The sequence below is a fragment of the Halomonas jincaotanensis genome (assembly GCF_018448785.1).
Classification (GTDB): domain Bacteria; phylum Pseudomonadota; class Gammaproteobacteria; order Pseudomonadales; family Halomonadaceae; genus Halomonas; species Halomonas jincaotanensis.
Map to the genome: position 1 here is coordinate 1 of NZ_JAHCLU010000012.1, position 57010 is coordinate 57010.

The following is a 57010-nucleotide window of genomic DNA, read 5'->3' on the forward strand; positions in this document are numbered from 1 at the left end:
GCTGCGCCGGCGGTCAATATCAATTCCTGAACGTTATGAAAGGAGCCTGAGAAAGCCAGTAAGGGCATAGATCAACCGGTTACCAAGCAGCCCGAGGCCGGTAATGCTGTCCAGTACCGACAACCAAGGGGTTCATAACGCTCGTCCGGCACCCTTATGAATGAGGCGGGGTTATCTACGTAGCCATACCCGTTACCTTCCCCGACACTTGCGTAGTCATCCAGCAGGTCGGTAAGTTTCCAGAGTCGCGAACCCGCGGTGGCGTCATCGTCGATTTGTGATATATAAGAAAGATCTTCTTTCGTCACATAATCTTCGTCGAACAGACCATAATCATCGGCATTGTCTTCATGAACCGGGATCGAGACGCCATCCTCGTTGACTTCAACCTCTTCCCATGGGACGAGGACGTGCGTATCGCCAATGTCCCATAAGCCGCCAACTTGAGCGATGATGGCAACGATTTCGTTCTTATCGTTGAGAAGTATGTTCTCAACGCTACCGATCTCTTCATCATCCGAGCCTAAAACCTCTGTGTCCATCAAGCTTTCCGCTGTCATGCCACCTTCTTCATAGATGGTGTCATAATTCCATTCGCTGATAGCGGTTACATTACCATTATTTTCCTCTGCTTGAGCTTGAGCCGCGACCGTGGCCGAGGCAATTGCGACGGCTAAAATAGAAGCGGATTGTAACAGTCTCATGAAGCTTTCCTCCTTGGCGCATTTTCCTGTGTCAGGATGCTGCGAAATCTCATCCTGAGATGATGGCGTCGCGGTCCGTGCGACGCATGGTGCAATTCCCTGTACAGGCTGTTCCCTTGCCGCACCCACATTTAAAATAGGCGAACTGTGCCATCTTATCTGTGCGCTGGCGTACAGGGCGTCGCTGTCGCGCGTCAATCTGGATGAGAAGTTGGTGTCAAGGCCCCTCTCTTTTACCCTGCCTTGCCTGATGCACAAGGGGTGTCGTTCGAGTCCCTGTCGCTGGGCGACACGGGATGGCTGGTCTTGAGTGTCGCGCGGATATGACGACAGCTATGGTAGAGAAGGACGCACTTTCGGCGAGATGCAACCGTTTTCCGCCGGAGCCTCTCAGCATTTGATCGTCGTCATGGTCGCAGATGGCGCCGCTGTGACGGAGTGGTGTCACGCGAATCGGAAGCCTCGCCAAACATCGACTAGGCTGGACGTGCAGCGGACACGGCGCCGGGTCCGCCTGCTTATCGGGCTCGGCTGGGCCGGACGCCGATCGCGGGCTACCTCAGGATGTAGGGATCACCGTCAAGTAACCGTACGTCGCTAACGATTTTCCGACCTGACGCCATAGCGCGACTGGCGAAACAGGAACAAAGCGCACCATCCCGTTCAAGGAGATACGGACGACATGTCGGAACCTCACTCGTCCAGAGCGGGCGCCATCGTGCTCTTCGTGGCGGCGAACCACCGCCATGGATATTGAGACGGGCGAAGTCGTCTGGTCGCGGCAATGGGTTCATCACGATATCTGGGATTACGATCCCCCCGCCCCCCTTCGTTGATGGATATCACGGTGGAGGGTGAGGAGATACCGGCGCTGATCCAGGCGACCAAGATGGGCTTTCTGTTTGTGGTTAATCGCGAAACCGGCGAAGACGTTTGGCCGATCGAGGAGCGTCCGGTGCCTGGCGGTGATGGAAGTGTCGACGGAGAGGATTACGCCCCGACCCAACCCTTCCCGACCAAACCGGCGCCGCTGCTCGATCAGTCCGAGAAGCCCGAGGTCTGGGCGCTGGCCGATGCCGTTAGCTTCGGTGAATGCTCGGCACTCTGGGAGGATCTCCGGTACGAAGGCCTGTACACCCCGCCTACCACCCAAGGCGAAGGCACGCTGGGCTACCCCATCACGGCGGGCGGTGCACAGTGGGGTGGAGTGGCCTTCGATCCGGAGAGCCAGACGGCGATTGTCAACACTTCTCACATTGTGCAGTACGTCAAGCTCTATGGGCGCGAGGCGTACGAGGAAGCCAACACCGGCTCGGGCAATAAAGTGGGTTTCGCGCCACAGGAAGGGGCGCCCTATGGCATGCGCCTCAAAGTGGCGATGAATTGGCTGGGCATGCCCTGCTGGGAACCGCCCTTCGGTGAACTCGTGGCCCTCGATATGACCACCGGTGAGGTGAAATGGCGTCGCCCGGTGGGTGCTTCGCAGCAACACGGTTTCTTCATGCCTGAAAGCTGGGGCTCGCCGACGATCGGCGGCCCAGCGGTCACAGCCGGCGGGCTGGTATTCATTGGCGCCTCAATGGACGCCAAGGTGCTCGCCTATTCGCTCGAGACGGGCGAGGAGCTGTGGGAAGACCAGGTCGAGGCGCCCTCCGTATCGAACCCTGCGGTCTACGAATACAACGGTCGCGAGTACGTTGCCTTCATTGCCGGCGGCAACACCATTCTGAAAGCTGATGTCGGCGATCAGATCGCGGTCTACGCGCTGCCGGAAGACTAGCCGCCGGCAGCCAATCGCAGAAGAAGACGGGGCGGGTCTTCGGACTCGCCCCGCCTTGTGTGAAGGAGCAACTCTTTCGATTATTTCAACGACCCCACCTTGCCTGCGACGCCTGGCGCTGATAACGCTTGGCGAAGGGCGCCGCGGTCACGCCATGCACGATGATCGAGACGGCCACGATCAGGCTGCCGACCACCCAGGCCGTGTCGTTTTTGATTCGCCTGGCAATCAGCACGGCATAGAAGAGCGCCAAAACACCGATCGGACCGAACCAGCCCATTACCAGCGCAAACGGCTTCTCCCTTACCGGTGGCAGCCAGGGCCGTAGTGCCGAGATGACCGGCAAGCGGCGCAGCAGTAAGACGAGCGCGGCAAGCGCAGGGCGATGCCCATCAGGCTGATACCAAGCGTCAGGCGGGCGGTCTCTTCAAGCAACGTATAGACATTGCCCCACGCTGAGGGATTAAGCCACCCGAGCCCATGGGGGCTGAGCAGGATGCCCAGCAGAAAGGCCACCAGCGGAGGAGTCAGCCAGGAGCGATCGAGCGGTCGTGACAGCAATCAAAGCTGCGATATGACGGGGAACAGAACCTTTTCCGAAATTTTTTCACGCAACCCGCGGCTTTTCCACTGGGCATAGGAATACGGCTCAGCCGCCAGCAGATCGTTCTCGAACGCCGCCGTCATCTGTGTTGCGAAGTCGCTGCTATAGACATTAAGACTCGCTTCGTCATTGAGCCGAATCGAGCGAATGTCGAAGTTGGTTGAACCCACCGAAACAAACTCGGTATCGATAACCAGCAGCTTCGTGTGAAGCATCGTCGGCTGATAGACGTGGATCTCGGCACCTGCGTGCAGCAGCACGCCCCAATCGGCCTTGGAGGCGATCTTGACCGTTAGCGAATCGATGTGCGGCCCAGGCAATAGAATGCGAACGCGAACGTCCCGACGGCGGGCAGCGATCAAGGCCTCGATCAACAGCCTGTCGGGCACAAAGTAGGACGCCGCCAAGTCGATAGTCGCGTCGGCTGCCGCGATGGCAAGTAGATACATCAGGTGCATGCTCTCGCTCCCGCCGGATGGCGAGGCAAGGAATACGTGCGATTCCATCTCGCCCTCCTTCTGCAGGTCCGGAAAGTAGTTCGGGCCGTTCAGCACTTGGCCGGTGATCTTGATCCAATTGTCGTTGAAGGCCGCTTGCAACTGCTGCACGACGGGCCCGTCAATCCGGAAGTGAGTGTCTCGCCAGTGCTCGGGATCGCCTCCGTCGCCAGTCCACTGATCCGCTATGCCTACCCCTCCGGTGAACCCGATGCATCCATCGACCACGAGCAATTTGCGATGGGTGCGGTTGTTCATGCGCTGGAGGCTGTACCACTGCAGCGGCCGATATCGATGCAAACGCACCCCGGCGGCCTGCAGGGAATCCAGCAGCGACGGCTCCATCTTATTGCTACCGACCCAGTCGATGATGACGCTAACCGGCACGCCCGCTCGGGCCCGTTCAGAAAGCGCTTGCGTGAACTCTTCGCCGGTCTGCCCCGACCAGTAAATGAAGGTTTCTAAAGTGATCGACGTCTGAGCCGAGCGGATGGCCTGCAGCATCGCTGGAAAGATCTCGTTGCCGTTTTGCAGCGGGGTCACCTTACTGCCGCGCACTATCCTCGGACCCAGCAAGACGGACATCTCGCGCCGAAACTGCGGATCGGAGACAACATAGCGATGCTCGACTTTGCGCTCCAGCGCTTTCTCGGGTGGCTTGACGTTCTGCCACAATAACAGCGTCAGGCCGGTGGCCAGCACGGTGGTCCCGATTACCCAGAGCATAGATTTCTGGCTCCCAGTCGATGACATCCAAGCTGGACAAAGGAGAACAGCTCAGTCAATGGATACGGGCGGCTTTCTATTTGCGGCACGCAGCAATCCGGCACCGAGGATGCGGTAGCGGATGTCGTTGCCACTGTAGACCAGCGCTGAGTATAGGCAACCGCCTGGTTTCATGATCGGCAAGAGGGTGCCAGGCCTAAACGGATGTCTGAAAATCCGCACGCCAGGACGCTCACACTACCTATCTGAGCATCTGATCGTAGATCTCGCAATCGGCGGCGTAGCAGCAACAGGAGGCCTCCTCGAGGCCAAGGCGATCGTGTACGGTGATCCTGCCACGGTAATAGTCGATAAGGCCGCGCCTTTGCAGCGCCTTGGCCGCCACGGAGACTCCCTCACGACGCACGCCCAGCATCGAGGAAAGAAACGTGTGGGTGAGACGCAACTGGTCACCCCGGGTCCTGTCATGAGCCGTCAACAACGCGCGTGCCAGACGCGCTTCCAATTGGTGGAAATGGGCACAGGCTGCGGATTGGGATAACTGGCTCACCAAGACGTAGAGATGGCGCCTCAACAGTTCCTCTAGCGCGAGACTCCCCTCGAGGTGGTCCAGGAAGCAGGCCGACGACACACGCAGGGCTGGTCCCGCCCCCTGGACGACCGCTTGAAGCGAACTTCTCTCTGACCCGAGCATCAGGGAGATCCCCACCATCTCTTCATTGCCGGCCATGGAGACTTCCAGCTGACCTCCGCTCTTCAGGGAGGCAACCAGGGAAACGAGGCAGTCAATGGGAAAGAAGGCGTGAGAGATCCTTTCACCCGGCTTGGCCAACATCTGGCCGTGTTCCAAATCCACGGTCTCACAGTCGGCGAGAAATCGTTCCCTTTCCTCTTCAGGCAGGCTGTCGAGAAGTCGATTGGTATGAGAAAGGGAGGTCGTGAAACTCATGTGACCTGTCCTAGAGTGAATAATTAGCCATCGGCACATGGAAAGAACATCATGAAACCTCGATGGCAGAAACCGATCGGGAAAGAAAATATCTCTCACATCGACGACACCTAGGACGTTAGTATGGGCGTTTTTTTCTATCCAGTCGGTGCGGTGGAAAACATTGGTTTCGCTCATGTGTATGGGGGGTGAGGGCCTCTACGAGGTAAAGACATCGAAACGTGATCAAGTGGTGACCGGGAGAGGATCTCGGTCTTCAACAGGTCTATCGAGCCTTACGGTTTTCCTCCAGGATGCGCAGGGCGGAATTTCCTTAAGTCTCCCCCATTCCGCAACGCTGCGTTCGTTAGCGCACAGTGAGTGCGCGCCGTAATGTTTACCCTGAGGGTGAGTGTGGCAAAAGAAATGCCTAAACAAGGATATTTCACTATATCTGGTTATTCGAGAACTTCCTGCTCAAGCCGTTCCGAGAGTTGTGTGCCCCTGAACGAGACCTGTGGCCACCTTTAAATTCCTCTGATGGATTGGGATGGTCGGGACTCATGGTTGTTGTCCCTGGTTGTTGTCCCTGAACGCTTGGTCATTGAGACCGCCGTGCATTCATTTAAAGATAAAGGGATTCTTTATTACTATGAAACAATCCAATGATGCCTTTCCTTCACGTCTAAAAGAGTCCGAAGATCGGGTCGAGCCGTTTATCCGGACCGACCCCGTGGTTCATTCCGGCAATGAATACCGGTGGCATGGGCCGCTGGATGAGGTCGCGTTATCAAAATATGAGCGCGATGGCTTTCTGTGGTTTAAAGGGTTCTTCAACCAGGAGCGGATGGCTCCGTTCTTCGACGAACTTCGTGAGATGAGTCAGGACAAGGAAATGCTGGCATCAGACCAGGTTATCCAGGACCCCAACACCGGCGACATCCGCTCAGTGTTCGCCATGCATGAGCTTTCCGATCACTTCAGCCGCCTGACCCGAGACCCCCGCATCCTGGGTATGGTCAGGCAGCTGCTCGGCAGTGAGGTCTACATTCACCAATCGCGGATTAACGACAAGTTGGGGTTTGAAGGCAGTGGCTTTTACTGGCACTCGGACTTCGAGACCTGGCACAGTGAAGATGGAATGCCCCGCATGCGGTCGGTTAGTGCCTCGCTGATGCTCACGGACAATAACGAGTTCAATGGCCCGCTGATGTTGATTCCCGGCTCCCACCACTACTTCATCCCCTGCGTGGGTGAAACGCCGGACCTCAACTGGCAAGAATCCCTCAAGGCCCAGCGGCTAGGGGTTCCGGACCAGAAGGCACTCGCCATGATGGCCAATCGCGGCGGTATTCAGGCGCCTAAAGGGCCGGCAGGTTCGCTGATGCTGTTTGAGGGCAATACGCTGCACGCATCGAACCTAAACATGTCCCCTTGGCCCAGGTCCAATCTGTTCTTTGTCTACAACAGTGTCGACAACCTGCTGAAAGAGCCCTATGCCGCCAAGTCGGAACGGCCCGACTTTTTGGGGGCCCGGAAGAACACCGCACCCCTGACGATGCATGACGATTTCCCAGAACTGGCCTGACCAACGCAGGGTCCTGGGCAAATAAAAAGCAGGGAGTCGCCCTGGCCCCGCCTAATTCATCGGGATGACTCAGAAAAGAAGATGGTCGGGTAGACCGGGACGAGCAATCGCCCGGTCTACCCGACTCAAGTGTCTGATGTGGTCACCGAGAAAGGGCGATCGGGTAGCCAGACCCAGGCCGCGGCGCCCGGTCAGCCGTTCGAGTCCTTCCACGACCGGGGCCAGCCCCCAGTGGATCTGAAGCGCCAGGCTGGCCAGCAGCAAGCCCCCAGCCCGACCAGGGAGAGCGCCAGCAGGCGATTGAGGCGAGTGACCCCGCGGTCGAATTCCTCTCGCGAACCGGCCACCTCGCTGACATGCAAGGGCGTTTCCAGCGGTGCCAGATTTATGACGCGCTCGATGACTCTGAGCGGGGTCTCCCGGGGGCCGAGGACATCGCACAGGGTCAGGGTGCTCGCATCGCCGACTTGCCCGTACCAGCCGGAAAATACCTAGTCGAAGCGTGGGTCACCCAGCGAGCGTTCATGCAGTAGACGGCTGATCTGGACATCGATGACGTTGGAGTCCGGCTCATGGTCGCGATCGTAGACATGCTCGGCGAACTCGGTATGGCTGACTACCCGTGGCGCGGCATGCAGCAGGTAGGCGACCAGGCGCGATTCCTGAGCCATCAGGCTCACCGGCCGGCCGCTGCGTACCTCATCGTGCAGGCCCTGCCAGTGCTCGTCGCTCCAGGAGGAACGCCAGCATTTGATTACCGGCGCCTGGGGCATTACCGCCGACGACGTCCGCCAGGCCTTCGATGCGGCGAGTGCCGAGGGTATGGTCGACTTTGAGGAGATCAAGATCGACAAGGACGGCACCATCGAGATCGAGGGGCGTAATGATCAGGGCCGCGAACTCGAGATTACTACCCGCCTCGGCGAGAGTGGCGTGACCCACGTCGAGCGCGACTGACCGTTTGGCGTCTAGTCGCATCTTTTCTGTGACGGTCGACCTACTGCCGCCCTCTTGTTGATGGGAAGGGACTGACAGGAAACTGAGGTTAGGCAGGAAACAGAGGACTGGAACGGCGTTGAAACGCTGCGGCAGGGGCTTCGCTTATAGGGTGCTAGGCTTATCCAAGTGCATTGAATCGTCATTCAATGGTCATGAAGGCGTCACCGGGTTGCGCGTCAAATGGTCCGCCTCACTCACTTGGAGAGCTCGTCATGTCGTTTACACGTCGCCGATTCCTGCAGGGTAGCCTGGCCGCCGGTGCCGCCGCCACCGTGCCGTCCTTCTACATCAACAAGGCTCTGGCGCAGGACGAGACGCTACGCATCTACGCCTGGGCGGGTTACTTTTCCGACGAGATGCTGGCGGACTTCACCGACAAGACCGGCATTCAGGCTACGTTTACCCCTTACGGCACCAATGATGAGCTGATGAACTCGCTGCGCGCCAGCGATGGCAGTGGCTTCGACGTGATCATGCCTACCGTGGACCGTGTCCCGGGCTACCTCGACTACAACCTGATCCAGCCGCTGGACGAGTCGCGTATCAACTGGAGCGGGGCACTGGACAGCGCCATCGAAGGCTCCGAAACCGGGGGTGTGGTCGATGGCAAGCGCTATTTCGCACCTAGCGACTGGGGCACCGAGGCCATCACCTGGCACCGCCGCTTCGCTGACGTCGACCGCGCCACCCTGAGCTACGCCGACCTGTGGAACCCCGAACACGGTCAGGGTGTCACGGTGCGCGGCCACTCGGCGCTGGTCGGCATCGGCCTGTGGTTGGAGCGCGAGGGAAAGCTGCCGCATCCCATGCTCGACTCCTACAAGAGCGAAGAGGCAATGCGCGCCAACTTTGACGTCATCCTCGGCGAGGCGGTCAAGCACAAACAGATGTTGGTGCAATTCTGGGACACCGAGAACGAGGCCCAGGCGGCGTTTCGCACCAACGGCGCGATCATCGGCCAGACTTGGGACTCCACCGCCTTCCGCCTGCAGCAGGAGGGCGAAGATATCGCCTACGGCACACCACGCGAGGGCGCACTCGCCTGGATGGAGGGTTTCGTGATTCCCAGGAACGCCCAGAACCCCGACGCTGTCTACGAGCTGATCAATTGGTACTACACGCCGGAGTCCGGCGCCATGTTCGTCGAGGCCACCGGCTACAACTCCACCGCGAAGGGCGCGACCGAACTGCTGCCCGAGGCGACGCGCAACTTCTTCACCGAGTCCTACACGGAGGAAGACTTGGCCAACCTCTGGTGGTGGCCCATTCAGGAGCCCTGGTACGTGGCCCTGCGGAACGAGTATCAGGATCGCTATCTGTCCGCCTGACGGATGCCTGGCCACGAGGTGACGATGGACGGTAGCGTCCGACTGGATGAAGTGGTGATGCGCTTCGGCGACTTCACCGCCATTGAACGCACATCGCTCGAGATCGGCTCGGGAGAGTTCTTCAGCTTTCTCGGCCCTTCGGGCTGCGGTAAGACCACACTGCTCAATATCATCAGCGGCTTTCTCGCCCCCAGCGAGGGCCAGGTGTTCATCGGCAACGAGCCGATGGCCAGAAGGGCGGTAAATCGGCGCCCGACGGCGATGATCTTCCAGAACCTGGCGCTGTTCCCGCTGATGACGGTCTTCGAGAACATCGAGTTCGGGCTGGAAGTGCGCGGGGTCGAAAAGCGCAAGCGACGCGACACTTCCGAACGCCTGCTGGCGCTGGTGGCGCTGGAAGGCAGCGGGCCCAAGAAGGTCACCGAACTGTCCGGAGGGCAGAAACAGCGCGTCGCCATCGCCCGGGCGCTGGCCGTCGAGCCGCGGGTGCTGTTGCTCGACGAACCGCTCTCGGCGCTCGACCTCAAGTTGCGCCAGCGCATGCGCGCCGAGCTTAAGGCGATTCAGCGCAAGACCGGTATCACGTTCATCTATATCACCCATGATCAGGGCGAGGCGCTGACCATGTCCGACCGGGTGGCGGTGATGTCGGCGGGGCGCATCCAGCAGGTGGCCGATCCGATGACGCTCTATCGTGCCCCGGCCACTGGCTTCGTGGCGGCCTTCGTGGGCGAGAACAATCGCTTCGAGACGACGGTGGTCGACCGCGAAGGCGAGAGGGTCAGGCTCGACGCCGGCACGCTCGGTGAACTGGCCGGTCGGGCAGGCGAAGGTGTTTCGTTGAGCAATGGCAAGTCTGTGGCGCTGTTCGTGCGCCCGGAGCATCTACGGCCGGTTACTCCCGACAGCCCCGGGCCGCAGCTTGACACCGAGATCGAGGCGGTACATTTCGAGGGCGCCTGGGTGATGCTGGAAACCCGGCTTCTCGCCTCGGGCGAGACGCTGCGCGTCCAGCTCGGTCATGAGATCTCGCGGCATTATGCCGACGCCCTGTCGGTCGGCCAGCGCATGGGTTTCGGCTATGACCCCCAGGATGCCGTGGTACTTCCCGACGACGGCAGCCCGGTGGTCGATGAGGCTACCGGTGAGGTCAGGGAGGCGGATCGGCAGGCGAGGTCGCATGTTTAGGCAGCTCAAGGCGCGCTTCGGCGGTCCGCTTGCCATGGCGATCCTGACGCTGCTGGGCATCTGGCTGATCCTGATGGTGACCCTGCCGCAGTTGCAGATGATCGACTACTCCTTTCGGCCCAACCTACTGCCCGCCCAGCGAGGTGGCCCGGAGGATGGCTGGACGCTCGCCAACTATGTGACGCTCTTCAACAACGAGATTCATCGGGCGATCTTCTTCAAGACGCTGTGGTCGAGCGTGCTGGTGACCCTGCTGACGCTGGCGGTGAGCTATCCACTGGCCTGGTACCTGGCCAAGGTGGCCACTCCCCGTCAGGCGGCGCTGTGTCTGCTGCTGCTGATCATTCCCTTCTGGATCAATGAGATCCTGCGCACCTACTCCTGGTTCATCATCCTGGCGTTTCGTGGCCCATTGAACGAGGTGCTGATGATGCTGGGGCTGATTGAGCGGCCGATCCGCTTTCTCAGCGGCGATGGCGGCGTGATGATCGGCATGGTCTACGCCTATATCCTGTTCATGGTGTTTCCCGTGTACAACGCCATCGAAAGCCTCGACGACAACCAGGTGCGCGCTGCGCGAGACCTGGGGGCGGGGACTATCCGTACTCATCGGCGCATCGTCATCCCTCACGCCAAGCCCGGCATCGCTACCGGCTGCATCATGACCTTCATGCTCGCCGCCGGCAGTTATGCGGTGCCGGCGCTGCTGGGTTCGCCGGGCAGTCGCTGGTTCACCCAGATCATCTACAACTGGTTCTTCGAGGGCGGCAACTGGAACCAGGGCGCGGCCTATGCGTTTCTGCTGCTGGTGCTGTGCATTGGCTTCATGTCGTTGGTCATGAAGTTCTTCAAGGTCGGGCTGGGGGACATCGCCAGATGAGGGAGGCAAGCGCGTGAGCTCGCAGAGACTATTGGCGCTGGGCCTGCGCTTCTACGTGGTGGTGTTCTTCGGCTATCTTTTCCTGCCGTTGCTGGTGATGGCGGCGGCCACCTTCAACGACAGCCGCTTTCCCACGGTGACGCCCTGGGACGGCACGACCCTGCGCTGGTTCGGCGAGCTCGCCGCCGACGGCGGCATGTGGCAGGCGCTGGCCAACAGCGCGGTCGTCGCCGCGGGCGTGCTCTGCCTGGCGGTACCCATTGGCATTGCCACGGCGCTATTTCTCAATACCGTCTCCAGCCGTGCCAAGCCGTTTCTCTATGCGCTGATTCTCTCGCCCCTGCTGACGCCGGGCGTCATCATCGGCATCTCGACGCTGATCTTCTGGCGGGAACTGGGCGTCACCGGCGGGCGGTTCCTGACCGTGTTGGGGCAATCCACCTTCATTGCCGCCTACGTGATGCTGATGGTAACGGCGCGCCTGCAGCGCTTCGATCGCACCATGGAGCGTGCGGCGCTGGATCTCGGCGCCAGCCAGTGGCAGATGTTTCGCCGCATCCTGCTGCCCTATCTCAAGCCGGCGATCTACTCGGCGGCCGTGATCGCCTTTCTGCAATCCTTCGAGAACTACAACACCTCGCTGTTCGTGGTCGGTCATGACACTACCCTGACGGTCTATATCGCCTCCAAGGTTCGTACCGGCCTGACGCCGGCGGTCAATGCGCTAGGCCTGATCCTGATTCTGGTCACGGTGGCGCTGGCCATCGTCTATGAAGTCAAGCGGCGCCGCGAAGCGGCACGCACCAGGTCGAGCATATGATCCTGATGGCTATCGGTCTAATCTAGTCATCAATGGCATCTCTTCCTGCCGCAGGATTGGTGCCCTCCAACAATAAAATCGCCAACCAAGAGACAAAGCCACCATGAGCACTACCCGTATTCAGCATTATATCGATGGGCAAACGTCAGCCGGCGTGTCCGGTCAGGCCCAGGATGTCTTCAACCCCGCCACCGGCCAGGTAACCGGTAAAATCTCCCTGGCGAACCATGCCGATGTCGATAGCGCCGTGTCGTCAGCCAGTGCGGCCTTTCCGGCCTGGGCCGACACCCCGCCGATTCGCCGTGCCCGGGTGATGTTCCGATTCCTGGAGTTGCTCAATGCCCACAAGGATGAGCTGGCGCGAGCCATCACCCTCGAGCACGGCAAGGTGTTCACCGATGCCCAGGGCGAAGTGGCCCGTGAATTCGGCTGCCGTATCCAGGTCGGCATGGTGGGGATCAATGTGCCGATCCCGGTGCCCATGGCCTGGCACTGCTTCGGTGGCTGGAAACGCTCGCTGTTCGGCGACACTCACGCCTACGGTGAAGAGGGTGTGCGGTTCTATACCCAGCAGAAGTCGATCATGCAGCGCTGGTCGGATTCCATCGATGCCGGTTCCGAATTCGCCATGCCGACTCACAAGTGAGTGGAACGAGAGGGGATCTCATGGCCAAGCAAACCTTCGACTACATCGTCGTGGGCGCCGGCACCGCCGGCTGCCTGCTGGCCAACCGTCTGAGTGCCGACCCGACCAATCGGGTGCTGCTGATCGAGGCGGGCGGTCGCGACAACTACCACTGGATACACATCCCGGTGGGTTACCTCTACTGCATCAACAACCCGCGAACCGATTGGTGCTTTCGCACCGAGTCCGACCCCGGACTCAATGGTCGTTCGCTGATCTATCCCCGCGGCAAGACTCTGGGCGGCAGCTCGAGCATCAACGGTATGCTCTATATCCGCGGTCAGGCCCGCGACTACGACAGTTGGGCCGAGGCCGCCGGCGATGACGCCTGGCGCTGGGAGAACTGCCTGCCCGACTTCATGAAGCATGAAGATCATCATCGACTGGATGCCGGCGGCGACGCCGATGGCGTTCATCGCGATTACCATGGCCATGGCGGCGAGTGGCGGGTGGAGAAGCAGCGTCTCAGCTGGCAGGTGCTCGACGACTTCGCTACCGCGGCCGTGGAAGCCGGCATTCCGCGAACCCGCGATTTCAACCGCGGCGATAACGAGGGGGTCGATTACTTCGAGGTCAACCAGCGCTCAGGTTGGCGCTGGAACACCGCCAAGGCGTTCCTGCGTACGGCCGAAAAGCGCAATAACCTGACGCTCTGGCACTCCACGCAGGTGCTGGGGCTGATGCTGGAACGAGGCGGCGAGACGGCGCAGGGTGGCGAGGTGTGTTGCCGGGGGGTGCGCGTCGAGCGTGAGGGCGAGGAAATACTCGCCCAGGCGGACCGCGAGGTAATTCTCTCCGCCGGCGCCATCGGCTCGCCGCAACTACTGCAGCTCTCCGGTATCGGTCCGGCCGACCTGCTGCGCGAGCACGAGATTCCGGTGATCCACGACCTGCCGGGTGTCGGCGAGAACCTGCAGGATCATTTGCAGATCCGCTCGGTGTATCGTGTCAGGGGCGCCAAGACGCTCAATACCATGGCCAACTCGCTGGTCGGCAAGGCGGGCATCGGGCTTGAGTACCTGCTCAAACGCTCCGGGCCCATGAGCATGGCGCCCTCGCAGCTGTGTGCCTTCACGCGTAGCTCAGACGAGTACACCCATCCCAACATCGAATACCACGTCCAGCCGCTGAGCCTCGAAGCCTTCGGTCAGCCGCTCCACGACTACCCGGCGATCACGGCGAGTGTGTGCAACCTCAATCCGACCAGTCGCGGTACGGTGCGCATCAAGAGCGCCGACCCGCGCCAGGCACCGGCTATCGATCCCCACTACCTGAGCACCCCTGAGGATCGCCAGGTGGCGGCGGACTCGCTGCGGGTCACGCGGCGCATTGCCGAGCAACCAGCCTTCGCGAAATATTCGCCCGAGGAGGTCAAGCCCGGTGTGGAATACCAGAGCGACGAGGAGCTGGCGCGCCTGGCGGGTGATATCGGCACCACCATCTTCCACCCGGTTGGCACCACCAAGATGGGGCGCGACGACGATCCCCTGGCGGTCGTGGACGCTCACCTGCGGGTGCGCGGGGTGGCGGGGCTGCGCGTGGTGGATGCGGGTGTCATGCCCACCATCACCAGCGGCAACACCAACTCGCCGACGCTGATGATCGCCGAGAAGGCGGCTAACTGGATTCTCACCGGCGAGTAGTGATGCCATCGCCAAGCGAGATACGACAACGGCAGGGTAACAACCCTGTCATCCAGAACAAATAGTGTTTGACCTGTGCCCGGCAAGGGGGCATGATGCGTGCAGTTGGTTAGCAAGTCGAACATCGCAAGTGGTCATCGAAACGCTCTGTAGCATCGATTTCCCGGTGAAAGTTTCTTGTTTTACCCACTGCATTTCGGGTATCTCCCGGCACAATCACACGCTATTTGAGGAATTCAAAAATGGCTACCGGTACAGTTAAGTGGTTCAACGATACTAAAGGTTTTGGCTTCATTTCTCCGGACGACAACGGTGACGATCTGTTCGCTCACTTCTCCGAGATTCAAGCTGACGGCTTCAAGTCTCTGCAAGACGGCCAGAAGGTTTCCTTCGACGTCACCCAGGGCAAGAAAGGCCTCCAGGCTTCCAACATCCAGGTCGTCAACTGAGCCTTATCGGCTGAGTCTGTCATGACCTAGATGTCACTACCTTAGGTAGTGGAAAAGACCCGCTTATGCGGGTCTTTTTGCGTGTGTATTATTCGCGCATTTATAATTAATTGATATTAAAAAATTATTAAAAATAACTTTTTAGAATAATCTGGCGCCGCCAGAATGGTTTCTCTGCCTGTTGTGACGGATCTGCCTCATGTCGCTGGACGCCTGGCTCGCCCTCATCGTCGTTACTGCTGTCTTTCCACTGATGGCATTCTCCCGCTATGGGCTCGATATCGTGCTGCTCGGCGCGGTGATCCTCCTGCTGACGCTGGGCGTGATCGAACCCGACCAGGCGCTGGCGGGCTTCTCCAGCAGCGCGCTGTTCACCGTGGCGTTCATGTACGTGCTGGTCGCGAGTATCCGCGAGACGGGGGGCATCGACCTGATCATACGTTACGCGCTCGGACGCCCTCGCGGTGAGCTCAAGGCGCTGATACGCCTGCTGCTGCCGGTGGCATCACTTAGTGCGTTTCTCAACAATACGCCGGTAGTTGCAACCTATATCCCCGCGGTTCTGAGCTGGAGTCAACGGCTGCCCGCGCACCGCTTGCTGATACCGCTGAGCTTCGCTTCCATCATCGGTTGCACCATCACGCTGTTCGGCACCAGAACGAATCTGGTGGTGCACGGCCTAGTATATCTGATCGTGCTAGGACCCAGAATGCTACCGAAACGGCGCGGTGCTGGCGGTCTGTCGAGGTGGCGAGCGAGTCGTCGGCAACCTTGGTCAGGTGCGCCTGCAGGCCGCCGACGTGTTGCAGCTGGAGGCGCGCCCGCCCTTTGTCGAGCGCCATCGGCAATCGCGCGATTTCCTGTTGATCAGTCAGGTCAATGGGGCGGCGAGGCCGGCGCATGAGAAGGCCTGGCTGGCCTGGAGCATCCTGGCCGGTGTTGTGGTGCTGGCCTCGCTGGGCGTGATGAGCATGATGAATGCCGCGATGCTGGGCGCGGCCTTGACGCTTCTTACCGGCTGCTGCAGCGTGGGGGCGGCCAAGCGTGGCCTGGACACGCAAGTGCTACTCACCATTGCTGCCTCTTTCGGCCTCGGCGCCGCCCTGGAGACATCCGGCGCCGCGGGCGTGTTGGCGGGCAATGTGCTTGCCTTGGCCGGGGGCAATCCCTGGGCCTTGTTGGTGGCCACCTATATCGTGGTGGCGCTACTCACGGCATTGGTCACCAACAATGCCGCGGCGGTGGTCACCTTCCCCATCGTCATGACCAGCGCCAAGAGCCTGGGGGTCAACCCGATGCCCTTCGTGGTGGTGGTCATGTTCGCGGCTTAGGCCAGCTTTCTGACGCCCATTGGCTATCAGACCAATCTCATGGTTCAGGGGCCGGGGGGCTATCGTCTCAGTGATTTCCTGCGCCTGGGAGGGCCGCTCAACCTGCTGACGGGGGCCGTGGCACTGGCACTGATTCCGCTGGTCTGGCCATTCTGAGTGATGCCTGGCCGTCTCGCCGTCGCGGCCGCTTTGCGGTAGGGTAGCGGGGGTTTCATTCTCTTTTGTCCGATCGTCTCGAAAGCCCAAGGAATTTCGCACCCATGAGCAACCCCGGTGAACTGATCATCGAGCCGCGCAACGGTAAGCCCGCCGATGCCTGTTTTTTCATCCTGCATGGCCTGGGAGCCGACGGCCGCGATTTCGAGCCGATGGTGCCGGCGCTGCCGCTTCCCGCCGATGCCAGCGTACGCGTGATTCTTCCCCACGCGCCACAGATGCCGGTCACCGTCAATGGTGGCATGGTCATGCCGGCCTGGTTCGACATCCTCGAGATGAGCCTGGATCGCCGGGTCGACGAACCGCAATTAAAGATATCCGCCAAGCGTATCCAGGCGCTGGTTCAAGCGCAGATCGAACAGGGCATCGACAGCCGGCGAATCATACTGGCTGGTTTCTCACAGGGCGGCGCAGTGGCCTATGAGGCCGCGTTGTCGTTCGAGCGTCCGCTGGGCGGGCTGCTGGCGATGTCGACCTATTTCGCGACCGCCGACAGTATCACGCTTGCCGAAGCCAACCGTGGGTTACCCATCGAGGTGCATCACGGCAACTTTGACCCGGTCGTGCCCGAGGCACTGGGCAAGGCCGCCTATGAGAAAGTGGTGTCGCTAGGCTATCCGGCGAAATATCGCAGCTATCCCATGGCCCATGCGGTCTGCCCCCAGCAGGTACAGGATATCGGCAAATGGCTGGGCGGGCGGTTGGAGGATTCATGACGGCGGTGCCATGCTGATGGTAGCAAGGCTTGTGGAGATAGAAAGGTCGGCGATGATGCCCCCATTATCGCTTGAAGTCGTCGATATCATCCCAATCTCTTGCAGGTATCTTCAGGTTAAAAGGAGTTAGCGACCATGTCTGATCTGTCTACCGATTTTCGCCTGCCGTCCGGCTGTCCGGCATGCGGCAGCCATCGCATGCAGGTGTCGGAGGTCAAGAATCCCGATGACAAGGTGTTCTGCGCCTCTTGCCGGCGTTACATATGCCTCTGGCATGAAGCGGAATCCGCCCTCGAGCATGGCCCTTCCAGTGAAACCGAAGCGTTGATCGAGAAGGCGGCCAATCGCAAGGACGACTGAGTCTGCTTGCCTGACGATGTGACTGAGTGGCCCGGAGGGATGGCGTGTGGTCTAGCCTCAGGTCGCATTGAGTTTTGTGCACCGCAGGAATACCATTTTCGCGGTTCGAATGCCGGCCTGGGCGAGCGAAAACTGCCAGGCCGACCCTCACGGCGACAATCCACGCGTTGAAAACCCAAGGAGTCACCATGAAAGACCCCGTTCGCGTTACCATTACCGGCGCTGCCGGCCAGATCAGCTATTCCCTCGCGTTCCGTATTGCCTCCGGCGACATGCTGGGCAAGGACCAGCCGGTCATCCTGCAGCTTCTGGAGATCCCGCCGGCCATGGACGCCCTGAACGGCGTGGTGATGGAGCTCAACGACTGTGCCTTCCCGCTGGTGCAGGGCATCGTTGCCACCGACGATGCCAACGTCGCCTTCAAGGATAGCGATTACGCGCTGCTGGTTGGTGCCCGCCCTCGCGGCCCGGGGATGGAGCGCAAGGATCTGCTGGAAGCCAACGCGGCGATCTTCTCCGTGCAGGGCAAGGCGCTCAATGACAACGCCAGCCGTAACATCAAGGTGCTGGTGGTGGGCAACCCGGCCAATACCAACGCGCTGATCGCCTCCTGCAACGCGCCGGACCTCGACCAGGGGCAGTTCACGGCGATGATGCGCCTGGATCACAACCGTTCGCTGACGCAACTGGCCCAGAAGGTCGGGAAGCACGTTACCGATGTGGAATCCATTATCGTCTGGGGCAACCACAGTGCCACCCAGTACCCCGATCTGGCCCACTGCAAGGTGGGCGGCAAGCCCGCACTGGAGATGATCGAGCGCGACTGGTACGAGAACGATTTCATCCCCACCGTGCAGCAGCGCGGTGCTGCCATCATCAAGGCGCGCGGTGCATCTTCGGCGGCTTCGGCGGCCTCGGCGGCGATCGATCACATGCGTGACTGGGCGCTGGGCAGCGACGGTATCGTCAGCATGGGCATTCCGTCCGATGGCAGCTACGGCATCGAGCCAGGCATCATCTATTCCTACCCGGTGGTGTGCAAGAGCGGCCACTACGAGATTGTTCAGGGCCTCGAAGTCGATGATTTCAGCCGTGGCCGCATGAAGGCTACCGAAGACGAGCTACGCGAAGAGCGTGCCGCCGTCGAGCATTTGCTCGGCTGATCCTTCGGCTTCCGGCATGAAATAACGCCCTGGCGGGGTCTCTCGCCAGGGCGTTTGCGTGTTCAGGGCCCGATTGCCCCGTCCGGCATCATTTCGCTTGTCGGGCGCGCATCAGTCGCGCAGGCTGATAATCTTCCAGCCGTGTGCTTCGGCGGCCTGGCGCAGGGTGGGGTCCGGGTCCACGGCGACCGGATGGTCGACGCGTTCGAGCAGCGGCAGATCATTGTGGGAGTCGCTGTAGAACCAGGCACCATCGAGAGCGAGGTTCTTGCGGGTCAGCCACTCATCGAGTCGCTTGACCTTACCTTCCCGATAGCTGGGCGTGCCGGTGACTCGCCCGGTATAGCGACCATCGATGCTTTCTGGCTCCACCGCAATCAACTCGTCGATACCCAATCGCTTGGCGATAGGGCCGGTGATGAAGCGATTGGTGGCGGTGATGATCAAGAGCGTATCGCCACTGGTGCGATGGCGGGCCACCAGGTCTTCGCCCTTGGGCAGAATGTGGGGCTCGATCTTGCTGGCCATGAATTGCTGATGCCAGGCGGCCAGCTGCTCGGGGCTATGCTGCGTCAAAGGCTTGAGCGCGACCTCGAGAAAGGCATGCATGTCCAGGGTGCCATCCGCGTAGTCGGCCAGGAAGCGATCGTTGGCCTCACGGTAAGCGACCGGGTCAACGGCACCCTGTTCGAGCAGGAATTCTCCCCAGGCATGGTCGCTGTCGATCGATATCAGGGTGTTGTCCAGGTCGAAGATGGCCAGGCTCACGGCGTACCTCTTTAAAGAATTCGTAAACAGATTCGTCTTACAGGGGGTGATTAGGCCAGGGATTATGGCAGAAGCGACGACCGGCTTCGAGCAGCATGCCTCCCGTCGCCGCTTTCCGAGCAGTTTTGTTGATGCCCTTTTGTTGATGCCCTTTGCAGGCTTATGGAAGAATGCTTTTAATACTGGATTAATAAGGTGAAGTCCGTGATCGACGCTGACGGCTTTCGCCCTAACGTTGGTATCATGATTGCCAACGAGCAGGGGCAACTGCTTTGGGCGCGTCGGGTAGGGCAGAACGCTTGGCAGTTTCCCCAGGGAGGCATAAAGGCGAACGAGACTCCGCAACAGGCACTTTTTCGCGAGCTGCACGAGGAAATCGGCCTCACCGCCGATGATGTTCAGCTTCTTGCCTGTACCCGGGGGTGGCTGCGTTATCGCCTGCCCAGACGCATGATTCGTACCCATTCACGGCCGGTGTGCATCGGCCAGAAACAGAAGTGGTTCTTGCTGCGGATACGCTGCCAGGACAGTCGAATTTGCGTGGATGGTACGCCCAAGCCGGAATTCGATGGCTGGCGCTGGGTCAGTTACTGGTACCCTCTGGGTCAGGTAGTGCCCTTCAAGCGTGAGGTGTATCGTCGCGCTCTGCGTGAACTATCGCCCCGCGCTCAGCGGCTTGCCCTCGGGCTGGGGTGATTGGCACGAGGCGGAACAACGGCCATGAAGTCGGGTCTGACACTCATCAAGTCCTGCCGCATTAGGTAGGCAACACCATGTGGACACCACTACGCTCATGCTCGACGTTTTGCGCCGCATCATACAGGAAGTCAACGGGGCCCGGAATCTGGACGCGGCCTTGTCCACCATGGTGCGCCGCATTCGCAAGGCCATGCGTACCGATGTGTGTTCCTTCTATCTCGCCGACCCCGACGATGACCGCCTCGTACTCATGGAAACCATCGGCCTGTGTAGCCAAGCCGTGGGGCAGGTGACGCTATCGCGCAACGAGGGCCTGGTAGGACTGGTGGCCAGCCGAGAGGAACCGCTGAATCTGGAAGACGCCCAGTCGCATCCTTACTTTCGCTACTTTGAGTCGACCGGTGAGGAGCGCTACTCAAGCTTCCTGGGGGTGCCGATCATTCACCAGCGACGCATGCTTGGCGTGCTGGTGGTGCAGCAGTCGGTCAAGCGCCGCTTCGATGAAGAGGATGAGGCGTTTCTTGTCACCATGGCCGCTCAACTGGGTGGCGTGCTGGCGCACTCACTGGCGACCGGTAATCTCAATCGGCGCAGCCTGAACGATGGTCAGGCGGTGTTCAAGGGTGTTGCCGCGGGTCCCGGCATGGCCATCGGGGAAGCTGTCGTGATCGCCCCGCCTGCCGATCTCGACAGTGTCCCCGATCTGATTCCCACCGACGTGGAGTACGAGATCACCCGGCTCAACGAGGCGATCGGGCGTGTCAGGCGCGAGATACGCTCGGCCGCCGACCGCCTTTCCAACCGTATCTCGGCTCAGGAGCTGGCGCTGTTCGAGGTGTATCAGCAGATGCTTGGCGAGGCTGCGCTTTACCAGGAAGTCGTCAAACGCATCCGTGAAGGGCAGTGGGCACCCGGTGCGCTGGCCGATGTGGTGCGCCGTCACGTGCAGTATCTCGAGCGTGTCGATGATGACTATCTTCGTGAGCGTGCCGCCGATGTACGCGATCTCGGTCGGCGGGTGCTGGCCCACCTTCAGGAAGAGACCTCGCAGACGCCCGCTGTCTATCCGCAGCGCACCGTATTGGTAGGCGACGAGATCAGTGTGACCATGCTCGGCGAAGTGCCGCGCGAGAAGCTGGTGGGGCTGGTGTCGGTGCGTGGCTCCAGCACCTCCCATGTGGCGATCATTGCCCGCGCCATGGGGATTCCCACTGTGTCGGGGATGGTCGATCTGCCCTTGCCAAGGCTCAATGGGGCGTCGGTGGTGCTTGACGGGCACCGTGGACGCCTGTTCGTGTGGCCCGGGTCCGAGCTTGAGAGCTACTACCAGAACCTGATCGACGAGGAGCTGGCGCTTGCCGAAGTGCTCGAGCATGAGCAGGACCTGCCCAGCCGGACTCCCGATGGCCATGACATGGCGTTGATGGTCAATACCGGCCTGACCGTTGACGCCGTGGCCTCGCTCAAGAGCCGCATCAGCGGAGTTGGCCTCTACCGTACCGAAGTGCCCTTCATGATTACCGAGCGCTTCCCTGGCGAACAGGAGCAGACGCGGCTCTACCGCGAGCAGCTGGAGAGCTTCGCCCCGCTGCCGGTGGTGATGCGGACGCTTGACATCGGCGGCGACAAGGATCTGCCGTATTTCCCGATCGAGGAGGCCAATCCTTTCCTGGGATGGCGGGGGATTCGTGTGACGCTCGACCATCCCGAGGTGCTGATGGTACAGCTGCGCGCCATGCTGCGCGCCTCGCAAGGCCTCGACAACCTCCAGGTGCTGCTGCCCATGGTGACCAACGTCGATGAGGTCGACGATGCGCTGCGCCTGCTCGACCGTGCCATCATCGAGCTGGGCGAGGAGGGAGTCGTGGCCAGGCGGCCGAAAGTGGGGGTCATGATCGAGGTACCGGCGACCCTCTATCAGCTCGAGGCGCTGGCGCAGCGTGCCGACTTCTTTTCGGTCGGCAGCAACGACCTCACGCAGTATTTGCTGGCGGTGGATCGCAACAATCCACGTGTCGCGGAACTCTATGACGCCTGTCATCCCGCCGTGCTGTCGGCGATGGCGCGACTGGCCGACGAGTCGCGCGCGCTTGATCGGCCGATCTCGGTATGCGGCGAGTTGGCCGGCGACCCCGCCGGTGCCTTGCTGTTGATGGGCATGGGCTTCGAGGCGCTATCGATGAACGCACCCAGCCTGCCGAGGGTCCGCGCTGCGATACGTCGCGTACCCCGCAGTGCGGCCTGCGAGCTGGTGACCCAGACCCTCGCTCTCGAATCGCCGAAGGCGGTTCGCCGCCATCTTGCCACTCGCTTCGACGAGTGGCAGCTGACGCACCTCCTGCCACCGAGAAGTTGATCAGGCACCGACCTCGACGCGCATCTCGTCTTCGCCAAGCATCACGCCCTCGGGCCCGAAGCGCCGTTCGCCGATGGTGATGCAACCATCGGCCCGCCATTCCAGCCAAGTGGTCGCGCGAGTGCCGTAATCCTCGCCGACGATAAACGCCGCCGAGAGCCGACGCTCCAACTCCAACTCGATGCCGGTATCCGGCAGCTGATGATCGGCGGTGGGGCGTGAGTCGCGCATTGCCTCTAACGCCGCTTGCGGCCAGCGCTGATGCGCCACGCTGGCGGCGAGCCCTTGGCGGGCGGCGATCAGCTTGGGCCAGGGCGTATCGAGCCCGGCATTGGAGAGGCCGTGCAGGCCAGGGGCGAGCGCCTGCAGCGAGACGCCTTCCCAGCCGCGGTGCAGATGCCAGAGTCGTTTGCCATCCCCCACCAGCAGATTGAAGCCCGCATAGCGCAGGGCACCGCCTGCCGCCAGTCTGTCGAGCCAGGCCGGCAGGGCGTCCGCTTCCAGGGCGTCGCGGACCAGCGCGCCGCGACTCGGTGCCTCGGCCCCGACCTGAAGGCGTGGGTCGCGGACATTGGTCACGGCGGCGAACCGCCCGCGGCGATGTACCGCCAGCCAGGACCCCCCGGCGAGCATGTCGCGTCCGCCGACGATGGCCGGGGCCTCGTCCCAGGCCGCTAGCGGTGCCGTGGGGCGAGCGTGAAATTCGTCACGGTTGGCCACCAGGCGCAGCGGAAAAGTGCTGCCGGGGCGATGATCCAGAGCGATTAGACACATCCGCAGAGCTTAGCGTCACGGCGCCCGCGAGGGAAGATGCCGCCATGCCCAGCCGGCCTCGCCATGACAGCGGTAGCACCGGCATCGTACACTCGCCCCTCTTCGTACCCGAGGAATGGCCATGCGAGCCGAGACACGCAAGGAACGCCTCTGGACACGGCTGGTCAAGCCCCTCTTGTGGCCTGTGCTGACGACGCAGATCTTGCTCGTCGCGCTGTGCGGCCTTGTCTGGTTGACGCTCAGGTGGGCACTTCCCCACGGTCTTTCCTGGAGTCATGGTACCTGGCTGGGGCTAGCGCTTTTTGCGGGCAGCATCCTCAACATGATGATTTTTCTGGCGATGTTGCGCCAGCGGCTGGCTGCACAGGAGGCCAGCCTTGTCGAGCTACTGGAGGATGGCGAGCGGGGGCTGGCGGATGCCGAGCGACGTGAAGGGCGCGTCCTCTCTCCCGATGCCGTTCCCGACGATCCTCACGAGCGTATTTCCCGGCTTCTGGCCGGCATGCGTGCGCTTTATGATGCGCACGGATCGTTCCCCTCTGAGGATGCCGCGTTCGACGCCGGCGATGACCAATCGGTGTTGACCAAGGCACTGGAAAGCCGTGAGCACGACATCGAACAGTTATTGGTGAGTCAGCAGCGGGCTCGCGAGGAATCGCGGCTTAAATCCGGTTACCTGACGCACCTGCAGCAGGAGCTCTGTCCGTTGGTGGCCTCACTGGACAAGATGCTCGCCCCAGGGCCCGGCAGCGCATCGCGCCAGTCCGAGCTTGCGTCCACCCAGGCCCTGCATGACTTACACGAGCGGCTGTCAAGCGTCTCGGTCTTGCTCTCCAACCTGACCGGCGAAGCGCCCGTGAGCCAAGCTGCGGTGTTTCGTCATCGCAAGCCCCGGGTGCTGATCGTCGACGACGGCCCGGTCAATCTGATGCTGGCCCGACAAGTCCTTGAAGGGCAGGGGTTGAATGTCGAGGCCGTTACCAGCGGCGCCGAAGCCCTGGAGCGCAAGATGCAGGCGGATTTCGACCTGGTGCTGATGGATATCTACATGGCCGACATGGACGGCGTCGCGACCAGCTACCGCTGGCGTGAACGCGAGGCGCGCCGGCAGGACGCCCATCGCAGCATTCTCGTGGCACTGACGGCCAATGCCAGCGACGAGGACCGGCACCGTTTTCGCGTGGCGGGAATGGACGACTGCCTGGCCAAGCCCTATCCTCCTCAGGCATTGGTCGAGCTGGTACGGCGCTGGGTGCCGAGCCACGTCGAGGACGTCGGGAATGCCTGACTTCACAGCTGCCCTTGTCGCTCTGATATCCTTGCCGCCCACCGCCATCGGTTAACCCGCCTGTCTCGAGGATCGTCAATGCTGAATTATCCCGCTATCGACCCGGTCGCCATTTCGCTCGGGCCTTTCCAGGTGCACTGGTATGGCTTGATGTACGTGGTCGGTTTCGTCGCCGCCTGGTGGCTTGGTCGCCTGCGTGCCCAGCGCATCGGCCTGACCCACGACGACATCGGCGATCTGTTGTTCTACGCGGCCATCGGGGTGGTGGTCGGCGGTCGCCTGGGCTATGCGCTCTTCTACGGCATGCAGCAGTGGCTCGCCGATCCTTTCTGGGTCCTGCGCGTCTGGGATGGCGGCATGAGTTTCCACGGCGGCCTGGTCGGTGTAGTGCTGGCGCTCTTGTGGTTTGCCCGAAAGAAGCATTTGGCGTTCATGACGCTCGCCGACTTCGTGGCCCCGCTGGTGCCCATCGGCCTGGGGGCGGGGCGCATCGGCAACTTCATCAACCATGAACTCCCCGGCCGGGTCACTGAGCTGCCCTGGGGCATGCCGTTCCCGGGCATGGGACCCGAGCCCCGTCATCCTTCATCGCTCTATGAGGCGCTGCTCGAAGGGGCGGTGCTGTTCGTGGTGCTGTGGTGGGTCTCGGCGCGGCCACAACGACGCGGGCTGGTTTCCGGGCTCTTTCTGTTGCTGTATGGCGTGTTCCGTTTCCTGGTCGAGTTTGTGCGCTTGCCGGATGCCCACCTGGGCTACTTCGCCTTCGGCTGGGTGACCATGGGCATGCTGTTGACGCTGCCGATGATCGGCATTGGTGTGGGGTTGATCCTTTGGTCGCGGCGCCAACCGGTCGATGTTCGCGACGCCTGATGGTCCGCTGGCCCGGTAGCAAGCGGGCGAGTAGACTAGCGCCCATTTATTCCGACTCTCCTGCCATTCAGGGTCCGCCAGACGATGCGAAATCATCAAGACCAGCACGAAGGCCAGTCGGTACTGGAACCTCCCGCTCTCGAACAACCCTACCTGGATCTGATGCGCCAGGTACTCGATAACGGCGTGGAGCGTGGCGATCGCACCGGCGTCGGCACGCGCTCGTTGTTCGGCCACCAGATGCGCTTCGATCTATCGCGCGGGTTTCCGCTGGTCACCACCAAGAAGCTCCACCTGCGCTCGATCATTTTCGAACTGCTGTGGTTTTTGCGCGGCGATACCAATATCGCCTATCTCAAGCAAAACGGCGTGCGCATCTGGGACGAGTGGGCCGACGCAAACGGCGACCTCGGTCCGGTCTACGGGTATCAATGGCGTAGCTGGCCCGACCCGCGCGGCGGCCATATCGATCAGATCGAGAAGCTCCTCGAGCAGATCCGCACGAATCCACAGTCGCGGCGCCTGATCGTGTCCGCCTGGAACCCGGCCCAGGTGGATGACATGCAACTGCCGCCCTGCCATTGTCTCTTCCAGTTCTACGTGGCCGACGGGCGTCTCTCCTGCCAGCTCTACCAGCGCAGCGCGGATATCTTCCTCGGGGTTCCGTTCAACATCGCCAGTTACGCCCTGCTGACGCACATGATCGCTCAGGTCTGTGGCCTTGCTCCCGGTGACTTCGTGCATACCCTGGGTGACGCGCATCTTTACCTGAATCATCTGGATCAGGCCGAGCTTCAGCTCTCGCGTGCGCCACGGGCCGCACCGCAACTTGTGCTCGACCCTGGCGTCACGAGCCTCTTCGACTTCCGTTTCGAGGATATCGCCATCGAGGGCTACGACCCGCACCCCCTGATCAAGGCACAGGTGGCCGTATGAACGACGAGACGCTGATTCCGGTTGCCATGATCGCGGCGCTATCCCGCAACCGCGTGATCGGCGTGGACAACCAGCTGCCCTGGTACCTGCCGGAGGACCTCAAGTTCTTCAAGCGCGTGACCCAGGCCAAGCCGCTGGTGATGGGCCGCAAGACCTTCGCCTCGATCGGCCGCGCGCTGCCGGGGCGACTCAATATCGTGGTGACCCGCGATCGCGACGTTGCCCCCGAGGGCGTGCGGGTCTGTCATGATCTCGACTCGGCGCTGCGCCTGGCCGATCAGCAGGCTACTATCGACGCCGCCGAGGAAATCATGGTCATGGGCGGTGCCGAAATCTATCGGCAAGCCTTGCCCTACGCCTCGCGCCTCTATCTCACCGAAGTCGATATCGAGGTGGAGGGCAATGCCCACTTCCCGGCCCTGGACATGGCCGAGTGGCAGGAAGTGCAGCGCGTTGCCGGCGAGCCCGCCGAGGGTCAGCCGAATTACGACTTCGTCTATTACCTACGACGGTGACGCGGTATATATATGTCAGCGCACTGATGCCGTCGCCTGCTGGCGACATTTGCCGCTTTGCTACGGCTGACTCACACTCACGCAGTGGGGAAGGACTCGGGAGGCCGCCAATTGCTTGACCATCATCACTTGCTCGACGAACTGGAACGTCGCGTTGACGCTGCACGGCAAGCCGTGAGCGAGCGACGCCAGGAATTCGCCAGGTTGCGCGCGCGGCTCAACGAGCTGGAGGCCACGCGACTGGAACTGCTCGAGGAGAACCGTGAGCTCGACGAGCAGAACAGCGAACTGGAAGCGCACAACCGCCATCTGCTCGAGAAACTTGCCGCTGGCGAGACGCAGGGTGGTTTTCCCCCGTCTACCCGGCGTGCCAAAGGGTTTGCCGCACTGATCGGTCATCGCCCAAGGCAGAGCCTTGCGAGACCCGCGACACGCAACGCGCCAACGTCTGCGGCCGCCTCGCCCCAACCCCCGACACCGGCACCTGACCCCGAAGCCACCCCGCACGTTTCATCTTCGCCGGATCGAGTCACCGACGTTTCGTCACCGGCGACGCGTCGTGCCGTTGCAGAAGAGACGGCCGTCAAAGGGGCGGCTTCCGACGCCCCCTCGCCCCAGGCGCTGCTTGCCCAGTGGTATCGGCGCTATCCTGACACGTTCTTCAAGGGCCATACCCGGCCGCTCAAGGTAGGAATCCATCAGGACCTCGCTGCTCGCGAGCCATGGCCGGAGAAGCTGGTACGCCGTGCGTTGGCCGGCTACGTCAACCTGCCGCGTTATCTCAAGGCGGTGCGCGAGGGGGGCGAGCGCATCGACCTCGAAGGCCAGGCCGCCGGTACGGTCGACGCCCAGGCCGCCGACCACGCCAGGCAAAAGCTCGAGCGCCTGCAGGCCGGCCGTGCAGACCACTCGCGCCAGGGCTCGAATCGCGGCGAGACCCCCCAACTCGACCCAACGCGAAAGAGTGCCGTCAGTGAAACACGCTCACCGGGCGATACTCAGTCGCGCCATGAGTCCCGCGATAAGCCTGCCGAAAAGGCCCCTGCCGGCAAACGCGTTGACGCTCCGCCGCGGGGTCAGAAGCCCACTGCCGAGCGGCCGTCCGACTCTCACGCCACCCTGGAAGACAAGCTCAGCGCACTGTTGGCCAAGCACAACCGCCAGGGCTGACGCTTCGCCTCCCTCAAGTGGCTGACCAGGCCCAAGCGTCACCGTGTAGGCTTGTCATTACATTAGCGACACGGCATGATGTCGTCGCTCATCACTGCCCAGTCGCGGTTTCGTCGAAATGCGTCGGCCCGCCGGCAGCGACAGTAGGAGTAAGCCAGGAAAGCTTGACCTACCACCAACGCAAGAGAAAGTTCCTTGAGCGACGTGCGGATTGAATGAAAACAGTGTTTTTTCTTCTTGCGCTCCCTCGACTCCGCGGTTAAAGTTCCTCTTGCGAGCATTGGACTATAACAAGGCTTAACCGAGGTCAGGCTCGCGCGCTGCCTCCTCCCGCGAGGGAGCCGACAGGGCACGAACCGACAACAACATCGGCAAGCCAAGCTGCACGGATGCCTCAGGCACCGGCAGATAACGATCGAAACAGTAAGTTAGTCAAAGGAATCTACGACATGAAAAAGACACTCTTAGCGACTGCTATCGCCGGCACCATGGCCGCCACCGGCGCCCAGGCCGCCACCGTTTACGACCAGGACGGCACCAGCCTCGACATCTACGGTCGTCTGGTGTATGCCGTGACCACTGGCGGCGCCGAAGGTGGCCCTGGTGTCAAATCAGACGGCTCCGAGTTCGTCGATCTGGGTTCGCGCTTTGGCTTTATCGCCAACCACGAAGTCACCAGCGACATGAGCGTCTTCGCCCGCATGGAATTCCGCGGTGATGCTGACGCACAGAATGATGGTGGCTTCGACACCATCCGCAACACCTACGTGGGTGTTGAGAGCAACTCCTGGGGTTCGGTGCAGGCCGGTAACTTCGACAGCGTCTACTACCGTTCCGGCGACGTGATCTTCGATGTGCCGGAAAACCAAGGTTGGGAGCAGTTGGGCGGTATCGCTGCCGACAGCCGTGGCGACGCGATCTCCTACTCTACCCCGGACCTCGAGGGCTTCCGCGCCCACGTTCAGGCCAAGCACCTGTCCGGTAACACTGACGCGACTGTTCCAGGCCAAGACAACAGCGCTACCTGGACCACTGCGGCGGCCGTCGATTACACCCTCAACGACCTCTATATGTCGCTGGGCTACAGCCAGGGCAAGGACGTCAGCGACCGTGGTGCTACCTATGACGGTGGCGGCTCTTATGCCGCCGGTGAGGACCTGGTCGGCTTCTTCGCCAACTATGACCTGACCGATGCCTTTAGCCTGCGCTTCAAGTACGAGGAGATCATCGACACCTTCAGTCAAGACGAACTGACTACTGCCGGTGCTGTTGACGCAGAAGAGAGCATCCTGGGTGTCGGCGCTACCTACGACTACGGCATGGGTGAAATCTATGGCCAGTACGCTCGTATCGGTCTGGCCTGGGACGGTCTCCCCGGTCAGGATAGCCCGGACGACAAGGACCGCTGGATGCTGGGCGCCAACTATCGCTTCAGCGAGCCGATGTACGTCTTCGCCGAGGTCTACCAGGAAGATAGCCCCAACACCGTCGACGACAGCATTTCTGATAACTTCCGTTCACTCGACGACGAAATCCTGACCACCTTGGGTGTTCGCTACGACTTCTAAGACGCTTCGTCAAAGCAGTCGCTTAGCTGAAAACGTCGACACTGACGACAGAGCCGGCCCCTTCGGGGGCCGGCTTTTTGTTGGGAGCAAGGTGGTCATCGGTTCGCTCACAAAGGGGAGGGACATTGTCTGTTAGAGCCTTAGGTCACCTAGACCGACGCTATTATCTTGGGCATTCTGATAGTCTTATATTGATGGTTAACAAGACGGATCGCCATTGTCCTTCTCTCGTGTTCGACGCTCGCTGCGATTACTGACTTCCTTGCAGAGCCGCTTGATGTTCGGCCTGGCAATCACCTGGGTGGTGGTGGCGTTGCTGTTGCTTGGCGCCGCAGGGTTGATCGGGCGTTCGCTGATCAGCGAGGTCAACTTCACGCATCTTAGCTATGAGTCGCGAGTGATCGCCGAGGAACTCAGCATTCAGGTGGAGCAGCGCCTGGGGGCACTGCAGCGCCTTGAGACTATGCTCGGCGAGGAAAACCTTGGAGAGCAAAACCTTGGTGAGGAACTCCGGCATAACGCAGCACTGCTGGAGTGGTTCGAGGGCCTGGTGGTGGCCGACGCCGAGGGCATGGTGCAGGCCGATTGGCCCGAAGTGCCGGGTCGGGTAGGGCTTGCTACCGCGGATACCGAGTATTTCCGCTTCTTGCGCGCAGTACGGCGGCCCTACGTCAGCGAGCCCTTCACGGGACGCGTCAGTGGCAAGCCGTTGGTGTTATTCACGGTGCCACGCTGGCGTGATGGTGAATTCAATGGCTTTGTCGGCGGTTTTATCGATATCCGCTCGGGAGAATTGTTCGAGCCCCTGCGACGTCTGCGGTTGGGAGAGGGGGGATTCGCCGCGGTAACGACAGCGTCAGGGACGATTCTCTATCATCCCCAGGCAAGCCAGGTATTGCAGCCGGTTCCTTCGCTCGACGCCAATCCTCTCCTGCATCGTGCCCTCGACGGTTGGGAGGGCGTCGAGGTGGGGTCGCTCATTGGTGGCGGTGAGGCCTATCAATCCTTCCATCAGAGCTGGCCGGCCGACTGGGTCGTCGTCGTCGCCCTGCCGGAGGAACAGGTACTCGAGCCGATGGCCCTGTTGATTCAGTGGTTGTGGTGGGGCGGAGCGGCGTTTGCGCTGTTGACCCTGCCCGTGATGTGGGGGTTGGTTCGCCGGACGCTATCGCCACTGCACCGACTGGCAAGGCAGATCGAGGAGGTGGGCGAGGGACGACGTGGGCGAATTGTGCTGGCAACGCGCATGCATGAGCTCATCAACCTGGCCGATACCTTCAACCGGGTCGAAGCCGAGCGCAGCGAAGCGCATATGCGGTTATCCGACAGGCAGGCCTTCCTCGATGCTGTACTGGCCTCATCGCCGCTGGGAATGTTCGTCACCGATACCCTAGGGCGTATCCGCTACATGAATCCGGCCCTCAAGGAGCTGACGGGTCATGTTTTCACTGAACTCGGCGAGGAAGCCTGGCTGAAACAGATCCATGCGGAGGACCGCGAATCGGTCATCGACCTCTGGCGGCATAGTTTCACCAGTGGGGATGATTTTCGCCAACAGTTTCGCTTCATTCACGCTACTGGCGAGACCCTGTGGCTGGAAGTGCATGCCAGCCAGGTGTCGATAGAGGGCCGCAATATCGGCTTCGTGGGCACGGTGAAGGACATTACCGAGCGCTACCATGAAGATGCCCTGCGGCGCTGGGAGGCCGAGCACGATCCACTGACCGGGCTGCTCAACCGTCGTGGTTTCGAGCGGCGCCTCGAGGAGGCCATGGCGGAATGGCGCAAGACGGGTACGCCCTCGGCACTGATTCTCTTCGACCTGGATCATTTCAAGCCTGTGAATGATGAAGGCGGTCATGCGCTGGGGGATGAAATGTTGCGGCGCATCGCCCAGGTACTGGCCCGGGAGGTGCGACGCAGCGATTATGTGGCGCGTCAGGGCGGCGACGAATTCGCGGTCTTGCTGCCGAGTTGCACCCTCGCCCAGGCGGAGCGCATCGCCGATACCGTGCGCTGCTCGGTGCGCGAAGTCTACGTGGTCTGTGAGGGTCGGGAATTTCGCGTTTCCTTGAGTGTTGGCGTCACCGCCTTCCATGACAGCGACCACAGTACCGCGACCTTGATGGCGCGTGCCGATGCGGCCAGTTATCGCGCCAAGGCGGCCGGTCGGGATTGCGTGATGGTAGACACCGACTGATATATCCAGCCCTGAATGCCCAAGCCCAAGCCTGTGAAAGAGAATTGTCATTTTTTTAAGCGTGCTAATAATTTTTAGGAAAAGTAAGTGGCATGCCGTATGTTGGCTAGCGCACAGAAAAAATGTCTCATCTACGCTATGCTTCATGATGAAATGCTTCCCAGGTTGGCCTATCGCAGGTCAAGGGGGGCTGGTTCAGTAAGCGTCGTTAACCAGTTCGAAACCAGGAGGTTTCAATGAAAAAGCTTTTACCTTTCTTGATGGCATTGGCCATGGTGCCGGCGGTGGCCTTCGGGGCATCCGACGATACAAACGGTGCCGATGCGGCAACTACCGACTCACCCAGTGGAGAGGGCGGTACCTCTGAAGGTGAACCTGCATCCGTCGGGGATGAAGAAAACGGTATGTCGCAGGGTCAAACTGGTATGTCGGGTTCAGACGATATGGACGCTGCGACCGAAGCCACTGAAGGCGAAGCTGGTGGTACCCAGGAAGGCGAGGCACGCGAGACCGAGTTTGATGAAGCAGAGGGATCTTCTGGCCAAGACACTAATGGTTTCGGCCAAGATGATACTGCTGCCGACATGGAGGATGACGACGCTGGTACGCTGGAAGGCCAGCCGGCATCGGTTGAGGAAGACGAGGTCAACTGATCCGCATTATATTGATTTAGCTTGTTAGCATATTTTTTTATATGATAATTCAGCAAGATGGAAAAGGGAGCCGGTAGGCTCCCTTTTCCTTTGCGATGGTATTTTTTTAACAAGAGAGTTCCTTCATGGTAGATCGCGTTCTTCTCACCACCTCCTCACACCTCGACGGCTACCGGGTCACCGAGCACGTGGATATCGTTTCGGCCGAGTGCGTCTTCGGCATGAACGTGCTCAAGGACATGTTCGCCGGCTTTCGTGACTTTTTCGGCGGGCGCAACAAGTCCTCGCAGAATGCCCTGCGTGATGCCAGAGTCGCGTGCCTCGACGAGCTGCGCCACGAGGCCGAGTCGCTTGGCGCTAATGCCGTGATAGCCGTCGATCTCGACTACAGCGAAATATCGGGCGGCGGCAAGTCGATGCTATTCCTGGTGGCCACGGGAACGGCAGTGAAGGTGACAAAGACCTGAGTGGGGGCGGGATGTCAACGCGGGTACATTGCAGATCAGTGTGCAGCCGCGCTGTAAGAAGCCGGCAGGGGATGGTCGAAGCTCCCCTCCAAACGGTCGCGACCGAGCTCCTTGGCCCGGTAGAGCCGGCGATCTGCGCGAGCATAGAGTTTCTCGAAGTCATCGCCTTCTTTCGCCTCATCACAGCCGATGCTGACGGTCAGCGAATCGCCGTTGGCTGGCTCCGGCAGCGGCATATCGCGCACCGCCTGCTGAATGCGCTCGCCTAGGCGTCGCGCAGCGGCGATGTCACTATCAGGCATCAGGATGGCGAATTCCTCGCCGCCCATTCGCGCGATCACTTCCATAGAGCGCGCGCAGTTGCGCAGGGCGCTGGCAAAATGAACCAGCACCTCATCGCCCAGCGGGTGGCCGTAGGTATCGTTGATATGCTTGAAATGGTCCAGGTCCAGCAGCAACAAGGTGAGGTGCGACCCTTGGCGCTCATAACGAGAAAATGCCTGTTCCGCCTCCTGTAGCAGGCGGCGTCGGTTATTCAGCCCGGTCAACTGATCCGTGAGGCTAAGACGGCGCATTGTATCGCTTTGCTCGTAAAGGCGATACAACATCAGCAGTACACCACCAACGGCACCCAGTAGCATCAGAAGCAACACGGCGACGGCGAGCGTAAGCCGCTGCATCAGACGCCGCTGATCAGCCGATGCTTGATGCAACACCTCGTTCAGCTCACTGTACGACCAGGCCAGGGCTTCTTCCAGGTCCATCCCGAGCTCACGCAGCCTGCGACCCTCTTGAAGCGTCAGATCATCGTCACCCCCCACATGCGCGATGGCCTGTTCCAGCTCGGGCAAGCGGCTTTCGACGTATTCCAGCTCATCCAGAAACGGCGCGTAGTGCTCTGGCTCAAGCTCGCTGCGCACAAGATGGCGTCTCAGCCCCTGGATTCTGAGCGGAATTCTCCACAGCAGCTCGTTGAGCTGGGACAGATGGATACGGTCGGGGCTGTCGAGCAAGCTATCCAGGATCAACTGCAAACGGTCGGGATCCTCCTGGGCACGCACCAGGTCGGTCACCATGGCGGTATAGTTCGCGCCCACCAGGCGTCGTGCCTCGCCAAGATAGAGGCCGAAGGCCACCAGGCACACTGCCACCATCAACAGGTAAGAGAGCAGTAACCCACGCGGTCGTCTTCGTGCCATCACCGGGCGCTGACCTCGCGGATCCCCCAGATCCAGCGCGTCATGGACTCGGTACCTTCAAGCACCGCCTCAGCATCCTGCGGCACCACCAGCATGAAGGGCCCATAGTCCTCAACCGCTATGGGCTCACCGTCGAGGCGTGTCACCAGAAAATAGTCCTTGTCACCGCGCTGCTGAGGCGTGAGGAAGGTGTTGTAGCCATCATGCGCGATGAAGCGGACTCTGCGCGCTTCATCCATGCCCTGCGCTGCCAGGAAGTCTCCCAGCCAGACACCGGTGAAACGCCCCTCGAAGCCTTCGGGGTGATGCATGTCGATACTCGATCCCCCCACTGCCTCGACGTCATCCAGCGTCAGGGTTCGGGCCTCGGCTCCATGGGTGACTGCCAGCTCGAAAGCCAGTGCGGCGGACCCACTCCAGGCCATCAGCAACAGCCATACAAGCACGATGAAAGATTTTGGTGAATGTGTCACAGGCGTGCTCCTTCATGGCCATCGACACGATAATGCGCAGCTTGCCAGGCAAATTCAAGAGTTGCTTATATTGCGGCTGGAGCCAAGCAGACGGGGCAGATACGCGATGAAATGGAAACCCGGTGATGCGGAACCAGTAGGGTGCGGGGCTTGCAGCGGTGTTTGTCTCGGGGCTAATGACACACTAGCGAAGGCCTACCGAGCAATCTTGTTGGGGTCTTTGTTGGGGCGGAGGCGATTCTGACAGGCTTGTAAACGAGAAGGTCGAATGCAAGCCATTGATTTAATTGGTGCCCCCACCAGGATTCGAACCTGGGACCTTCCCCTTAGGAGGGGGACGCTCTATCCAGCTGAGCTATGGGGGCGTAGGCGGCGCATTATAGGGAAAAGCGCCTCCGAGATAAACTGCACGGGGCTATGGCAACCGGTTATCTGTCGCTTCCTGCGGCCCCTGATAGGCTGAAGCCGGCAACGAGATGAAGAGGGCTGGCATGGAGCTTCGCGACTACCAGGCATATGACGGGTCGGGACTCGCGGCGTTGATTCGCCACCGAGAGGTGAGTCGCGAGGAGGTGTTCCGCGCTGCCTGCGAGGCCATCGAGTCGCTGAACCCGACCCTTGGCGCCGTGGTGCGTTCCCGTTTCGAACAGGCCGAGCGGGAAGGGCGCAGGGGCGATCCGGCGGCGCCGTTCGCCGGGGTGCCGACCCTGACCAAGGACCTGCTGATGGGCATTGCCGACGAGCCCCTGGCTTTCGGCAGTGCCGCCCTTCGCGACTGGTGCGCTCCTGAGGACTCGAGCCTGGTGACCCGGCTGCGCCAGGCCGGTCTCTGCATCCTCGGTCAGACCGCTACACCGGAGCTCGGATTGATGGGCATCACCGAGCCGCAAGCCTTTCCCCATCCCGTGAATCCCTGGCAACCCGAACGCTCCCCGGGCGGTTCCAGCGGTGGCGCGGCGGCTGCCGTGGCAGCGGGCCTGGTGCCGTTTGCCATGGGCGGCGATGGGGGTGGCTCGATACGCATTCCGGCCAGTCACTGCGGCCTGTTCGGGTTCAAGCCATCCCGGGGGCGGGTGCCGCTGGGACCGACCTTTGGCGAGGTGTGGCAGGGCGCGGTGGTGGAGCATGCCCTGACCCGTAGTGTGCGTGACAGTGCAGCCTTGCTGGAGGCGATCAACGGCATGGACGAGGCAAGCCCCTGGCCTCTGCAGCGAGAGCGGGGATACGTCGATGCCATCGAGCGCCCGCCGCAGCGGCTGAAGATCGCGGTGTCTCTGGGCGAGCCCCTTGGTGCGGCGCTGGGGACGCGGCTGGACCCGCAGGTGCGTCTGGCCGTGGAGCAGGCGGCGGCCAGGCTCGAGCACCTTGGCCACGACGTGGAGTGGGCGGACATACCGGTGGATGGCGAGGCGTTGGCCGAGAGTTATCTGACGCTCTATCTGGGCCATCTGGCGGCCGACCTGGCCTGGATCAGCGAGCAGACCGGAGTGCCGGTGGGCCGGCTCGATGTCGAGCCGAGTACCCGCGCCATCGGGCGGCTGGGACGTCACCTGCGGGCCATGGACTATGAACTGGCCAAGAGTCACTGGAATCGGGTCGCTCGCGACATGGCCCGTTTCCATCGGCATTTCGACTGCCTTCTGCTGCCGGTGGCGGCTACGCCGGCGCCGCTGCGAGGTAGCCTATATCCAAGCCAGGCCCGCGAGCGTCTGATGGCGTTGCTGGCGATCCCTGGCACGTCGCAACTGGCGCTGAAGGCGGGGCTGCTGAGGCGGCTGGCGGCGGAGAGTCTTCGCATGACGCCTTTCACTCAGCTGGCGAACCTGACCGGCCAGCCCGCGATGTCGCTGCCGTTGCACGTCACGCCAGAGGGCCTGCCGGTGGGAGTGCAGATCATCGGCCCGATAGGCGATGAGAAGCGCCTGCTGGCGCTGGCGGCGCAACTGGAGGCCGACAACCACTGGCCAGACCGGTTGCCGCGTGCCTTGGCGAGACACGATAAGCCCAGTGACAATGAGTCTGATGACAAAGCCGGGTAGAATGCGCGGCAAACCCGCTTCCGGTGGCCGGCATGTTCGCAAATGAGTCTTTCCTCTCGCCAGCAGGCGATCGGCACTTCGATGGCATGGTCGACAAGTTTGCCGATAGCCTCTACGGCGGTAGTCGCGGCGAGTTGCGTCTGGCGCTTCTCGACCGACTGCTGCCGGAGATGCTGATACTCGAGCAGCAGCCGGTGCTCGATGTAGGGGGTGGCCTGGGGCAATTGGCGATGTGGTTCCATGATCGTGGGCATGCCGTGACCCTGACGGAGCCCTCGGGCGAGATGCTCGCAAGAGCCGGTGAGCAGCTGGGTGAACGCTCGATTCGCCTGTTGCGGGCGCCACTGCAGGCGCTACTACAAGAGACGCCAGGCCCCTGGTCGCTGATCGCCTGCCATGCGGTGCTCGAATGGCTGGCGGACCCGCGCGCAGCGCTCGTAACGCTGGCTCGTCTCCTGGCGCCGGGTGGCCAGATTTCGCTGATGGTCTTCAATCGCGATGCCCTGCGGTTATCCAACGTGGCTAAGGGCAACCTGGAGAAGGCCTTGGACGACCGGCTGGAGGGCACCGGCCAGCGCAAGCGACTGACGCCGATTTCTCCGTTGACGCATGCGCAGATCGCGTTATGGAGTGCCGAATGCGGCCTGGAAATCCGTGAGGTGGCGGGAATACGGGTATTCTCCGACTACCTGCGCCGGCCGCCCGAAAGCGACGCCGACCGCGAACGGTTGCTGGCGCTGGAGCAGCGTTACTGCCGAGTCGACCCGCACTGGCGGCTGGGGCGCTACCTGCTCTACACCCTCGTACGACCCGAAGGCGGTGTTGCTGCCATGGAGGCAAATCGATGAGTGCGCAAACACCGGTCTGTCAGTTGCTCGAACGCCAGGAGACAGATTACCGCCATTGGTGGTGGGTAGGGCCGCCGCAGGATGGCTGGCTGGAAGGGACACAAGGTACCGCGATCAGTGCCGATGTCGCCCTGCTAATCTATTGGGCTGCCCGCGGGCTTTCGGCCCGTTCACCTTTTGACGAGCCTCTCAGTGCCGGCGCTCCGGCCGGCGCGGTGTTGTTCTGGCCCAAGAGTCATGCCCTGGGCGAGTGGTGGCTACTGTGGCTGTGTGCCACCCTGCCGCCGGGCACGCCGCTACAGCTGGTCGGCGAGAATCAGGGCGGCATCAAGCGGGTGCTCAAGGTGCTCGCCGCCCTCGGACTGGGATGTCGCAAGCGCGATAGTGCCAGGCGCTGCGCGCTCTATGCGTCACAAACGGCGCGGGTCGGGCTCGACCCCGACGCCGTCTGGACGCGCTTCGAGGCCGGGGGATTGCAGTTGGCCAGCCACCCGGGCGTCTTCGGTCACGGCAAGTTCGACGATGGCACCCGGCTCTTGCTTGCGCAGTTACCTGAGATTCTCTTTGGTGATATCGGCGCCAGCCGCCGGCAGGGAGCGCTTCAAGCACTGGACATGGGCTGTGGTGACGGCATTATCGCCGCCTGGCTGGCGCGGCGGGGTGCGATGGTCACGGCCGTGGACGTCAGCGTCTTTGCCGTCGAGGCAGCGCGGCGGACGCTTGCGGGCAATGGCCTGGAGGGTGACGTGGTGGCAAGCGATGTCTATTCGGCACTGGCCGGGCGACGCTTCGACGCGATCATCAGCAATCCGCCCTTTCATCAGCAGCGCGACATCGACTATGGGCCAGCAGCACGGTTGATCGGTGAGGCGCCCGAGCATCTGCAATCGGGCGGCCAGCTGGTCATGGTGGCCAATGCGTTTCTTCCCTACCCGGCCCTGCTCGAGCGCGCCTTCGGCGGTTTCGAGATCCTCGCCGACGATCGGCGTTTCCGGGTCTATCGGGCGGTGAAGGACTGAGTCATGCCATTGGATCGCGATAGGCGATCTCGGTGATCACGTAGGTGGTCTCGCCGCCGGGAGCCGCCACGGTCGCTTCGTCGTCCAAGGGCTTGCCGAGCAAGGCCTTCGCCAGCGGGGCGTCGACACTGACCCAATGTTTCGTGGTGTCGGTCTCGTCGTGGCCGACGATGCGGATGGAAAGCGCCTCGCCGTGCTCGTCTTCCAGAGTGACATAGGCACCGAAATACACCCGCCCGGTATCCGCGGGCAGCCGGTCGACCACCTGCAACTCGTCTAGGCGCCGGGTCAGGTAGCCGATGCGGGCGATGACCCTGCCCAGCTCCTTCTTGTTGTAGGTGTAGTCGGCGTTCTCGCTGCGATCGCCCTGGGCAGCTGCCTCACCGACCTTGGCGGAGAGCGCCGGTCGCTTGACGCGCGACAGGTGGTCGAGAATGCCGCGCAGCCGTTCGGCGCCTTCCGCAGTGATCAGGGTGCTCTTGGGTTCCTGGCGAGGATCCTTGGCTGGATCTCGCCAGCGAGTCATGTTGCGGCCTTTCATGGGGATAGCGCGTTCCGTTGCCATTGAGAGGGGGGTCGAAAGGGAATCGAGAAGGCAAGATACGCCATCGGCACTACGCTCGCCAAGCGGCGTGCGGGCGAGGAAGTTCGGGCTCAGCGGTTGGCATTGCCGCGTCCGGTCATGATAATGGACGATCGTACGTGACCCGGAGACCGGTATGAGCGATTCGCGTCAGCCCTCCCACGAGCATGACTCCTCAACGTCGCCGACTCTGACGATGGCCGATGTGGAGATGATCGAGCGGCGCTGCCTGTATCAGGGCTTTTTCCGTCTGGAAGAATTGCACCTGCGCCACCGGCTCTTCGAGGGCGGCTGGACCGGCGAGGTCGTACGCGAAGTGCATTGTCGCCATGACGCCGTCGGCGTGTTGCTCTACGATGTGGAGCGCGATGCCCTGGTCTTGATCGAGCAGTTTCGGGCCGGGGCCATCGATGACACGGTTTCGCCCTGGAAGCTCGAAATTGTCGCCGGGCTGGTCGAAAGGGGCGAGAGTGCTGCCGAGGTGGCGCGTCGCGAGGCGCTGGAAGAGGCGGGTTGCGAGGTCGGTGAGCTCATCAAGTTGCACACTTATTACCCCAGTCCGGGAGCCTGCAACGAGCAGGTCACGCTGTTCTGCGGTCTGATCGACAGTGGCGGTCTGGGAGGGGTGCATGGCCTCGACGAGGAACACGAGGACATCCGCGTACACGTGACACCCTTTGCCCGGGTCAAGGAATTGGTGGCGGCCGGCCGGCTCGACAATGCCATGTGTCTGATTGCCTGGTATTGGCTGGTAGGCGAGCGGGCGTCACTCAGAGCGAGGAGGTAGCGTGGCGAGAAACGCCTATGTGACGGATCTCAAATCCCTGCAAGGGGAGTGCACCGCCAACTATATTCGCCTGGTCAAGCTGCTGGGTGATATGGAGGCAGGCGAGAGGCGTGAGGTGGAATTGGTCAATGGCGGGCGACGTTTGGGCGCCTTGTGCCTTGAGCTGCGTGAGCGCGCGCCCTATACCAGCATCATTCATGTCTCGCAGCAGGGCGCACTCGACGAACTGATCGAGACGCCACGGATGCGCGTGCATCTCTATCATGACGTGCGCATGGCCGAGGTCACCGACTTCCAGCGTCAGCGCCATTTTCACGGCCGCTACCGCTATCCCAACGCCCGCATGCATCAGCCCGACGAGAAGATACAGCTCAACCGTTTTCTGGGCGAATGGCTCGAGCATGGCCTCGCGCACGGGCACTCGCTCGACTTGCCCCAATTGCCCTGATGAGGATGCTGCGTCGATGCGTCTGGTCCAGATCACCGATCTCCATCTCAACGCCGTCCCCGCTGCCCACCCTCAGGATTTATGCCCACTGCATCGTCTTGAAGGGGTTATCGACGCCGTCAATCGCGAGCGTCCCGACCAGGTGCTGGTCACCGGCGATATCAGTGATGATGAAACGGCGGACTCCTATCGACTGGCGGTCGAAGCCTTGAGCCGGCTCGACGCACCCTGGGCCTGGCTCGCCGGCAACCATGACCAGCCAACCCTGATGGCCAATCATCGCGAGCTGCCCGGCGAGTTGAGCCTTGGCAATTGGCGTGTATTGATGCCGGCGACGCGTGTCGAGGGCCAGCCGCATGGCGCCCTGGGCGCGGGAGGCCTTGCCTGGCTGGATGCGCGATTGGCCGAGGATGAGCGTCCGACCGTGATTGCCATGCACCATCCCCCCGTACACGTCGGCTCGGCCTGGCTCGATGCCATCGGCCTGAGAGACAGGGAGGCATTCTGGCATGTTGTGGAGCCCCACCACGAGGTGTGTGCCGTCTTCTTTGGCCATGTTCATCAGGCGGTTGCGGGACATAAGCGGTTGGCGGGGGGCGATGTCGCGGTATACGGGTGTCCTTCCACGCATCGGCAGTTCCTGGCCGAGGCGGCGACCTTTGCCATCGACGAGGCATTGGCGCCCGGTTACCGCGTCATCGCTCTCCACGACAAGACGCTGGACACCCGGGTCGAGCGAGTCGACACCTAGCGCCCAGTCAGGCTTCGAGATGAGACGGGTCGGGTTTTTAAGATATAAAAAGATAGTTATTAATTCTTTTGGGTTATTATCCTTCCGACGTTATCCTGTGCGCATGATTCCACGCCCCACGTCATGCGAGGTAGTCGGGCCATGACCAGTCTTCACACGCCGACCCATGAGTCGGCCAAGCCAGTTCATGAGAAAGCACCGGTCCCCCCTCGGCGGATGACCCATCTCGAGCAGCTCGAGGCCGAGTCGATTCATATCATTCGCGAGGTCGCCGCCGAGTTTGCCAACCCGGTGATGATGTACTCCATCGGCAAGGACTCTTCGGTGATGCTGCATCTGGCGCGCAAGGCCTTCTATCCCGGGCCGCCGCCGTTTCCGCTGCTGCACATCGATACCACCTGGAAGTTCCGCGAGATGATCGCCTTCCGCGATCGCATGGCGCGCGAGTCCGGCATGGAGCTGCTGGTGCATACCAACGAGGAGGGCCGTGCCGCGGGCATCAACCCCTTCGATCATGGCAGCAGTGGCTACACCGACGTGATGAAGACACAAGCGCTCAAACAGGCGCTCGACAAGTACGGCTTCGATGCCGCCTTCGGCGGCGCGCGGCGCGACGAGGAGGCCAGTCGCGCCAAGGAGCGGGTGTTCTCGTTTCGTGACAAACACCACCGCTGGGACCCCAAGCGTCAGCGCCCCGAGCTGTGGAGCCTGTACAACGCGCGCGTCAACAAGGGCGAGTCGATCCGCGCCTTCCCGCTTTCCAACTGGACCGAGCTGGACATCTGGCAGTACATCTATCTCGAGCAGATCCCCATCGTCCCGCTCTACTACAGCGCTCCGCGTCCGGTGGTCGAACGCGACGGGATGCTGATCATGGTCGACGACGAGCGGATGCCGCTCGCGCCCGGTGAGGTACCTGAAGAAAAGTGGGTGCGCTTCCGTACCCTGGGCTGCTATCCGCTGACCGGGGCGGTGGAATCGACGGCCGCCACGCTGCCCGAGATCATCCAGGAGATGCTGCTGACCCGCACCAGCGAGCGCAGCGGCCGCGCCATCGACCATGACCAGGCCGGCTCGATGGAGAAGAAGAAGCGTGAAGGTTATTTTTAAGGGAGCCGGCAGATGTCACATCAATCGAATCTGATCGCCGATAATATCGAGCAGTACCTGCATGAGCACGAGAACAAGGACCTGCTGCGCTTCATCACCTGCGGCAGCGTCGACGACGGCAAGTCGACGCTGATCGGGCGCCTGCTCCACGACTCGAAGATGATCTTCGACGACCAGCTCGCGGCGATCACCCAGGCCTCCAAGACCAGCGGCACCACCGGCGAGGCCGTCGACCTGGCGTTGCTGGTCGACGGCCTGCAGTCTGAGCGCGAGCAAGGCATCACCATTGATGTGGCGTACCGCTTCTTTTCTACCGATAAGCGCAAGTTCATCATCGCCGATACCCCGGGGCACGAGCAGTACACACGCAACATGGCGACCGGCGCCTCCACGGCGAGTCTCGCCATCATCCTGATCGATGCGCGCTATGGCGTGCAGACCCAGACGCGTCGGCACAGCTTCATCGCCGACCTGCTGGGCATCCAGCACTTGGTGATCGCGGTTAACAAGATGGACCTGGTCGAGTACTCGCAGGCGCGCTTCGACGAGATCGTCGCCGATTACCGGCGCTTCGCCGAGCAGCTCTCGGCGCGTGACCTACGCTTCGTGCCGATGTCGGCGCTGAAGGGCGATAACGTGGTCAACCCGAGCGACGCCATGAGTTGGTACCGTGTCGAGGGAAACCCCGGTCCCCCACTGCTCGAGCTGCTGGAAAGCGTTGAGATCAGCCGTGACCGCAACCTCGACGACCTGCGCTTGCCGGTGCAGTACGTCAATCGCCCCAACCTGGATTTCCGCGGCTACGCGGGGACCTTGGCGGCGGGCGTGCTGCGCTCGGGGCAGGCAATCAAGGTGCTGCCTTCCGGCAAGATCTCGACGATCGAGCGAATTGTCACCTTCGATGGAGATCTCGAGGCCGCCTGGCCGGGACAGGCCGTCACGGTGACTCTGGCCGACGACGTTGATATCTCGCGGGGCGACTGGCTGGTGGCCGAGGATGCCGAGGTGTCGCTTTCGAGCGCCTTCGAGGCCGATATCGTATGGATGCACGAGGAAGCGCTGACCCCCGGTCGCCAGGTCGATATCCGCCTCGCGGGACGTTCGGTGGCCGGCCAGGTCAGCACGATCCAGTACCAGATTGACGTCAATTCGCTGGAGCGTCACGAGGTCGAACGTCTCGAACTCAATGCCATTGCACGCTGCCGGGTGGCATTGACCGCTGAGGTGCCGCTGGATAACTATACCGTTAGCCCCGGTACCGGCAGTTTCATCGTCATCGACCGCCTGACCAACGTCACCGTGGGTGCGGGAATGATCCGTGCTGTGGCCGCGGGCGAGACCACCCCGGAGGCGGGCGAGGTCGACTGGGCCGCCTTTGAGGTAGAGCTGAACGCCCTGGTGCGCAAGTACTTCCCACACTGGGAAGCCAGGGATGTTCGCGAGCTGCTCGGTCGGGGTCCATAATTCCTCCGCGATACGGGTTGAAGACAATCGGGATGTCTCAAGGAGCCGTTGCGCAGCATGAAACGCCTTAGCGCGCCCATTCGTCATGGCCTGGTCTTCGTCAAGCGGCTGGCGCGTACCCTCGCCAAGCCCATGAAACGCGATTACGGGCGTGGCGGCATAATGGTCAACCCGTATCGAGGATACGGCTCTCGAAAGCAGGTGTTCCTGATGGGTCGCGTGTTCCGCCAGGTGCGGCTCGCTCGCGTGATTCCCCGCCGCGGTATGCTCCGCGATACCGCCGATGTCGTGCGTCGCATTGCCCGCCGCGGATACGCCAACGCCAGTGTGCTGATACGGCTCGGCGACAACAGCATCACCGTGACGACGGATCGTGACGGTTATTTCGATGCTCACTTACCCCTCACCAACGCCTTGCCCATGGATACCTCATGGCATCGGGCTGAGCTCTATGTCACGGCGGAAAACGAGACACCCGTCCGCGCCGTGGTCGAGGTGTTCGTACCGACGCCGGAGACGGACATGCTGGTGATCAGCGATATTGACGACACGGTCATGTTCACGGGGGTCGCCGACAAGCTGGGCATGCTGTATCGGCTGTTCGTCGAGAAACCCCACCGGCGTACTGCCTTCCCCGGCGTGGCATCGCTTTACCAGGCGCTGCATCGCGGCGCGGATGAGCAGGCGCAGCGGCCGATCATCTATGTGTCGCGCGGCCCCTGGGCGATATACGAAGTCTTGGAAACCTTCTTCCAGCTCAACCGCATTCCCGTTGGCCCGATCCTGTTCATGCGCGAGTGGGGGTTATCCCTGCGCCACCCCTGGCCGCGTCGCGCCGAAGATCACAAGCGCGACCTGATTGACCGCATGCTGGCCTTGTTCGAGGATGTGCCTTGTATCCTGATCGGTGACAGCGGTCAGCACGACCCGGAGGTCTACACCCGGATCGTCGAAGCGAACCCTGACCGCATCGAGGCGATCTACATTCGTCGCGTGGACGACAAGCCGGGCCGCGAGCGTGCCATCCAGCAACTTCGCGACCAGATTCGCCATACCCGCTGCGAGCTGGTGCTGGCCGCCGACAGCACCCTGATGGCCGATCATGCGCACGCCAAGGGCTATATCTCCTCCTACGGCGTGGATGCCGTTCGCCGCGACATCGCCGACAGCGAGAACGAGACGTCTTGAACGATTCGGCTTGAGTTGTCTCTTACAGAGAAGAGCTCCCCACCAATACCCGGCCTCAGGCCGCCTGGCGCAGGTGCCCGTCATGATGGTGTTAGTGCTCGTCCTGCTGTTGGCCATCTTTCTCCTACCCAATCTCTGGGCGAGGTGGGTCCTCGACCGTCATGCCGGACCGCGGGACGACTATCCCGGGAGTGGCGGCGAGCTTGCCGAGCACCTGCTGGCACGAATGGGTATCGAAGGGGTAAAGGTAGAGCTTAACGAACGGGGCGATCATTACGATCCTCTGGCGCGGCGCGTCCGTCTTTCCCGTCAGCATTTCGAGGGCCGCTCGCTGACGGCCGTGACGGTGGCGGCGCATGAGGTGGGACACGCGATCCAGCATCATCGCGGCTATACCCCATTGCTGGCGCGAACCCGGCTGGTCCGGGTGGCCCAGCAGGCGGAGAAGCTCGGCAGCCTATTGATGATGGCCGCTCCCGTACTGCTTCTGCTGACGCGCACGCCGGGCGGCATACTCATCGTACTGCTGGCAGCGGTGGCAAGCTTCGGTACCGCGGCGCTGGTACACCTGGTCACCTTACCGGTGGAGTTCGACGCCAGTTTCCAGCGGGCGCTGCCACTCCTGAAGGAGTATATCCCGCCCTACGATATGCCCGGTGCCCGGCATGTATTGACCGCCTGCGCCTTTACCTACGTGGCGGCCTCGTTGGCGAGCCTGCTGAACCTGGGCCGGTGGCTGGCGATATTGCGGCGTTGACGCAAAAGCCTGTCTCGCTTCGAATTCGGCTCAGGACTGGGGCTTGTTGTGCTTGTTGCCACGGCGGCGGGCCGAGACATAGAGGACGATGCTCAGGATGCCGATGCCGATCATGATCCAGCCAGCATTGGATGCCATCTGGGGATTGCCACGGCTCAGGCCGATGACAATCGCGACACCGAAAAGGAGGCTGTAGATCGCCATGATCATGAGTATCAACAGACTCTTGCGCTGCTCCTTCTTGACCACGGTCCTGGGATCTTGCATGCACGTCTCCCGAAGTGATGCTGAGAATGAGGGATGCCGGCAATGTCCGAAGCTTTGGCACCTTGCTGTCACTCATTATAGAGCCCCACTGGTCGGCAGCAATGTCGGCCTGCAGTATCGGGTTCCGCGGTCTGCCCGCTCTTGGTTGGCGACACGGGTATCACCTCGGCCGGGTGGCGATGACTACTGCCCGTCTCGGGGCGGGATAGCCTTCGCGGGTTCTCGTCGAGTCCTCTGGGTCGAGGAAGTCGGCGAGTGACTGAAAGGTCATCCACTCGGTCGCGCGCTGCTCCTCTGTGGTGGTTACTGCCTCATCTACCACTCGCACATTTTCGAACCCGCAGCGCTCGAGCCATTGGCAAAGGGCGGCGGAGGAAGGCAGAAAATAGACGTTGGGCATGGCGGCATAGCGGCTGCCGGGCAGCAGCACCGTGGTGGCGTTGCCGGTGACCACCAGGGTCTCCAGCACCAGTTCGCCGCCGGGCCGCAGCGCCTCCTTGAGTTGCAGCAGGTGCTCAAGCGGCGAGGGGCGATGGTAAAGCACACCCATGGAAAACACCGTGTCGAAGAAGGCGAGTCTCTCGGGCACGTCCTCGATGCCCACCGGCAGGAAGTGGGTGCGGTGGCCATCGGCGTTGCCGACGAAGTGGCGCACCGCCTGGAACTGCCAGAAGAAGCGCGGTGACGGGTCGATCACCAGCACGAAGGCAGCGCCAGCCCCCGCCATGCGCCAGGCGTGATAGCCATTGCCACCCCCCACGTCGAGAATCCGCCGCCCCTCGAGGCGGGCCAGATGTGGCGTCACGCGCTGCCATTTCCAGTCGGAGCGCCATTCGCTATCGATGTGAATGCCGGCCAGCCGGAAGGGGCCCTTGCGCCACGGCATGAGCGTCTTCAGCAGGTTCTCGCACTGGCGACGCTGGCTGTCGCTCATCGTCAGGTCGACCGCCACCTGGTCGGCGTCCAGGTACACCCGGCGCTCGGCGGGCAGCGACGGCAGCTTGGCCACCGCCTTCTCCCAGGCGGGCAGGTCGCCGTAGCGTCGGCGATCCAGGCCGCGGGCGATTTGCTCGGGCAGACGGGCTAGCCAGGTGTCCAGGCCCTGGTCGATGACGGCGTGGTAGAGATCTCGGTGGGGTGCGGTCATGGGACTCCGGGCAGGCGTCACTAGAAGGTGGACCAGCCGCTGGCCTCCATCAGGCGGTAGCGCCAGTAGCGCCATGCCGTGGCGTCGTTGTAGGCGCTGAAGGGGCGGCTGTGGATTTCGCCGTGGCGATTATGCCAGTAGCGGGCGAAGCTTTCCCCCGCCTGGCGAATCACCGGGTGGTCGGTGGCGGCCTCGAGCTGGATGTTGGCCTCGAAGTTGTGGTCGTCGAGGCTGCGCCGGCTGAGATTGGCCGAGCCGATCAGCAGGGTGGCGGGGCGCGCGCCGCCATGGCGCAGCAACCACTTGCCGTGGGCATGGGCCCGGGCGTCACCGCACCAGCGGATGGCCAGCCCCGCGCGGGCCAACTCCCGGGCCGTCTGGCGATTGGGGATGCCAGGGCTTTCACGTCCGAAGTGGCAGTCGTTGGGGTCGAGCAGCAGGTGTAGCGTCACGCCGCGCCGGTGGGCATCGAGCAGTGTTCGGATCACCCCTCGGTGGGCCAGGTAATAGGCGCACAGCTCGAGCGTCTCGCCGGGACGGGCGCCGTCGAGGATGGTTAGCAGGGCGTCGCGGATGGCGCCCTCGGTGAGCAACCGCAGCCGGGGCAGGGCAGCGATGGCAGCGTCGTGAGGCGGCGCCGGACAGCACGGCAGCGGGGTGGTGAGGCCGGAGTGGCGTGCCAGGGACAGCTCGCTGTTCAGCAGGTCCAGGGCGGCCGGGCCGGCCAGGCGCAGGGCGGCATTGCGGTAGTCGTGGCTGGACGAGTCGGCATTGGCCGAGCTCACCACCGCTCGCCAGCCGTCGCCATTGTCCACCACCAGGGTCTTGCGGTGGTTGGCGTTGAGGTTGAGTAGCGCCAGGTAGCTGCGCAGGGTGACACGTCCCGGGCCCAGGGGGTCGGGCAGCCAGCCGCCTCGGGTGGTGTTGCCCAGCGGGCGGAACAGGCCGCGCCATAGGGCCGTCCAGGCGGGGTTGGGGTCGTGCCCTAGCGACAGGTCGCAGGTGGTGACCCGCACCCCGGCCCGACGCAGCGCCTCGAGCTGGGGGGCAGGGCGCCCGCCATAGCAGTGGTTGATGGGGTCCACCAGCACCAGCACCTCAAGCTCCGGCACCTGAACCTTTCGGCGGATCAGGGCTCGGCACAGCGAGCGGCCGAGCGGGCCGTCGTCGAGCAGGAAGAGATCGATCACCACCAGGCGGCGAGCCTGGGCGATCATCCGTCGCCACTCGGCGAAGATCGCCCGGCGATGGCACCACCGGCCGCGGGCGTCGAGGAAGGTCTCGTCGAGCAGCAGCCCGACGCCTGCGGCCGGGCGCCAGGGGGCAGCCACGTGCAGTCCCGGGGGCAACGGCTTGCGGCCGTGCCACCAGACGGTGGTCAACCAGGCGCTGGCGGCCGCCATCAACAGGCCGATGAGCCATGCACTCATATACCCTCCCGGCCTCGCCGGTGCGGCTCACTCCTTGAAGGCGACAAGCGAGGCGAAATTCAGGTACTGGAACCAGGTCAGTGAGCGCGCGAAGCCTGCCCGGGCGAGGCGGCCGTGGTGAGCCGCCAGGGTATCGGGCTGCAGTACGTTCTCGAGGGCGGTGCGCTTCTGGCTGATCTCCATATCGCTGTAGCCATTGGCGCGCTTGAAGTCATGGTAGCGCTCCACTCGCCAGGCGTTGTCGGCCTCGTCGGCATCGACGATCTTCTCCGAGAGCACCAGTACGCCACCGGGTTCCAACGCCTCGTAGAGCTTTTCGATTACGGCTTGACGGTCACCGGGGGCGAGAAACTGTAGGGTGAAGTTGAGCAGGATCATCCCCGAGGGCCGAAAGTCGAAGGTGCGGATATCGCCCTCGACGACCGTGAGGTGGTGGTCCGGATACTCTGCGGCCAGCGTCTCGCGCGCCTGGCTTACCATTGCCGGCGACAGATCCACCCCGGTGTAGCGAAAATCGCCCGGCGAAAGCGTCCCGGCCAGCGCTAGTCCTCCGGCCCCCAGGGAGCATCCGAGGTCGTAGATATGGGCGCCGTGGCGCAGGTGGCGCCGGGCGATCAGGCCCAGCATGCCCAGTATCTGGCCGTAGCCCGGCACCGACCGGCGGATCATGTCGGGGAAGCAGGCCACGACTTGCTCGTCGAAGGAAAAGCTCGCCACCCGGTCGAGGGGTGTCGAAAAGATCGCGTCACGGTAAGATGCGTCATTCATGGGATTAGCCGGAAAAACGTGCGGAAAGGGGCGTATTCTACGCCTCGCCGGCCCCGGCTGCACGACAGGACGTCCAGGAGGCAGGCATGACACGACTTTCCATTGACCAGCAAGATGCGTGGCGCGCCCTATCGGCGCATGCCCAGCAGATGCGCGGCACGCATCTGCGCGAGCTGTTCACGGCTCGGCCAGGTCGGCATTCGGCCTTCACCCACCGGGCCGCTGGATTGACCCTGGATCTTTCCAAGCAGCGCTGGAGCGACGAGACCCTGGAGCTGTTGCTCGACCTGGCCCGCGAAGCCCAGCTGCCGGAGGCCATCCGCGCCCTGCTCGATGGTGAGCGAGTCAATCGCAGCGAGGATCGACCTGCCCTGCACACCGCCCTGCGACTGCCGCCGGAAGTTTCGTTGCGCGTGGAAGGAATCGATCTGGTGCCCTCGGTACATGCCAGCCTGGATCGCATGGCCTCGATGGTCGAGAGCTTTCATGCCGGTCAGTGGCGCGGTGCCACCGGCCGGGCGATTGGCCACGTGGTCAATCTCGGCGTCGGCGGGTCCGATCTCGGGCCGTTGATGGTGACCCATGCGCTATCGGACTATCGGCTCCAGGGCGTCCACAAGATCGAGGTTCACTTCGCCTCGACCATGGACGGCTCCCAACTCGCCGATTACCTGGCCAGGCTCAACCCCGAGACAACGCTCTTCGTGCTCTCGTCCAAGTCCTTCACCACCATCGACACCCTCTCCAATGCGCGCACCGCCCGTGACTGGCTGATGGCACGCCTGGGCATCGAGGAGGGCGTCGATGACGCCCTGGTGATGCGTCAGCATTTCATCGGCGTCTCGGCGAGCCCCGAGAAGATGGGCGAGTGGGGCATCGCCGATGCCCACCAGCTGGAGTTCTGGGAATGGGTGGGTGGCCGCTATTCGCTATGGGGCTGCATCGGCCTGCCCATCGCGCTGGTGGTAGGCATGGCGCGCTTCCGCGAACTGCTTGCCGGGGCCCATGCCATGGATCGTCACTTCCGTGAGGCACCGCTCGCTGACAATCTACCGGTCCTGCTGGCGTTGGCAGGCATCTGGAACGTCAACTTCCTGGATATCCGCGCCCACTCGATCCTGCCTTACGATGGTCGGCTCGAGTACTTCGCCGCCTACCTCGAACAGCTGGAGATGGAATCCAACGGCAAGTCGGTAACGCACGACGGTGACAAGGTGAGCTATTCCACTTGCCCGGTGCTCTGGGGCCAGCTCGGGCCCAATGCCCAGCACGCCTTCTACCAGCTACTTCACCAGGGCACCCAGGCCGTCGAGTGCGACTTCATCGCGCCCCTGGTGCGCTACGACGACGTCACCGACGAGGCGACACGCCACCACCTGATGGGCCAGCATCGTCTGTCGCTCGCCAACTGCTTCGCGCAGTCGCGGGTGCTGATGCTGGGCGACGACGCCATCGCCGACGACGGGCCGAGACCCGGCCACAAGCGCTACCGCGGCAACCAGCCCTCCAGCACGCTGTTGCTCGATCGCCTCACGCCAGCGACCCTGGGCGCCCTGATCGCGCTCTACGAGCACAAGGTGTTCGTCCAGGCGACCATCTGGGACATCAATCCCTTCGACCAGTGGGGGGTGGAGCTCGGCAAGCAGATCGCCGGCGAAACCCAGCACATCCTCGAGCACCATGAAGGGCTGGAGGCCATGGACGAGTCCACGCGCGCCCTGATCGAGGCGGTCTGGGCGGCCGAGCAGGCGTCGCGATGAGGCTGGCTGTTTGTACAGGGGTTGGGTTATGCTGAGTCCTTTGCTGACGGCGCAAACCGCCAGCGGCGTTCTCTACTTGCATGGGTTCAACAGCGGCAGCGCCTCGCCCAAGGCAGGGCTGGTACGCGCGGCCTGCGCCGCGCTGGGGATCGTCTGCGAGTCGCCGCAACTGCCGCATCGTCCTGCGGCGGCGCTCGCCCTGGCCGAGGCACGGCTTGCCGGCCTGGGCGCGGCGCCGCTGGTCGTCGGTAGCTCGATGGGCGGTTTTCTGGCCACGTGTCTGGCCGAGCGCCACAGCTTGCGAGCGGTATTGATCAACCCGGCGGTGGCGCCGGCGCAACTGGTAACCGACTGGGTGGGGACGGCGTTTGCCAACCCTTACACCGGCGAGTCCTTCAGCGTGACCGATACCCATATCGACGAGCTCGCGGCGCTGGCCCCCGAACGGGTTTCGCCATCGCGCTATCTGGTGCTGCTCGGCACCGCCGACGAGACGCTCGATCCCCGCGAGGCATTCCATTGCTACCGGGAGTCGCGCACTATCCTGCATCCCGGCGGAAACCATGGTTTCGACGCCCTGGGGGGGTATCTCCCGGCGATTTTCGCTCATGGTGGCCACTGCTTGGCACCTGAACGTATCACTCAACTGGACATCGACGACGCATGACACAATACAGTGCCAGCTCCATTGAAGTCCTCTCTGGCCTCGAGCCGGTGCGCAAGCGCCCCGGCATGTACACCGACACCAGTCGCCCCAATCACCTGGTCCAGGAGGTCGTCGACAACAGCGTCGACGAGGCGCTGGCGGGCCATGCGGGCGAGATCAGCGTGCGGCTGTTTGAGGACGGCGGCATCGAGGTGACCGATGACGGCCGTGGGATGCCCATCGACATGCATCCTGAACACGGCCTGTCGGGGGTGGAATTGATCATGACGCGGCTGCACGCCGGCGGGAAGTTTTCTCAATCGAGCTACCGCTTCTCCGGGGGACTGCACGGCGTCGGCGTCTCGGTGGTCAACGCCCTGTCGCGGCGGCTCGAAGTGGAAGTGCTGCGCGACGGCAACCGCCACGGCATGGCCTTTGAATATGGCGAGAAGGCCGCCGATCTTGATATCGTCGGCAGTGCACCCAAGCGCGCCACCGGCACGATACTGCGCTTCTGGCCCGAGACGAGTTATTTCGATAGCCCCAAGCTGTCACTGGGACACCTGAAGCACTTGCTGCGTGCCAAGGCGGTACTCTGCCCGGGGCTCAAGGTTATTCTGGTGGAGACCGATGGTGGCGAGAACGTCTGGCAATATGCCGATGGGCTGCGCGATTACCTGGCCCAGGCGACCGATGGCTATGAGGTGCTGCCGGACTCGCCCTTCATCGGCCACTTCGCCGATGACGAACACGGCGTGGATTGGGCGATCCAGTGGCTGCCCGAAGGGGGCGAGCCGCTGCTCGAAAGCTACGTCAACCTGATTCCCACGCCCCAGGGCGGCACCCATGTCAACGGCTTTCGATCCGGCATGCTCGATGCGCTGCGCGAGTTCTGCGAGTACCGAAGCCTGTTGCCGCGGGGCGTCAAGCTCACCGCCGAGGATCTTTGGGAAAAGGTTGCCTATGTGCTATCGGTGAAGATGCTCGACCCCCAGTTCGCCGGCCAGACCAAGGAGCGGCTCTCGTCGCGCACCGTGGCAGGGTTCGTCTCCGGGGTGGTCAAGGACGCCTTCTCGCTGTGGCTGAACCACCACGTGGACCAGGCCGAGGCGCTTGCCGAGCTGGTGATCAACGCCGCTCAGCGTCGCCAGAAAAGCGCCAAGAAGGTCGCCCGCAAGAAGATCACCAGCGGGCCGGCGCTGCCCGGCAAGCTGGCCGATTGCTCGGGCCAGGACCCGGCCGCCGGCGAGCTCTTCCTGGTCGAGGGCGACTCGGCCGGCGGCAGCGCCAAGCAGGCGCGCAATCGCGAGACCCAGGCGATCCTGCCGCTGCGCGGCAAGATCCTCAATACCTGGGAGGTGGAATCCCACGATATCTACGGTTCCCAGGAGGTTCATGACATCGCCGTGGCGGTGGGCATGGACCCAGGCAGCAACGATCTCACCAAGCTGCGCTACCACAAGATCTGCATCCTCGCTGACGCCGATTCCGACGGTCTGCATATCGCCACGCTGCTGTGCGCGCTCTTCGTGCGCCATTTTCCGTCCCTGGTCGATGCCGGGCATGTCTACGTGGCCATGCCACCGCTGTATCGCATCGACCTGGGCAAGGAAGTGCACTACGCCCTGGATGAGAGCGAGAAGGCGGCGATCCTGCGCAAGCTCGAGGGCAAGCGCGGCACCGTGAACGTTCAGCGCTTCAAGGGGCTGGGTGAAATGAGCCCGCTACAGCTTCGCGAAACCACCATGGCGGTAGAAACCCGCCGCCTGGTACAGCTCACCCGCGAGGTCGACGACGGCACCATGGAGATGATGGACATGCTGCTGGCCAAGAAGCGCTCTGCCGATCGCAAGAGCTGGCTTGAAGACTATGGCAACCTCGCCGACATCGACGTATGAAAGGGTTCACTGAATGACCATGGATATCCAGGTGGCGGAAGGCGATGTCGAACGCCTTTCGTTGCGCGAGTATTCCGAGAAGGCGTACCTCGACTACTCGATGTACGTGATTCTCGACCGGGCACTACCGCACATTGGCGACGGCATGAAGCCGGTACAGCGGCGCATTGTTTACGCCATGCGCGAGCTGGCGCTGTCCGCCAATGCCAAGTACAAGAAGTCGGCGCGTACCGTCGGCGACGTGCTGGGCAAGTTCCATCCGCACGGCGACAGCGCCTGCTACGAGGCCATGGTGCTGATGGCCCAGCCTTTCAGCTATCGCTACCCGCTGGTGGACGGCCAGGGCAACTGGGGCAGTCCCGACGACCCCAAGTCGTTTGCCGCCATGCGCTACACCGAGGCGCGGCTGTCGAAGTTTGCCGAGGTGCTACTCGCCGAGCTCGGCCAGGGCACGGTGGACTGGACCCCCAACTTCGACGGCACCATGAACGAGCCGGTGGTACTGCCGGCGCGGCTGCCCCATGTGCTGCTCAATGGCGGCACCGGCATTGCGGTGGGCATGGCCACGGACATCCCGCCGCATAACGTCAGTGAGGTGGTCGAGGCCACCTGTCATCTGCTGCGCCATCCCGAAGCGACAGTCGCCGAGTTGATCGAGTGTGTGCCGGCGCCGGACTTTCCCACCGAGGCGGAGATCATCACGTCGCGCAGCGACCTGCGCAAACTCTACGAGAGTGGCCGCGGCTCGGTGAAGCTGCGCGCCCGCTACGTGATGGAGGAGGGCAGCATCGTGGTCACCGCGCTGCCCTATCAGGTCAGCGGTTCCAAGGTGCTCGAACAGATCGCCACGCAGATGCAGGCCAAGAAATTGCCGATGGTGGCCGACCTGCGCGACGAGTCGACCCACGAGGAGCCGACCCGCCTTTTGATCGAGCCGCGCTCCAATCGGGTCGACATCGAGGCCTTGATGGCGCATCTGTTTGCCACCACCGACCTCGAGAAGAACATCCGCGTCAACATGAACGTCATCGGCCTCGATGGCCGCCCGCGGGTCATGCCGCTGCCGGACATGCTCGGCGAGTGGCTGAAATTCCGGCGCACCACGGTACGCCGGCGTCTCGAGCACCGCCTGGGCAAGGTCGAGGACCGCCTGCATATTCTCGAGGGGCTGCTGGCCGCCTACCTCAACCTCGACGAAGTCATCCGCATTATTCGCGAGGAGGACGAGCCCAAGGCGGCGTTGATCGAGGCGTTCGAGCTCAGTGATCGTCAGGCCGAGGCGATACTGGAATTGCGGCTGCGCCATCTGGCCAAGCTCGAGGAAATGAAGATCCGCGGCGAGCAGGACGCGCTGGAAGCTGAGCGGAAATCCCTCCAGGCGCTGCTGGGCAGCGAAGCCAAGCTCACCAACCTTATCGAAAAGGAGCTACGTGCGGCCGGCAAGGAGCACGGCGACGCCCGCCGCTCGCCGCTCGTCGAGCGTGAGGAGGCGCGTGCGCTCTCCGAGGTCGAACTGGTCGGTGCCGACCCGGTCACGGTGGTGATCTCCGAGAAGGGCTGGATTCGTAGCGCCAAGGGGCACGAGATCGATCCCGCCGGGCTCTCCTACAAGGCGGGGGACCGCTTCGCGCTGGTGGCCCGGGGCAAGACCAACCAGCCGCTGGTGCTGCTCGACGATACCGGCCGTGCCTATACGCTGACCGCGCACAACCTGCCCAGCGCTCGCGGCCAAGGGGAACCCGTGACCAGCCGCGTCAACGTAGTGGCCGGGGCGCATATGGCCGGTGTGATGCTGGCACCGCCCACCAGTCGTTTCCTGCTCGCCTCCGATGGCGGCTATGGCTTCGCTACCCGGCTCGAGGAGCTGGTGGGCAAGAACAAGTCGGGCAAGGCGGCGCTGAGCGTGCCCAAGGGCTGCAATGTATTGCCGCCGCGTGCTATCCCCGACACCGATGGGGCCTGTGTGGCGGCGATTTCCAATGAAGGACGCCTGCTGATATTCGCTATCGAGCAATTGCCCGAGATGACCAAGGGCAAGGGCATCAAGATAATCGACATCCCCGGCGCCCGCGCGGCCCGCCGCGAGGAATTTGTCCGCGACCTGGTGATCTTGCCGGCAGGCGCGTCCCTGGTGGTCCACGCCGGCAAGCGCAAGTTGACCCTCAAGGACAGCGACCTGGACTATTATCGCGGAGAACGCGGGCGGCGTGGCAGCAAGCTGCCGCGCGGACTGCAGAAAGTCGACAGGCTCGAGGTGCTGACATGACCCGACGATTGCTGATTCGCGCCACCGGTACGGCGCGCCCCGGCCAACTCGCTGAATTGGGCAGGGCGCTGGCCAGGAGTGGCGCCAGGCTGCTCGACATCAACCAGAGCGTGACCTTTGGTGTGATGTCTCTTGAGGCATTGGTCGGGCTCGATCAGGACATCGATCTGGAGCGGGCCTTAGCCGCGACCGGTGACAGCCTGGGGCTGGAGTTTCAGGCGATTCAAGTCAGTGCCGAGGACTATCAGCGCTGGAGCGTGCAGGCGAGCCAGCCGCGCTTGATCCTGACGCTGCTGGCGCCGCACCTGCCGGCGGGCATTCTTGCCGAGGTGGGGGCGCTGACGGGTGAGTACGGGCTGACCGTGGAGCTGATCCATCGCCTCTCCGGGCGAGAGCCGCTCGACGGTGGCGTGCCTTGCGATCACCGGATCCAGGGCTCCTGCGTCGAATGCTGGCTGCGTGGCGAGGAGGTCGACCTCGATGCCCTGCGCGAGAAGGCGCTTGCCCTGGGCGCCATGCACGGTGTGGATATCGCCATTCAGGAAGATTCCATCTGGCGGCGTCATCGTCGCCTGGTCTGCTTCGACATGGACTCCACCCTGATTCAGGCCGAGGTGATCGACGAGCTGGCGCGCTGTCACGGCGTGGGCGACGAGGTCGCCGCGATCACCGAGCGGGCCATGCGTGGCGAGCTGGATTTCCAGCAGAGCTTTCGCGAGCGCATGCGCATGCTCAAGGGTCTCGATGAAGCGGTGCTGGCCGAGATCGCCGAGCGGTTGCCGCTGATGGATGGCGTCGAGCGGCTGATGAAGCATCTCAAGCGTCTGGGATACCGCACGGCGATTCTCTCGGGGGGCTTCACCTATTTCGCCCGCCACTTGCAGGAGCGGCTCGGTTTCGATGAGATACACGCCAACGAGTTGGTGATCGTGAATGGCAAGGTCACCGGTGAGGTTCATGAGCCAATCATCGACGCCGACCGCAAGGTTGAGCTGCTGCGCGAGATCGCCGCGCGCGAGGGGCTCGCCATGGAGCAGACCATTGCCGTGGGCGACGGCGCCAACGACCTCAAGATGCTGGCTGCGGCCGGGCTGGGCATCGCCTTTCGTGCCAAGCCCCTGGTGCGCCGCCAGGCCCGCCAATCGATCTCCACCTTGGGACTCGACGCGGTGCTCTATCTTATCGGTTATCGCCAGGTCGACCTGGAGGAGCCCGAGGCGTGAGCGCGACCTTCGACACCTGGCGCGAGCGCTTCGAGCGGCTGCGTGCCAACAAGTTCTTCGAGCTGACGGT

General features: G+C 62.5%; 54 protein-coding genes, 1 tRNA gene and 3 pseudogenes (1 of these 58 cut by a window edge). 41 read left to right on the forward strand and 17 right to left on the reverse strand.

Features of this window, described 5'->3' with window-relative positions; translation table 11 throughout:
• Positions 1 to 71 precede the first annotated feature (71 nt).
• Positions 72 to 704 (reverse strand): PRC-barrel domain-containing protein, encoded by a 633-nt coding sequence (locus tag KG088_RS11500; RefSeq protein ID WP_250148221.1) that lies wholly within the window; start codon positions 702 to 704, stop codon positions 72 to 74.
• Between the two features lie 746 nt (positions 705 to 1450).
• Here KG088_RS11500 and KG088_RS11505 point away from each other — a divergent pair.
• Positions 1451 to 2484 (forward strand): annotated as a pseudogene (locus KG088_RS11505) (outer membrane protein assembly factor BamB family protein).
• Positions 2485 to 2569: 85 nt separating this feature from the next.
• Here KG088_RS11505 and KG088_RS11510 read toward each other — a convergent pair.
• The 4 genes from KG088_RS11510 to KG088_RS11525 all read right to left on the reverse strand — a co-directional run bounded on the left by KG088_RS11510 (position 2570) and on the right by KG088_RS11525 (position 5260).
• On the reverse strand, positions 2570 to 2830 hold the full coding sequence (locus KG088_RS11510; protein ID WP_250148223.1) for a hypothetical protein: 261 nt from the start codon (positions 2828 to 2830) through the stop codon (positions 2570 to 2572).
• Positions 2788 to 3045 (reverse strand): hypothetical protein, encoded by a 258-nt coding sequence (locus KG088_RS11515; RefSeq protein ID WP_213825679.1) that lies wholly within the window; start codon positions 3043 to 3045, stop codon positions 2788 to 2790. Before KG088_RS11515 ends, KG088_RS11510 begins: the two co-directional genes overlap by 43 nt.
• A complete protein-coding gene (locus tag KG088_RS11520) occupies positions 3046 to 4311 on the reverse strand; it encodes a phospholipase D-like domain-containing protein (RefSeq protein WP_213825680.1) in 1266 nt (421 codons plus the stop codon). It lies immediately after the preceding gene.
• A 241-nt stretch (positions 4312 to 4552) separates the two neighbouring features.
• Positions 4553 to 5260, reverse strand: a complete 708-nt coding sequence (locus KG088_RS11525; RefSeq protein WP_213825681.1) for a Crp/Fnr family transcriptional regulator — start codon at positions 5258 to 5260, stop codon at positions 4553 to 4555.
• A 631-nt stretch (positions 5261 to 5891) separates the two neighbouring features.
• Between KG088_RS11525 and thpD the strand changes: the two genes are divergently transcribed.
• Positions 5892 to 6827 (forward strand): ectoine hydroxylase, encoded by a 936-nt coding sequence (thpD, locus tag KG088_RS11530; protein ID WP_213825682.1) that lies wholly within the window; start codon positions 5892 to 5894, stop codon positions 6825 to 6827.
• 69 nt (positions 6828 to 6896) lie between these two features.
• On the opposite strand, the gene KG088_RS11535 is transcribed toward thpD, so the two are convergent.
• Both KG088_RS11535 and KG088_RS11540 read right to left on the reverse strand, forming a co-directional pair.
• On the reverse strand, positions 6897 to 7091 hold the full coding sequence (locus tag KG088_RS11535; RefSeq protein ID WP_213825683.1) for a hypothetical protein: 195 nt from the start codon (positions 7089 to 7091) through the stop codon (positions 6897 to 6899).
• Positions 7092 to 7318: 227 nt separating this feature from the next.
• Positions 7319 to 7519 (reverse strand): annotated as a pseudogene (locus KG088_RS11540) (winged helix-turn-helix domain-containing protein); the annotation flags it as partial.
• Positions 7520 to 7577: 58 nt separating this feature from the next.
• Here KG088_RS11540 and KG088_RS11545 point away from each other — a divergent pair.
• The 12 genes and pseudogenes from KG088_RS11545 (at position 7578) to KG088_RS11600 (ending at position 18605) form a co-directional block, all read left to right on the forward strand.
• The gene (locus KG088_RS11545; protein WP_250148224.1) at positions 7578 to 7784 is read left to right on the forward strand and encodes a PepSY domain-containing protein; all 207 of its coding nucleotides are present in this window, start codon (positions 7578 to 7580) and stop codon (positions 7782 to 7784) included.
• A gap of 254 nt (positions 7785 to 8038) precedes the next feature.
• Positions 8039 to 9154 carry a substrate-binding domain-containing protein gene (locus tag KG088_RS11550; protein WP_213825684.1) on the forward strand — a complete coding sequence of 372 codons (1116 nt, stop codon included), beginning with the start codon at positions 8039 to 8041 and terminating at the stop codon, positions 9152 to 9154.
• 24 nt (positions 9155 to 9178) lie between these two features.
• Positions 9179 to 10342, forward strand: coding sequence for an ABC transporter ATP-binding protein (locus KG088_RS11555; RefSeq protein WP_213825685.1), 1164 nt, complete (start codon positions 9179 to 9181; stop codon positions 10340 to 10342).
• On the forward strand, positions 10335 to 11222 hold the full coding sequence (locus tag KG088_RS11560; RefSeq protein WP_213825686.1) for an ABC transporter permease: 888 nt from the start codon (positions 10335 to 10337) through the stop codon (positions 11220 to 11222). The genes KG088_RS11555 and KG088_RS11560 overlap by 8 nt, the downstream gene beginning before the upstream one ends.
• 13 nt (positions 11223 to 11235) lie before the next feature.
• Positions 11236 to 12042, forward strand: a complete 807-nt coding sequence (locus KG088_RS11565; protein WP_213825687.1) for an ABC transporter permease — start codon at positions 11236 to 11238, stop codon at positions 12040 to 12042.
• 103 nt (positions 12043 to 12145) lie between these two features.
• Complete coding sequence (locus tag KG088_RS11570; protein WP_213825688.1) at positions 12146 to 12688, forward strand: aldehyde dehydrogenase family protein; 543 nt, start codon at positions 12146 to 12148, stop codon at positions 12686 to 12688.
• Positions 12689 to 12708: 20 nt separating this feature from the next.
• Positions 12709 to 14370: a GMC family oxidoreductase gene (locus KG088_RS11575; RefSeq protein ID WP_213825689.1), complete on the forward strand. Its 1662-nt coding sequence runs from the start codon at positions 12709 to 12711 to the stop codon at positions 14368 to 14370.
• A gap of 242 nt (positions 14371 to 14612) precedes the next feature.
• Positions 14613 to 14819, forward strand: a complete 207-nt coding sequence (locus KG088_RS11580; protein ID WP_213825690.1) for a cold-shock protein — start codon at positions 14613 to 14615, stop codon at positions 14817 to 14819.
• A 199-nt stretch (positions 14820 to 15018) separates the two neighbouring features.
• A pseudogene (locus KG088_RS11585) lies at positions 15019 to 16306 on the forward strand (SLC13 family permease).
• Positions 16307 to 16410: 104 nt separating this feature from the next.
• Positions 16411 to 17082, forward strand: a complete 672-nt coding sequence (locus KG088_RS11590; protein ID WP_213825691.1) for an alpha/beta hydrolase — start codon at positions 16411 to 16413, stop codon at positions 17080 to 17082.
• 135 nt (positions 17083 to 17217) lie between these two features.
• Positions 17218 to 17442, forward strand: coding sequence for a hypothetical protein (locus KG088_RS11595; RefSeq protein WP_213825692.1), 225 nt, complete (start codon positions 17218 to 17220; stop codon positions 17440 to 17442).
• 188 nt (positions 17443 to 17630) lie between these two features.
• The gene (locus KG088_RS11600; RefSeq protein ID WP_213825693.1) at positions 17631 to 18605 is read left to right on the forward strand and encodes a malate dehydrogenase; all 975 of its coding nucleotides are present in this window, start codon (positions 17631 to 17633) and stop codon (positions 18603 to 18605) included.
• Positions 18606 to 18716: 111 nt separating this feature from the next.
• On the opposite strand, the gene KG088_RS11605 is transcribed toward KG088_RS11600, so the two are convergent.
• The gene (locus tag KG088_RS11605; protein WP_213825694.1) at positions 18717 to 19373 is read right to left on the reverse strand and encodes a histidinol-phosphatase; all 657 of its coding nucleotides are present in this window, start codon (positions 19371 to 19373) and stop codon (positions 18717 to 18719) included.
• Positions 19374 to 19577: 204 nt separating this feature from the next.
• Here KG088_RS11605 and KG088_RS11610 point away from each other — a divergent pair, with 204 nt between their 5' ends.
• Positions 19578 to 20069: an RNA pyrophosphohydrolase gene (locus tag KG088_RS11610; protein WP_213825695.1), complete on the forward strand. Its 492-nt coding sequence runs from the start codon at positions 19578 to 19580 to the stop codon at positions 20067 to 20069.
• Positions 20070 to 20166: 97 nt separating this feature from the next.
• Entirely contained in the window at positions 20167 to 22428 is a 2262-nt protein-coding gene (gene ptsP, locus KG088_RS11615) for a phosphoenolpyruvate--protein phosphotransferase (RefSeq protein ID WP_213825696.1), read from the forward strand.
• On the opposite strand, the gene KG088_RS11620 is transcribed toward ptsP, so the two are convergent.
• Positions 22429 to 23202, reverse strand: a complete 774-nt coding sequence (locus KG088_RS11620; protein ID WP_213825697.1) for an NRDE family protein — start codon at positions 23200 to 23202, stop codon at positions 22429 to 22431. It lies immediately after the preceding gene.
• 121 nt (positions 23203 to 23323) lie between these two features.
• Between KG088_RS11620 and KG088_RS11625 the strand changes: the two genes are divergently transcribed.
• The 9 genes from KG088_RS11625 to KG088_RS11665 all read left to right on the forward strand — a co-directional run bounded on the left by KG088_RS11625 (position 23324) and on the right by KG088_RS11665 (position 32869).
• Entirely contained in the window at positions 23324 to 24490 is a 1167-nt protein-coding gene (locus tag KG088_RS11625) for a response regulator (protein ID WP_213825698.1), read from the forward strand.
• A gap of 78 nt (positions 24491 to 24568) precedes the next feature.
• Positions 24569 to 25360 (forward strand): prolipoprotein diacylglyceryl transferase, encoded by a 792-nt coding sequence (gene lgt, locus KG088_RS11630; RefSeq protein ID WP_213825699.1) that lies wholly within the window; start codon positions 24569 to 24571, stop codon positions 25358 to 25360.
• An 84-nt stretch (positions 25361 to 25444) separates the two neighbouring features.
• On the forward strand, positions 25445 to 26296 hold the full coding sequence (locus KG088_RS11635; protein ID WP_213825700.1) for a thymidylate synthase: 852 nt from the start codon (positions 25445 to 25447) through the stop codon (positions 26294 to 26296).
• Positions 26293 to 26811, forward strand: a complete 519-nt coding sequence (locus KG088_RS11640) for a dihydrofolate reductase (RefSeq protein ID WP_213825701.1) — start codon at positions 26293 to 26295, stop codon at positions 26809 to 26811. The genes KG088_RS11635 and KG088_RS11640 overlap by 4 nt, the downstream gene beginning before the upstream one ends.
• Positions 26812 to 26922: 111 nt before the next feature.
• On the forward strand, positions 26923 to 27981 hold the full coding sequence (locus tag KG088_RS11645; protein ID WP_250148225.1) for a ProQ/FINO family protein: 1059 nt from the start codon (positions 26923 to 26925) through the stop codon (positions 27979 to 27981).
• Positions 27982 to 28430: 449 nt separating this feature from the next.
• The gene (locus KG088_RS11650; protein ID WP_213825702.1) at positions 28431 to 29549 is read left to right on the forward strand and encodes a porin; all 1119 of its coding nucleotides are present in this window, start codon (positions 28431 to 28433) and stop codon (positions 29547 to 29549) included.
• Positions 29550 to 29826: 277 nt separating this feature from the next.
• Entirely contained in the window at positions 29827 to 31749 is a 1923-nt protein-coding gene (locus KG088_RS11655; protein ID WP_213825703.1) for a diguanylate cyclase, read from the forward strand.
• A 236-nt stretch (positions 31750 to 31985) separates the two neighbouring features.
• Positions 31986 to 32402 carry a hypothetical protein gene (locus KG088_RS11660; protein WP_213825704.1) on the forward strand — a complete coding sequence of 139 codons (417 nt, stop codon included), beginning with the start codon at positions 31986 to 31988 and terminating at the stop codon, positions 32400 to 32402.
• 125 nt (positions 32403 to 32527) lie between these two features.
• Positions 32528 to 32869: a YbjQ family protein gene (locus tag KG088_RS11665; RefSeq protein WP_213825705.1), complete on the forward strand. Its 342-nt coding sequence runs from the start codon at positions 32528 to 32530 to the stop codon at positions 32867 to 32869.
• Positions 32870 to 32904: 35 nt separating this feature from the next.
• On the opposite strand, the gene KG088_RS11670 is transcribed toward KG088_RS11665, so the two are convergent.
• The 3 genes from KG088_RS11670 to KG088_RS11680 form a co-directional block, all read right to left on the reverse strand.
• Positions 32905 to 34068 (reverse strand): GGDEF domain-containing protein, encoded by a 1164-nt coding sequence (locus KG088_RS11670; protein WP_213825706.1) that lies wholly within the window; start codon positions 34066 to 34068, stop codon positions 32905 to 32907.
• Positions 34068 to 34541, reverse strand: a complete 474-nt coding sequence (locus tag KG088_RS11675; RefSeq protein ID WP_213825707.1) for a molybdopterin-dependent oxidoreductase — start codon at positions 34539 to 34541, stop codon at positions 34068 to 34070. Before KG088_RS11675 ends, KG088_RS11670 begins: the two co-directional genes overlap by 1 nt.
• Positions 34542 to 34829: 288 nt before the next feature.
• A tRNA-Arg gene (locus KG088_RS11680) sits at positions 34830 to 34906 on the reverse strand.
• A 126-nt stretch (positions 34907 to 35032) separates the two neighbouring features.
• On the opposite strand from KG088_RS11680, the gene KG088_RS11685 reads away from it, so the two are divergent.
• The 3 genes from KG088_RS11685 to KG088_RS11695 are packed head-to-tail and all read left to right on the forward strand — an operon-like array spanning position 35033 to position 38447.
• Positions 35033 to 36580 carry an amidase gene (locus KG088_RS11685; protein WP_213825708.1) on the forward strand — a complete coding sequence of 516 codons (1548 nt, stop codon included), beginning with the start codon at positions 35033 to 35035 and terminating at the stop codon, positions 36578 to 36580.
• Between the two features lie 32 nt (positions 36581 to 36612).
• A complete protein-coding gene (locus KG088_RS11690; protein WP_213825709.1) occupies positions 36613 to 37428 on the forward strand; it encodes a methyltransferase domain-containing protein in 816 nt (271 codons plus the stop codon).
• Positions 37425 to 38447 carry a methyltransferase gene (locus tag KG088_RS11695; protein WP_213825710.1) on the forward strand — a complete coding sequence of 341 codons (1023 nt, stop codon included), beginning with the start codon at positions 37425 to 37427 and terminating at the stop codon, positions 38445 to 38447. The genes KG088_RS11690 and KG088_RS11695 overlap by 4 nt, the downstream gene beginning before the upstream one ends.
• 1 nt (position 38448) lies before the next feature.
• Here KG088_RS11695 and KG088_RS11700 read toward each other — a convergent pair whose 3' ends face one another.
• Positions 38449 to 38988 carry a GreA/GreB family elongation factor gene (locus tag KG088_RS11700; protein WP_213825711.1) on the reverse strand — a complete coding sequence of 180 codons (540 nt, stop codon included), beginning with the start codon at positions 38986 to 38988 and terminating at the stop codon, positions 38449 to 38451.
• A gap of 178 nt (positions 38989 to 39166) precedes the next feature.
• On the opposite strand from KG088_RS11700, the gene KG088_RS11705 reads away from it, so the two are divergent.
• The 7 genes from KG088_RS11705 (at position 39167) to KG088_RS11735 (ending at position 45535) form a co-directional block, all read left to right on the forward strand.
• Positions 39167 to 39817 carry an NUDIX domain-containing protein gene (locus KG088_RS11705; protein WP_213825712.1) on the forward strand — a complete coding sequence of 217 codons (651 nt, stop codon included), beginning with the start codon at positions 39167 to 39169 and terminating at the stop codon, positions 39815 to 39817.
• Between the two features lies 1 nt (position 39818).
• Entirely contained in the window at positions 39819 to 40265 is a 447-nt protein-coding gene (locus KG088_RS11710) for a DUF1249 domain-containing protein (RefSeq protein WP_213825713.1), read from the forward strand.
• A 16-nt stretch (positions 40266 to 40281) separates the two neighbouring features.
• Positions 40282 to 41016: a metallophosphoesterase gene (locus tag KG088_RS11715; protein WP_213825714.1), complete on the forward strand. Its 735-nt coding sequence runs from the start codon at positions 40282 to 40284 to the stop codon at positions 41014 to 41016.
• A gap of 216 nt (positions 41017 to 41232) precedes the next feature.
• Positions 41233 to 42126, forward strand: coding sequence for a sulfate adenylyltransferase subunit CysD (gene cysD, locus KG088_RS11720; RefSeq protein WP_213825840.1), 894 nt, complete (start codon positions 41233 to 41235; stop codon positions 42124 to 42126).
• 12 nt (positions 42127 to 42138) lie between these two features.
• Complete coding sequence (cysN, locus tag KG088_RS11725; protein WP_213825715.1) at positions 42139 to 43590, forward strand: sulfate adenylyltransferase subunit CysN; 1452 nt, start codon at positions 42139 to 42141, stop codon at positions 43588 to 43590.
• A 57-nt stretch (positions 43591 to 43647) separates the two neighbouring features.
• Entirely contained in the window at positions 43648 to 44778 is a 1131-nt protein-coding gene (locus KG088_RS11730; protein WP_406565603.1) for an App1 family protein, read from the forward strand.
• A gap of 82 nt (positions 44779 to 44860) precedes the next feature.
• Positions 44861 to 45535, forward strand: coding sequence for a zinc metallopeptidase (locus tag KG088_RS11735; protein ID WP_213825716.1), 675 nt, complete (start codon positions 44861 to 44863; stop codon positions 45533 to 45535).
• Positions 45536 to 45565: 30 nt separating this feature from the next.
• Here KG088_RS11735 and KG088_RS11740 read toward each other — a convergent pair whose 3' ends face one another.
• From KG088_RS11740 to cmoA, 4 genes are all read right to left on the reverse strand, one after another.
• Entirely contained in the window at positions 45566 to 45802 is a 237-nt protein-coding gene (locus KG088_RS11740; protein ID WP_213825717.1) for a hypothetical protein, read from the reverse strand.
• Positions 45803 to 45962: 160 nt separating this feature from the next.
• A complete protein-coding gene (cmoB, locus tag KG088_RS11745; RefSeq protein WP_213825718.1) occupies positions 45963 to 46949 on the reverse strand; it encodes a tRNA 5-methoxyuridine(34)/uridine 5-oxyacetic acid(34) synthase CmoB in 987 nt (328 codons plus the stop codon).
• Positions 46950 to 46969: 20 nt separating this feature from the next.
• Positions 46970 to 48379 (reverse strand): phospholipase D-like domain-containing protein, encoded by a 1410-nt coding sequence (locus tag KG088_RS11750; RefSeq protein WP_213825719.1) that lies wholly within the window; start codon positions 48377 to 48379, stop codon positions 46970 to 46972.
• 27 nt (positions 48380 to 48406) lie between these two features.
• Positions 48407 to 49147, reverse strand: a complete 741-nt coding sequence (cmoA, locus tag KG088_RS11755; RefSeq protein ID WP_213825720.1) for a carboxy-S-adenosyl-L-methionine synthase CmoA — start codon at positions 49145 to 49147, stop codon at positions 48407 to 48409.
• Positions 49148 to 49233: 86 nt separating this feature from the next.
• Here cmoA and pgi point away from each other — a divergent pair, with 86 nt between their 5' ends.
• The 6 genes in view from pgi to KG088_RS11785 are tightly spaced (at most 28 nt apart) and all read left to right on the forward strand, a layout consistent with a single transcriptional unit that may run on beyond the window.
• Positions 49234 to 50907 (forward strand): glucose-6-phosphate isomerase, encoded by a 1674-nt coding sequence (gene pgi / locus KG088_RS11760; protein ID WP_213825721.1) that lies wholly within the window; start codon positions 49234 to 49236, stop codon positions 50905 to 50907.
• A 28-nt stretch (positions 50908 to 50935) separates the two neighbouring features.
• A complete protein-coding gene (locus KG088_RS11765; RefSeq protein ID WP_213825722.1) occupies positions 50936 to 51574 on the forward strand; it encodes a YqiA/YcfP family alpha/beta fold hydrolase in 639 nt (212 codons plus the stop codon).
• Positions 51571 to 53451, forward strand: a complete 1881-nt coding sequence (gene parE / locus KG088_RS11770) for a DNA topoisomerase IV subunit B (protein WP_213825723.1) — start codon at positions 51571 to 51573, stop codon at positions 53449 to 53451. The genes KG088_RS11765 and parE overlap by 4 nt, the downstream gene beginning before the upstream one ends.
• A 13-nt stretch (positions 53452 to 53464) precedes the next feature.
• Complete coding sequence (gene parC / locus KG088_RS11775; protein ID WP_213825724.1) at positions 53465 to 55717, forward strand: DNA topoisomerase IV subunit A; 2253 nt, start codon at positions 53465 to 53467, stop codon at positions 55715 to 55717.
• Positions 55714 to 56940 (forward strand): phosphoserine phosphatase SerB, encoded by a 1227-nt coding sequence (gene serB, locus KG088_RS11780; protein ID WP_213825725.1) that lies wholly within the window; start codon positions 55714 to 55716, stop codon positions 56938 to 56940. The genes parC and serB overlap by 4 nt, the downstream gene beginning before the upstream one ends.
• Positions 56937 to 57010: the 5' end (the start) of an ion transporter gene (locus KG088_RS11785; RefSeq protein ID WP_213825726.1), read on the forward strand. Its footprint extends 802 nt past the window's final position; only the first 74 of its 876 coding nucleotides appear in the window; the start codon lies at positions 56937 to 56939; its stop codon lies beyond the right edge, outside the window. Before serB ends, KG088_RS11785 begins: the two co-directional genes overlap by 4 nt.

Excerpts from the sequence above, each read along its gene's own strand:
- KG088_RS11525 (WP_213825681.1), bottom strand. The coding sequence starts at position 5,260 with ATGAGTTTCACGACCTCCCTTTCTCATACCAATCGACTTCTCGACAGC.
- KG088_RS11695 (WP_213825710.1), top strand. The coding sequence starts at position 37,425 with ATGAGTGCGCAAACACCGGTCTGTCAGTTGCTCGAACGCCAGGAGACA.
- KG088_RS11705 (WP_213825712.1), top strand. The coding sequence starts at position 39,167 with ATGAGCGATTCGCGTCAGCCCTCCCACGAGCATGACTCCTCAACGTCG.
- KG088_RS11750 (WP_213825719.1), bottom strand. The coding sequence starts at position 48,379 with ATGAGTGCATGGCTCATCGGCCTGTTGATGGCGGCCGCCAGCGCCTGG.
- lgt (WP_213825699.1), top strand. The coding sequence starts at position 24,569 with ATGCTGAATTATCCCGCTATCGACCCGGTCGCCATTTCGCTCGGGCCT.
- KG088_RS11500 (WP_250148221.1), bottom strand. The coding sequence starts at position 704 with ATGAGACTGTTACAATCCGCTTCTATTTTAGCCGTCGCAATTGCCTCG.
- KG088_RS11590 (WP_213825691.1), top strand. The coding sequence starts at position 16,411 with ATGAGCAACCCCGGTGAACTGATCATCGAGCCGCGCAACGGTAAGCCC.
- KG088_RS11665 (WP_213825705.1), top strand. The coding sequence starts at position 32,528 with ATGGTAGATCGCGTTCTTCTCACCACCTCCTCACACCTCGACGGCTAC.
- parE (WP_213825723.1), top strand. The coding sequence starts at position 51,571 with ATGACACAATACAGTGCCAGCTCCATTGAAGTCCTCTCTGGCCTCGAG.
- ptsP (WP_213825696.1), top strand. The coding sequence starts at position 20,167 with ATGCTCGACGTTTTGCGCCGCATCATACAGGAAGTCAACGGGGCCCGG.
- KG088_RS11625 (WP_213825698.1), top strand. The coding sequence starts at position 23,324 with ATGCGAGCCGAGACACGCAAGGAACGCCTCTGGACACGGCTGGTCAAG.
- KG088_RS11640 (WP_213825701.1), top strand. The coding sequence starts at position 26,293 with ATGAACGACGAGACGCTGATTCCGGTTGCCATGATCGCGGCGCTATCC.
- KG088_RS11595 (WP_213825692.1), top strand. The coding sequence starts at position 17,218 with ATGTCTGATCTGTCTACCGATTTTCGCCTGCCGTCCGGCTGTCCGGCA.
- KG088_RS11690 (WP_213825709.1), top strand. The coding sequence starts at position 36,613 with ATGTTCGCAAATGAGTCTTTCCTCTCGCCAGCAGGCGATCGGCACTTC.
- parC (WP_213825724.1), top strand. The coding sequence starts at position 53,465 with ATGACCATGGATATCCAGGTGGCGGAAGGCGATGTCGAACGCCTTTCG.
- KG088_RS11575 (WP_213825689.1), top strand. The coding sequence starts at position 12,709 with ATGGCCAAGCAAACCTTCGACTACATCGTCGTGGGCGCCGGCACCGCC.
- KG088_RS11700 (WP_213825711.1), bottom strand. The coding sequence starts at position 38,988 with ATGAAAGGCCGCAACATGACTCGCTGGCGAGATCCAGCCAAGGATCCT.
- KG088_RS11600 (WP_213825693.1), top strand. The coding sequence starts at position 17,631 with ATGAAAGACCCCGTTCGCGTTACCATTACCGGCGCTGCCGGCCAGATC.
- pgi (WP_213825721.1), top strand. The coding sequence starts at position 49,234 with ATGACACGACTTTCCATTGACCAGCAAGATGCGTGGCGCGCCCTATCG.
- KG088_RS11635 (WP_213825700.1), top strand. The coding sequence starts at position 25,445 with ATGCGAAATCATCAAGACCAGCACGAAGGCCAGTCGGTACTGGAACCT.
- KG088_RS11735 (WP_213825716.1), top strand. The coding sequence starts at position 44,861 with ATGATGGTGTTAGTGCTCGTCCTGCTGTTGGCCATCTTTCTCCTACCC.
- KG088_RS11620 (WP_213825697.1), bottom strand. The coding sequence starts at position 23,202 with ATGTGTCTAATCGCTCTGGATCATCGCCCCGGCAGCACTTTTCCGCTG.
- KG088_RS11715 (WP_213825714.1), top strand. The coding sequence starts at position 40,282 with ATGCGTCTGGTCCAGATCACCGATCTCCATCTCAACGCCGTCCCCGCT.
- KG088_RS11765 (WP_213825722.1), top strand. The coding sequence starts at position 50,936 with ATGCTGAGTCCTTTGCTGACGGCGCAAACCGCCAGCGGCGTTCTCTAC.
- thpD (WP_213825682.1), top strand. The coding sequence starts at position 5,892 with ATGAAACAATCCAATGATGCCTTTCCTTCACGTCTAAAAGAGTCCGAA.
- KG088_RS11740 (WP_213825717.1), bottom strand. The coding sequence starts at position 45,802 with ATGCAAGATCCCAGGACCGTGGTCAAGAAGGAGCAGCGCAAGAGTCTG.
- KG088_RS11555 (WP_213825685.1), top strand. The coding sequence starts at position 9,179 with ATGGACGGTAGCGTCCGACTGGATGAAGTGGTGATGCGCTTCGGCGAC.
- cysD (WP_213825840.1), top strand. The coding sequence starts at position 41,233 with ATGACCCATCTCGAGCAGCTCGAGGCCGAGTCGATTCATATCATTCGC.
- KG088_RS11730 (WP_406565603.1), top strand. The coding sequence starts at position 43,648 with ATGAAACGCCTTAGCGCGCCCATTCGTCATGGCCTGGTCTTCGTCAAG.
- KG088_RS11520 (WP_213825680.1), bottom strand. The coding sequence starts at position 4,311 with ATGCTCTGGGTAATCGGGACCACCGTGCTGGCCACCGGCCTGACGCTG.
- cmoB (WP_213825718.1), bottom strand. The coding sequence starts at position 46,949 with ATGACCGCACCCCACCGAGATCTCTACCACGCCGTCATCGACCAGGGC.
- KG088_RS11560 (WP_213825686.1), top strand. The coding sequence starts at position 10,335 with ATGTTTAGGCAGCTCAAGGCGCGCTTCGGCGGTCCGCTTGCCATGGCG.
- KG088_RS11580 (WP_213825690.1), top strand. The coding sequence starts at position 14,613 with ATGGCTACCGGTACAGTTAAGTGGTTCAACGATACTAAAGGTTTTGGC.
- serB (WP_213825725.1), top strand. The coding sequence starts at position 55,714 with ATGACCCGACGATTGCTGATTCGCGCCACCGGTACGGCGCGCCCCGGC.
- KG088_RS11685 (WP_213825708.1), top strand. The coding sequence starts at position 35,033 with ATGGAGCTTCGCGACTACCAGGCATATGACGGGTCGGGACTCGCGGCG.
- KG088_RS11650 (WP_213825702.1), top strand. The coding sequence starts at position 28,431 with ATGAAAAAGACACTCTTAGCGACTGCTATCGCCGGCACCATGGCCGCC.
- KG088_RS11660 (WP_213825704.1), top strand. The coding sequence starts at position 31,986 with ATGAAAAAGCTTTTACCTTTCTTGATGGCATTGGCCATGGTGCCGGCG.
- cysN (WP_213825715.1), top strand. The coding sequence starts at position 42,139 with ATGTCACATCAATCGAATCTGATCGCCGATAATATCGAGCAGTACCTG.
- KG088_RS11670 (WP_213825706.1), bottom strand. The coding sequence starts at position 34,068 with ATGGCACGAAGACGACCGCGTGGGTTACTGCTCTCTTACCTGTTGATG.
- cmoA (WP_213825720.1), bottom strand. The coding sequence starts at position 49,147 with ATGAATGACGCATCTTACCGTGACGCGATCTTTTCGACACCCCTCGAC.
- KG088_RS11550 (WP_213825684.1), top strand. The coding sequence starts at position 8,039 with ATGTCGTTTACACGTCGCCGATTCCTGCAGGGTAGCCTGGCCGCCGGT.
- KG088_RS11655 (WP_213825703.1), top strand. The coding sequence starts at position 29,827 with ATGTTCGGCCTGGCAATCACCTGGGTGGTGGTGGCGTTGCTGTTGCTT.
- KG088_RS11570 (WP_213825688.1), top strand. The coding sequence starts at position 12,146 with ATGAGCACTACCCGTATTCAGCATTATATCGATGGGCAAACGTCAGCC.